The organism is Candidatus Nanosynbacter sp. TM7-075, from assembly GCF_022828255.1.
Lineage (GTDB): Bacteria > Patescibacteriota > Saccharimonadia > Saccharimonadales > Saccharimonadaceae > Nanosynbacter.
This window is the reverse complement of record NZ_JAJQJW010000001.1, coordinates 1-57,671: the sequence shown is the minus strand read 5'-3', so window position 1 is coordinate 57,671 and position 57,671 is coordinate 1. Positions and strand designations below refer to the sequence as shown.

The following is a 57,671-nucleotide window of genomic DNA, read 5'->3' as shown; positions in this document are numbered from 1 at the left end:
TCTACAGAAGCCTTCTTGCTATCACCTTTCAACTCTAAGGCTTTCAACTCATGAGATGACCTATCAACCCACACCTTCAATGAAGATTCGTCAATAGATGTCGATTCGTCTTTGCTATCATGACTATTCGATTTTCCACACTTACCGAGCGCCTTACCGACTGATGAATTCTTAAACTCTTCATCAAATTTTGACGAATTAGATTTATTATTACCTTGCAATTCAAAACCACGTCCACCATTACGATCACTAATCTTTGAATCTTTTATTGTGAAGGAACTATTCTTTTGATAAATCTGAGCCAATTCCTTACGCGCACTTTCGTCACTTTGAATTTTCTTCAGAGCGTTAATCCCACACTTGTATTCGCTACCGATTTCATCTGGAGAAATCTTCATCCACGTGTCGCTCATTTTATCTATCTCAGAGCTCATCTTCTCCAATGCCTGATCGCGGTAAGTTTCTATTTGAGATCTTGATAGATTTCCGCCAGACGAAGATTCCATAACTACTTCAAGCAAAGTGCCATACAAATCCTTAAAGTTATTTATCTTCACGTATATCGTTCCGTCACTATCAAGAACCGCATCACCTTTAAGAGGAATATTTTTCTCAACTCCCTTAATATCAAGCTTAGCGTCAATATTCGCCTTTGATTTCCCCGAATCAGTAGCAGTCTTTACGTTTAGCTCTATTTTTCCTTGGTCGCGCATATCAATAACTACCTTACCGTCGGCAGTCATCTTCTTTGCCATGATAGCGTTAGACACAGCGTCCGTAACCATCTTTTCTGGATTCTGCCACCACAAGAAATAAACTAGCACAGCAGAGATAATAGCAATAAGAGCTATGACTCCCAGCACTATGCCAATTATCAATCCCGTTTTCTTCTTTTTTGGTTGCATCGGCACGCCGTTATATTGCGGCTGCGGTGCAGGTTGATTACCTTGATCCATCATTCCCCCTTGTTTTATATACCTTGAATTTAATATATCACATTAATCTTTAAATTGTGAGAAAAATTGGTTTTTCCTAGCAATCCACTCCGGCGTTTGCCTGACTAAGTATTTATCGTCCTCAGTGCTATGAAGGTTGATTTTTATAGATTCCTCTAGCCATACACCGCCGCTTGAACCCTTAAATAACGCGACGCCTTCAGATTTCAATTTGTCGCGCACGAAAGACCCAGCCTCGATGGCATTCTTACATTCCTTCACCTGGCAGCCTTTTTGACGAGCGGCCGGCGCCAAATATTGATTAGCTTTCTCACCAACCGTCACAACCCAATCCAACAAATCCGGACTACAATGAGAACCAAGTTCGGCGTGGGCTTGCTCGAAAATTCCCTTTAAGCCATTCATATTGCCAAGTACAGCAATTCGCTGCGGAGTCTCAATTCGATACAAAGATTGTAAAGCCGCTAAAGCAGTCAACGGCGTCGAACTATAGCTATCATCAATCAACCAAGTATTGTCCGCACCCTTCAGCAAATTCATCCTACCAGGCAGTGGGCGCAAATTTTCTATGCCCTTTTTTATATTATCCTCAGTTTCGCCAAACGCATACCCAATAGCTGCCGCCACGATCGCTGGACGAATATTATGCTCGCCAATTAGCTTAACGTTGACTTCTAACCCATTAGGATTTTCTGGCGACACAATAAAGCCGTGATGTCCATCTTTCAGAGAAAAATTACGATCGTCAAAATTATACTCCGCCACGGGATCACTTCCGTACGTAGTGATATTGGGATTCGTCAAAAAGCTAGCAAAACGCCCGTCAATGTCATCACGATTTATCATCGCCATTCGCGAGAAATTCGCCAGCGAAATCATCTCATTCGCCACTTCCTCCAAGGAATATTCAACCTGCATTCGACCATTTGTCACAGAAGTTACAACTGTAATATCCGGCACAACATAAGCCTTAAACCAATCGTTATAGCCAAGTTCCTTTGGATTAAATTCCTGAACAATCACTTGGACTTCCGGTTTTTCAGCCTTAATCCTCTTCTTTACGGCGCGCATCACCTTCCACCATTTGAAAAGGCCTTTTTCAGGCATCTTCACGCCCATCATCTGAAGGAAAACATCAGCTTTCGTCTTTGGCTCTTCATTGCGAAGTTGAATATCAAATTGTTGCGCCAAAACCGTACCGATAGCTATTTTTGCACTAGCCTTTCCGGCGCTACCAGTTATCGCCACAAGCTTCACATCTGGATGAACAGCAAAAAATTCTCGCACTAATTTTGCTAGTTTTTCTTCCCCTTTTTTTGAAACAGTAACCATAACTATATCATACCATAAGCATTATAGAAGAGCTGCTACGCGCCCACCCGGGGCATATTTGAATATGTGTTTGTCTTTCAATTGGCAAGCATAGGAGAATGCCCCTATGCGTACCAGCTCATGTTTAATTATGCATTATCGCCCAAAAAAACACAAGCTTTATATCCCACTGCGACTATTGACCTACGTTGCTTATCATTTTCAATAGTTCTTCTTCGTTAATGATTTTCGTGCCGTATTGCTCAGCCTTTTTCAATTTGCTAGCACCAACCTTACCGCTAGCCACCAAATATGTCGTGTCTTTAGAAACTGCAGTTTGAAAAACTCCACCGAGATTACGAATTTTATCCGCAGCAGCGTCGCGTCCCATAGATTTCAGAGTACCTGTGATGACAAAACTTTTTCCGCTCAAACTACCAGATTTTTTATTAAACTGAGGAACGGCGCCTAGCTCGGTGAATTTATTGAGCAATTTTACATTATCCTCATCAGCAAACCACGCCACCACAGATTCAGCAACAATTTCACCCACGCCATCAACTTGTCGCAAATCGTCAATCGTCGCTTTCGCCAAATTTTCCATACTCTCAAAATGATTCGTCAAATCAATCGCCGTTTGCGCTCCAATATGACGAATTCCCAGACCGTACAAAAATCGCTCTAATTCTGGACGTTTTTTATCAGCAATTGCCGATATTAACTTTTGTGCAGAAATATCAGCAAACCGATCCAGTTTCAACAAATCGTCTTTAGTGAGCATAAAAATATCCGCCAAATCGCCAACCAAACCATTGTCAATCAAAACTTCCACGTTTTTTTCGCCAAGCGTATCAATATCAAGCGCACCCTTAGACGCGAAATGCGCCAAAGCTCGCTTCAAAATCAGCGGGCCATTAGAGCCCTTAACTCGGTAAACAGCTTCACCTTCCGGTCGCACAAATTCCAGCTCCGGATATTGCCGTTTTAATTCTGCTTCATAATCAATTGGCTCAGAATCTGCAGGTCGCAATTCCTTCAAGACACTCTCAACTTGCGGAATAATATCGCCAGCCTTAAAAATCACTACAGTGTCGCCTCGCCGAATATCCAAACGCTCAATTTCATCGGCGTTATGCAAACTGGCGTGCTGCACCGTAGTTCCCGCCACCACCACTGGATCAAACACAGCCACCGGAGTCGCCGCGCCAGTTCGCCCGATAGAAATTACTATATCTCGAACGATCGTCGTAGCCTCTTCGGCCGCATACTTATAAGCCACCGCCGCGCGCGGATTTTTACCCACCATACCGAGATTGTTGTATATCTCTCGATCGTTAATCTTAATAACCAGCCCGTCCGTATTAAACGGCAAATCATGACGCTTGTCGCTCCATTCATCAACAAATTTCATCACGTCGGACAAATTGTCAAAAACACTAGCCTGCTGATTGCGAGAAATCCCCAGCGCCGTCAAAGCCTCGTAAGCAAAACTATTCGTCGGAACTTCCGAACTATCATCGCGAATCACATCATATCCGCGAAAATGCAACGGGCGCGCCGCCACCAGCGCAGGATCTAATTGACGAATTGTCCCCGCAGCCAAATTGCGCGGATTAGCAAATGTAGGCAACCCTAGAGATTTCTGCTTTTTATTAAGCTCCTCAAAATCCCGTTTCAACATAACAATTTCACCGCGAATCTCTGTCCGACCACGCAAAAAATTTTCAAAACCCGCCGCTTCACGCAGACGAAGCGGTACATTTTTAATAGTCCGAACATTATTCGTTACATCTTCGCCAACAAAACTATCGCCACGTGTCACAGCTTGCGACAATACACCGTCGACATAAATCAACGCGCACGCCAATCCGTCCATTTTTATATCCGTAAAAAATTCATGTCGCTGACCCGGTATTAATTTATCAGTTCGCTCAATCCACGCCTCAACTTCACTTTTATCAAAAACGTCATTCAAACTGACCATTCGGCGCGCGTGCTCCACTTTTTGAAAACCGTCAAGCAGCTTATTCCCAACTCGTTGCGTAGGACTGTCAATAGTAATCAGTTCCGGATGATCCGATTCAATTTTCTTCAGCTCATCCATCAGACTGTCATAAACCGCATCGCTCACGCTCGGCTTATCTAAGGTGTAATATTCATAGCTATAACGATTTAGCAGGTCTTTAATTTCGTCAATTCTTGGTTTTTTTGGTGTCACTTTCAACCACCTTTCTGTAGAACAAATAGACATACACAGAAATCATAACTATCGTTACGTAAAGTAAAATCAAGCCAGTCGTCGGGACAATTGGCAACCAGTCAATGCCGCTAATCCATCCCTTCAGCGCGCCGTCAAGCAGAATTACTGGAATCAAAACTACCGCCCACAAAAGCACGGACAGAATAACCGCCCACGCGAATCTCAGTAAAATCCGTAATCTTCTCCCAGTCACAATATCGCCCGACAGACGCAGCGCGTGAAACGGATACATCCCCGGCAGTGTTATAATAATCATCGCAAAAACCGTAGAAGTCGCCCAATAGACGGACATCGCCACTATCAGAATCGCCGCACCGCCAGCCGCCATCAGAATCGGCGTTTGATTTAACACTCCCGAAGCATTAAGCGCGCTATAAATAATCACCGCCACTGCCGCCGGCACCATTTGAATCAAGAAAACCCCGATAACAATTATTAGCGCAATTATGGGCGACCCAGAGCTATACAAACCGTCGCGCATTTTCGGTTTTTTACCAATTAAAATAGCTCGCGTTAGCCAAACGGACGACAACCAAGTTAATAGTCCTAGAAAGATTCCCGCCGCTTGCTGCACATTTCCGCCAGCCGTTCCACTACCGGAAATATAACTAACCGCAACGCCAGAGAATAGGCTAATTGTTGTATAAATCCCGCCAAATCCATTCGACTCAGCCTGATTCATCACGTCTTTAAGTTGTTGGTATGTGTCTTGCGACATGACGCTGGCTAAGGCAAACGTCAATATCGACATAACGATAATTAACGCCAAAAAAGTTTTCTTATTGCGCCACACCAGACGACAAGCCTCACTAGTCAGCGACCAATATCCTGGAATTTTAAGATCTCGTTGGTAATCTCGTCGCTTAGTTAACCGAAAACTACGATGAGGTCGGCGCTGCAGAAAATTACGCCGCTGCTGATTTAATTTACCAAAGTCACGCTTAATACCGGGCCATACACCTTTTTTATGATCAGCATTTGACTTCTTAGGGTTCTTGACTACTCGTTTTTTGGAGGTTTTCGTTGCCATAATTACATCTTTGTTGCGTTATTTCTCAGCCTTGCAATCCTGTCTTCTAGCGGTGGATGAGTACTAAATAGTTTTGAGAAAAATCCAGGCTTCAAAGGATTATTCATGAACAAATTGGCGGTGGAAGAGCTTTGTTTTTGCATTGGTCTGCCGTATTGGCGCAATTTCTCCAGCGCGCTTGCTAACCCTTCAGTGTCTCGCGTCAATAGCACTCCCGAAGCATCTGCCAGATATTCACGCTGTCTACTAACCGCCAATTGAGTTATCGTTGCCAAAAGCGGCGCCAATATACCCACAATCAACCCGAAAGCGTAGATGATAGGATTGACATCCCTGTCACGATCGTCACTATAAAACATCATTCTAAGTGCCAAATCTGCAAATAGACCAATCGCACTAACCAGACCAAAAGCAATCATACTCACACGGATGTCGTAATTTCGCACGTGGCTCATTTCATGCGCCATAACCGCCTCCAGCTCTCGCTTGTCCATAATATCCAAAAGCCCAGTAGTTGCACCAACGATGGCATGATTTGGATCGCGACCAGTCGCAAAAGCATTTGGAGCTGGATCATCGATAATATAGACTTTCGGCATCGGCATACCAGAAGCGATAGACAAATTTTCCACTACTCGCCAAAGTTCAGGAGCGTCATTTTTACTAATTTCCTGAGCGCCAGTCATCATCATAGCCAACTTGCCAGCTATAAAATATTGCAGCCAAGCATATAATATTGCACATATAAAAATAATGAGTGCCAATGAATAGCTATCAGTTGCCGCTCCAATAAACAGACCAATAATTCCAATAATTATCACAAACACAGACATAATTAATATTGTGTTGCGTTTGTTTTGAGAAACTGCATTGTACATATGTTAATTATATCAAAAATCGCCCGCCAAAAATAGACGAGCGATTTTCATTTCAGGGTTCGATTAGAACTTTACTTCAACTGGATTTTCGACGCTTGCACGATCCTCAACGTCGAAGAATTCCTTAGCTTGGAAGCCAAACATTCCCGCGATGATATTTGTTGGGAAAGTCTGAATCTTCGTATTCAGGTCGCGAACGCCACCGTTGTAGAATCGGCGAGCTGCTTGGATTTTATCCTCAGTGTCAACCAATTCTTGTTGCAATTGCAAGAAGTTCTGGTTTGCTTTCAACTCTGGGTAAGCCTCAGATACGGCAAACAAGCTCTTCAAAGCGCCTTCCAAAGCGTTTTCAGCTTTAGCGGTTTCAGCCACGCTGCCGGCATTCATAATTGCTGAACGAGCTTCTGCAACCTTCTCAAACACTTCTTTTTCATGTGTAGCATAGCCTTTTACTGAGTTGACCAAATTTGGAATCAAATCAGTTCGGCGCTTTAGCTGAACAGTAATGTCACTCCACGCCTCTTCTACGCGGTTACGCAATACAACCAAACCATTGTACGCACCGATTACAACTCCTACGAGTACTAATAAAACTACCACTGTAACAATAAGTACAATTACCAATGGACTCATTTCTTACCTTGTCCCTTTCCTATTCAATATTACTTTCTTTACAACTTTGGTGCGCAAGGCGGGAATCGAACCCGCACGACTTTTGGTCAAGGGATTTTAAGTCCCTCGCGTCTACCAATTCCGCCACTCGCGCTTATTTACATACAATCCAGACACCTACGCGCCAGACTGCTTATATTATACTATATCCGCTAAGTAAATTGTATAATTTCGCAAAATAAAAAATAGCCCAATACTCAGGACTATTCATCAAAAATTGGAGGCACGTACGAGAGTCGAACTCGTCTAAAAGGTTTTGCAGACCTCTGCGTAACCGCTCCGCCAACGCGCCACCGCCTTTATTATATCAGATTTTACAAAACATATCACAAACAATTCATCCAATAATTGCAATATGTTTGGTGCGAGCGAGAAGACTTGAACTTCCACGAGCGCAATGCTCACTAGCCCCTCAAGCTAGCGCGTCTACCAATTCCGCCACGCCCGCATAGCCACTTACCATTATACCCGATTACGGGGTTTTGTAAACGGACTTTTTCTCTGTCGCCCAATATTGAACATCGACATAACGATCGACAGGATTGACGACTTCAGTGCTTGCGTCGAGAGCTTTAACGTTCCGAATATGAATATAGTCAAACTTTGGCTGATACAAGGCAATCGCTGGAGCGTCCGCTTGCCAAATGGCAGTGAACTTCGCGTAACGATCAGCGCGTTGCTTTGCCGAGATTTTAGATCGACCGCTCTCCAGAGCATCGTCCGCTATCGCGTTATTGTAATTGGAGAAATTTAAACCATTATTGGTTGCCTGCGAAGAATGCCAATAGGCGTAAACATCAGGGTCGCCACCCAAGGAGAGCTCATAAACCAGCACGTCAAAATTGCGCGGCTGCAAAACTGTCTGAAGAATATTTTGAGTGGCGTCGTTCGGATCGACAACTTTAATATCCGATTCTATATTCAGTTCATCATACCAAACTTGAGCCAAATACCTGGCAACCTTTTCGTAATTGCTATTCTTCAAAACAACTACGTTGAGCTTTAACTTATCATTTCCCTTCTGACGAACATTATTCACACTCTTCCAGCCCTCAGCGTCAAGTAGAGATTTCGCTTTCTTGACGTCATAACTAGACGAATTCGAATTCTTTCCCAGGAATTTGTTAAGCGTTGGACCAGATAATTCTTCTGTAGATAATGACAAAGATTGGCGTAACTTGGACGTATCAACGCTGAGCGACAAAGCTTGGCGAACAGCTTTTGATCGCAAGAACTGACTGTTGTTATTAAACAGCGCGTAAACTCCGTTATTCAAAGAATGCGCTTCTGCAGCGTACATAGATTTTACCTCGGCGGATTGATCGTTATAAATCAATTCTGGAGTTCCTGTAATTTCTCGCGTACGCAAACTTTTCGCAATATCATCCTGTGTCGGATACGCGTACAACTGGAATCGCTCTAACTTAGGCGTGCTGCCATAATAATTGCTATTCGACTGCAAATATAGCACTTTTTTACTACCATCGCTCGTTACATTCTGCAGCAATCTAAAGGCGAATGGACCGCTGGATATGGGCGACTTATTAAAATCATGTTCACGTAAATTCGACGGTTTAACATCTTTTAATATATGTTTAGGGATAATCGGGAATGTCAAAGCGTGGACAAACGGCGAATATGACGACGGCAAGATAAACTTTACCGAATCGTCAGACACTTTCTCGAATTTTATGGATTTCCAGCCTGATATTTCAGCTCCAACTTCTGGATTCGCCAATAGCTTCAACGTAAAGATTACATCGTCCGCCGTTAGGTCTTGTCCGTCCGACCACTTCAGACCTTTCTTCAGTTTGACTATATATTCAGTTTCTTTATCGTTCACACTGACGCTGTCCGCCATGTCAGCCTTTATATTGCCCGTTGAGTCATATCGATACAAACTTGAAAATAGCAATTTCGCGGCGGATTTTTCAGCATTGGTTTTTGCGAAAATTGGATTTAGGTTTTCCAAAGGACCCAGCACACCCTCAGAGTATGATCCGCCAGAAGTGTACGCCATTGTCGTGAAAGAATTGCGAGAAATATGCCACTGCACCGCACTGGCGCCAATCATCACCAATACTAGAATAATCCAGACAGAAACCCGACGTCGCACATTAGACAAACGGTCTAACCTGGATGTCACGAATTTATGTGCATGGCGCAAGCTTCCCTTTTCAATCTTACGCAGACGCTTATTGACATCTTTACTGGAAACTTTTAGCCGCGCAAAACGATTCCATGACGAATTATCCGAGCTCAAATCTATTCTCCTATTTTTGCAATCCCGGCAAAATCATACTTGCCAAAATCGATAGCACAAAAATCACCGCAAAAACAATAGTTACGTCGAACAAGTTTTTATCAAATCCGCGACGAGTAGTGAATAATTCCCCAGACGAGCCGAATCCTGCGCCCAAACTTGCGCCTCGTTGTTGCAACAAAATTGCGATAATCATCAGTACGGCAGATCCAAGCGTCACGTACGGTAAAATTGTATCAATTGACATATTACTCCTTTTCTTCCCGCTGCAAAACCAGCGCGCTACTTATAATATAGTTTACCAAACTCAGTATAATCCCGGCAATAATTGAATGCGCAAAAGTCATAGAAATCCCGGGCGCCAAAGCTAACGAAATGTAAACCATAAAGCCGTTCACAATTAAAGTAAACAATCCTAAGGTCAATAGAATTGCTGGCAGAGCTAGAATTGTAACAATTGGTTTCAATACGCTATTCACTACCGAAAATATCAACCCAGCCATCATAAATGTCCACGCAGAGGTTGCACCTGGAGTTTCATTTCCAAGTAGCCGCACCGCAACCCAAATACCTACCGAGTTAAGAATTAGCCGAATCAAAAACGTTGCAAATTGTCTTTTCATTAGTCTTATTATATATAATTTATGCTTTATTGTCGATTGGTCGCCAAAACTTAAGACAATCGTTTAATCAAATCTGCCTTTTTCGCACCAACTTCCGCCTGCAATTCCGCATAATCCGCCTCGATAATTTTTTTCACACTACCGAACTTCCTCAACAATTTCGCACGCGTCTTTGGACCAATCCCCGGAATTTCTTCCAGTTGGTTTTTCGTCTGATTTTGACGCTTCAGTGCCGTATGATAGCTCACAGCAAATCGGTGCGACTCGTCACGAATCCGCTGGAAAAGTTTGACAATATCCGTCGTCGCAATAGAACTTTTTGTAAAATTGCCCCGGCTGGAACCGTCATCGATAGCAGAGCCTCGTAGATTCTTTGAATGAGATCCGGCGTTGCGCTGAGCAGGATGCAAATTTACCACATACACATCATTGTCTTCGTAAATAGCGATGTCCTGATGAATAGATTTTTGCAACTCTCCAATGCGCGTTACGTCAATTTGTGAGCCAGTTTTATGAATAATAATTTCTTCCTCGCGTTTGGCAATGCTAATAATCGGCAATTTTATTCCGCGCTCATCTCTTGCCTTAATCGCTGCCGAAAGTTGACCTTTTCCACCGTCAATCAACAACAGATCTGGACAGCCCCAGCTTTTGACATTTCGCTCGCCAAGTCGCCTAAAAATCACCTCATACATATTTCCAGTATCGTCGTTTTTTTCGCTCACCTTAAATTTGCGGTATTCCGCACGATCGCTCGCACCATTCGTAAAGACCACCATACTCGCCACAACTTGACGTCCGCTCATATGCGAAATATCATAGCCCTCAATTCGCACTGGAATATTTTTTAAGCCAAGTAGTTTTGCTAAATCAGCCAGCGCCTTGTCTTTTGAAATATCCAAAAATTCTTTGTCGCCAAACATAACGCGTCGCTGAAGTTCTTGCATGGCGCGCAACTTATTCCTCAGACTTGCCGCCCGCTCAAAATCATGAAGCCCCGCAGCCGTTTTCATATCACGTTCCAGCTCCACGGCAATAGCCTTGCGGTTTCCCTTGATATAACTTATCAATTTATGCAAACTAGCTTTATACGCGTCCGAACCATCACTTATCTTCGGGCTTAAACCCAAATCCTCATCCAACTTTGATTGACCAGGGCGTCTTTGGCGAGTGAGATACGGAAAAATTCGCCTCAAATAGCGCAACGCTTTTTTCAGCGCAAAACCATTGTAAAACGGACCAAAATAATCTGCACCGTCATCGGCAGGATTCCGCGTAAAACTAACCGTCGGCCAATCGCTTTTCATATCAATCCGAACATACATCTGAGATTTGTCATCACGCAGCAGAACGTTGTATCGCGGCATATACCGCTTGATCATCTCGCTTTCCAAGAATAGCGCGTCAACCTCACTCTCAGTTTCAATCCAATCAGTATCAAAAATCTCCGCCACTAGCGCCATAGTTTTATTGTCTCGCCCGCGCGAATCTTGAAAATACTGGCGTACGCGATTTTTAAGAACCGCCGCCTTACCAACATAAATTACCTCGCCGCTCGCCGACTTATGAAAATAAACGCCGGGCGTTCGCGGCAAAGTTTTTAGCTTGGCTTGCAGTGCTTGATTCATTAAATATATTACAATCTAAATACGCCAATTATGCAAGCATTCTTCTAGCGATTGACTAATCTTCCAACCACTTTTTGAGAACTATCGCCTGATTATGTTCCGTATCTTTGGTGCCATATAGAAGTGTAACTGCAGATTGTTTACCCCAATTATTCTTCGCTTCGGCAGCCGCAGGATTATTATCCAGCTCCTTCATATAACGGCGAGAAAATTCCGGGAATTTTTCTGGATCGTGATTAAACCATTTGCGTAATTCATCAGTCGGGGCAATTTCTTTATTCCACTCGTTCAATGCAGCTCGTTCTTTGCTAATTCCGCGCGGCCACAATCGATCGACCAGCACACGATAACTATCGTCCGACGCGGTCGACTCATAAATCCGTTCAATTTTATACTTTGTCATAATTTCATATAACTACAAATTATTGATCAGATCAATAAAAAGCGAAAGCTAACCATTCTTCAATATTTAATTGATGCTACGTAAATATTCCTCCAAAAACTCACTCCACTCGGGCGCATTCTTTTCGTGAAAATAGGTGCGAAGAAAATCAACCATAATTTGATGACGATTTTCTGCTTCTGCTCGTCCTGGCTCGGTCAACATCAAACCTTTCAATTTCAGCAGTTTCTCAAAGAAGTGATTGATAAATCCGTCAGTGTCATGCGTATTGCCATCAGCGTTATATTCGTGCGCCGCCAAATTGACATTCGGCCAAACTTTAGGATCAAAAATCCGACCGCCGTGACGACAAGCATAAGTCAACGCCCGCTCAATGCCGACCGCACCAATAGCATCACACATATCAGCGTCAGACGCCAATTTCCCTGCCAGCCGCTGCGGCTGCTTGCCGTTCAGCCGTTTGCTATAACCAATCGCCGCAATATTTTCCAGCACAACCTGACTTAAATCATCAGCTATCTCTGCCTGCGCCATAATATCTACTGCGTTCGTCAATTTTTCCGCCTGCGTTTTACCGACTAATTTATAATCATCAACATCATGCAGCCAAGCCGTCAATAACACTTCTTGCAGGTTCACTGATTCGCTGCATTCGCTAGCGAAACGCTCCGCCAGCAACGCTACTCGCTCGACATGATCATCGGCATGCCCCGAAGTGTCGCCGCCCAATAACTGCCGAACTTTAGTCTTTGCTATTTCAAGCTGGGAAATTTGTCGATCGTTCATACTCATATTATACATAAAACAGCGTCGCCTACTGGCGCTTATTAATATACAAAGCGTAATATTTTCTGGGAGGATAGTCTATATTAAATTATTGTTATTACAACAACGATTCCCTAACTATAGATTGCAAAACCGGCACAACATCTATTTCAAACCATGGATTACGCTTACGCCAGCCAATGTTAAGTGGCGATGGATGAACCAACGGAAAATAATCTGGTAAATATGTGTCGAAATTAGATACAGTTGCCGTTAAGCTACGTTCAACGCGATGGTTCAAATAGTATTTCTGAGCATAAGACCCAACCAGTATAGTCAATCGTACATTCGGCATTTGAGCCAACAAACGCGGATGTCATTTTCTAGCAAAGTCCAGACGTGGCGGCAAGTCCACAAGAACAGAGTGAACACCAAGTATGTCAAGTAGCCACATTCGTATGCAGGAATGTATCCATGAACTTTTTAACGATAGCTTAAGGTTATCGTTAAAAAATGTTACCTCAACAAACTGGAAATTTATGAAGCTGAATTTATTTATTAAAGATTTTATCCATATTTGAATAAAATAAGGGTAAATCCAGATTTTCTTGCTTTCCAGACTCATAAATACTTTTACATCCATACATAATGTCTTCTACATCATTATGTAACGTCATAATTCTGCTCGTGAGCTCATTTCCTGCAAACATTCGTTTCATTATCATACCTGCGACAGTAGAAGGTATTTTGTAAGGAAGAAGTTCATTTTTATATAATTTCAAATTGACCCCTCTAGCTTTTACTACTTTAACAGTTTCTCTTACCGATTTCACTGCTATAGATAATGCGCGGGAATCTCTCATAAGATTAATCGCAAGCTGTTTTGGGTCATCAATTTTTCCTGCTCGTGCAGCAGTAGAAGTAACACCTGCATTTATTGCCATGTGAATCCATATCCATTCCACCATATCATAAGGAACTTCTGTTTTTAGGTCTGTAGATTTAAGAAGCTCTATCAAATCTCTATAGTTTGGAATGCTTGCTTTTTCCTTGCTTTCAAGCATTATATGGTCAAATAAAACACAGTTCAACTCTTGCTGTATCATACTTCCACCAGCAGTAGGAAATCCTATAATGTATTTAAAATTACCTACTATTTCTTCAATCTCTTTGCGACTGTTCCAAAAGTTACAGAATAATATCAAACTTCCCGTAATGTTGTTTTGCGAAAGTGTTGCTATAGCATCTTTTATTTTTCCGCGTGAAACACTCAAAAGAATAAAGTCATAACTTGTATCCGGTTTTGCGAGATTTACAGTGTATGTATCTGTTTTTTCTTCTCCCTTATTATCATAACGTCCGTCTAATATAGTTATATTCAGCTTTGCTGGAACATTTTGTTTTTTATTTTCCCTAACTAAATGCTCAACCTGATGTCCTGCTTTTTGAAATACATATCCATAAGTTGTACCTATCACACCTAAGCCTAAAATACATATTTTCATTTATATACACCTCCATAAATTCTAATTTGTCTTTGTTTAAAAATAAGTCCCATTATATAATCCCATAAACCATTTAGCAAACTTTGCGACAAGTTCATGATTAAGTGCAGTTACTAACGGGCGACCATCCTTTTTCTGTAAAATCAGCGTTAGCCGGATCGGACATTATCTGATCATATTATATTCTCCATATTACAATTATGTCATAAAGCGTTAGTTAGTAAAGTGTATTCTTCAGGAAGATGATCTCTATTAAGCCACCGGGCTTCTATTATTTCAAAGTTGCATTTTATGTCATAATTAGACGCGTGCGCCGCAAAAACTCGAACTGAAAATTTGGCATATGATTCATGAGAATTAGCTTTTCCGAGATATCGCAGATTATATATCTTTAATCCAATTTCCTCCGAGACTTCTCTAACGGCAGCCTGCTCATAACTCTCATTACGATTCACTCCGCCTCCTGGCAAAGCCCATTCTTGACGACTAAAGCGGCTTCTGACTAATAAAATCTTACCATCATCACGATAAACAACCACCCGCACGCGGTCCTTCTTCGGCACAATCCTAAAAACTAGCGACATTACGTAGGCAACCCCACGAAAAATTGCCCGCACGAATGAGCTGAATATCTCGCCGACTATTGATCCTTTGTGAGGCATAACTAGTAGAAACTTTCTCCTTTGGCGACAGTTTATTCTGTAGTTACGCCGTCAAAATCTTCTTCGTTAGCCTCCGCTTCTTCGCGAGTCGCCCGAACAATGCCATCTTTGTGATGTGCTGGACTATAAATAGTATAGAGCTTAAGCGGCTCTTTGCCAGTATTTATCACATTATGCTCAGCTCCCGCCGGCACAATAATCGCACTACCGTCAGAAACGGCATATTCATTGCCATCAATCAAAACCTTACCTTCGCCAGACTCAAATCTGAAAAATTGATCATTCTCCTCGTGAACCTCCGAACCAATTTCCCCGCCAACAGGCAGGCTCATCAACACCAATTGGCAATGCTTCGCAGTATATAAAACCTGACGAAAATTATCATTTTCTAACGTAAGTTTTTCGATATTTCCACTAAAACCCTTCATAAATCCCCCTTCTATTTTTTTTATTTCGCAGCTTTTTCCAAAGCGTCAATCAACGTCTGCTTTGGCTTCATGCCGATCATTTCAGCAACTTCCTCGCCGCCAACAAAAATCTTCATATTTGGGATTCCCTGCACGCGATATTCCATAGCCAATTGCGCATTTTCCTGACTTGCTTCAGTGTCAACCTTAACGATATCAAACTCTGTTTCTTCGGCAATTTGATGCAAAAGCGGAGCCATTGCACGACATGGCGGACACCACGGCGCCCAAAAATCAACTAGTACAGGACCGTCGCTTTTTAGCACCTTATCTTCGAATTCTTGCTTTGTTGTAATTTCATATAAAGCCATTATTTCCTCCTTTTCTGGCATTTTTTACAAACTCCCGTCACAACCAACGGGCCGTCAATATAACAATCGCTAATTTCATGCGCAATCTGCTTTCTCATTTCATCGGCAATTTTAATATCCATCAGACCATCACAATCGCTGCACACAAAATGATCGTGATCGTCCTTACGAATATCATATCGCAAGCAACCTTTTTTTGTCGGCGGCGCCAAACCAATCATCCCGTCGCCACACAGGCGCTGAGTTATCCGATGCACCGTCGTGTCGCTGACTTCAGGATGAATGTTCCGCAATTCCTGAGCAATTTCCGCATTCGTCGCGTGATGCTTGCTCTTTAAAATCGCCATCACATCATTCGTGTGTTTTGTTGATCGCCTAACAATTTGCGTCATGTTCCTATTGTAAAGTATTTACAATAAATAAACAAGGGCTTTACTTCATAAATTGACTTATATCTATATATTACATATAATAGTCAAAGTCTATGAACTCCTGACGGCGAGTTCCTCTAATATACACTTTGAATAATTAAGAACGCTCAGTTTTCTGTGCAGTTTATAAATATTAATTTATCATCGAAAGGAATTGATTTGAAAAACAAACCGAACAGCAAAGAAATATTTCGTCTATTTTGGAAAACGTCAGTACCATACAAACACCGCCGAAACTTGGCAATATTTTTTGCAATGCTGACTCTTGTGGTTACTATTTTTGTCGGCCCACTTATAATTGCTCAACTTCTTAGTATTATCCAACATAATCAGTTACACGACTCAAAAAACCTATGGACACTAATTGCTTTATATAGCGTCAGTGGATTGTGGTCAAGCGTCATCGGCTGGCGATTAGTTTTATATCTCGTCTGGACATTTGAAACCGCCATGCAACGAGATTTATACGCTCAGTGCTTCAGCAAATTGACCAACCAAACATTATTCTTCCACTCAAATAAATTCGGCGGGTCGCTCGTTAGCCAAACAAATAAATTAGTCGGCGCGGTGGAAAGTTTTTGGGACACGATAATTTGGTCAGTTTTGCCGCTAGTTGTTTCACTGGTCGGTTCAATAATTGTCCTGTCAACCCTTCTTTGGCAATACGCGTTATTCTTACTCATCTTCTCAATTGTTTTCAGTATCGTCGTTTATTACGGATCCAAGCCAATGGCGAAATTGACAAAAAAAGAAGCCAAGGCCAGCAATAAATTGAACGGACAATTAGCCGACGTAATTTCAAATGTTCTAGCAGTCAAGTCGTCCGGCGCCGAAGCTACGGAACAGAAATTTTTCGCAAAAACCGTCAGTTCTTGGCGAAATTCAAGTCTCGACGTAATGCGCGGATTTTTGAAAGTCAGCACTATATATTCGTCAATCAACATGGTTATTAAAATTGGAGCAATAGCCTTCGCAGTGTACGCAGCCCAGAATGATTTGGTGTCCGTGGCGTCCGTTTATCTTATTATCACCTACACCGGTAGCGTCGCGCATGAATTATGGAACATGAACGGAATTATGCGCAATTACAACCGAATTATCGGTAACGCAAATGATATGGTAGAAATCTTACAAACGCCAACGACATTGATTGATAAAAGCGATTCAAAACTGGAAGTCACAAGTGGCGAAATTTCTATGGATAAAATAACTTTCACGCACGACGAGGGTCAAGGCGACACTCTATTTCACGACTTTTCTCTGGATATTAAGCCAGGCGAAAAAATAGGTTTGGTTGGAGCGAGCGGTTCTGGAAAAACTACGCTCACTAAATTGCTATTGCGTTTTGCTGATATTGACTCAGGAAAAATTACCATCGACGGACAAGATATTTCCGAAGTCACCCAAGCAAGTTTGCGCGCCAAAATCGCTTACGTGCCGCAAGAGCCATTACTATTCCACCGCTCCGTGCGCGAAAACATTGCTTACGGCCGACCTGATGCAACTGACGCAGAAATTGAAGAAGCCGCCAAAAAAGCTGGCGCTTACGATTTTATCGTTGGACTTAAAGACGGTTTTGACACAATGGTTGGCGAGCGCGGAATTAAATTATCTGGCGGACAGCGACAACGAGTTGCAATTGCCAGGGCAATCCTAAAAGATGCGCCAATTCTAGTCCTCGACGAGGCGACTTCAGCGCTAGATTCTGAGTTGGAAGCGTTGATCCAAAAATCCTTGGAAACGTTGATGGAGAATCGAACCTCAATTGTCATTGCCCATCGCTTATCTACAATTGCTAAGTTGGATCGTATAATTGTTTTGAAAAATGGGAAAATTGTCGAGGACGGGTCGCACGACGAGCTCATCAATAAAAAACGCGGTGTTTACGCAAAATTATGGGCGCGACAATCTGGCGGATTTATTGAAGAATAGCTCAATCTGCATACGCTAATTATGTTATAATTAAGATATGGAATCTTTTATTCACTTGATAACTAGCTTTGGCGTATTGGCAATTTTATTAGTAATTTTCGCAGAATCCGGTCTACTAATCGGCTTCGTCTTACCTGGCGACAGCCTGCTTTTCACTGCTGGATATATGGTTCAGCAAAACATTCTACACATTGACATTCACATTTTTGCACTTTTGGTTTTTGCGGCGGCAGTGCTGGGCGACAGTGTTGGCTATAGTTTTGGCCACAAAGTTGGACGCAAGTTGTTTGAAAAAGAAAATTCCCGATTCTTCAAGAAAAAATATTTAGAGCAAACAGAAAAGTTTTACGACAAGCACGGCTCAGCGACAATCGTCCTGGCTCGATTTGTGCCAATTGTAAGAACCTTCGCCCCAATCGTTGCCGGCGCCAGTAAAATGCACTATAAAACATTCTTAACTTTCAATCTTATCGGTGGATTTCTTTGGTCGTCAGCATTCGTTTATCTAGGCTTCTACGCTGGCGAGTTCTTGACCAAAGCGGGTGTAAATATTGAAGTTGCAGCAATTCTCATCATCTTCCTGTCTGTCTCACCAATGGCAATTCATGCTTTGAAGCAACCAAACACTCGCGCTTTGCTAAGAAAACAATTGTCGGTTCTCCTCTCGAAAACCAAGCGTAAAAAATAGCCTTAAAGCATCTTTTTCAGATATTTGCCAGTGAACGAATTTGGCACTTTGGCAATATCTTCAGGCGTACCGCAAGCCACAACCGTACCGCCACCAATTCCGCCCTCTGGACCCATATCAATTATCCAGTCAGCTGACTTTATGACATCCAAATTGTGCTCAATAATAATCATACTATTGCCGCCCTCAACCAATTGCTGTAAAATCCCCAACAATCGTTTTACATCAGCAGAATGAAGCCCAGTGGTCGGTTCGTCCAGAATGTACATAGTTTTTCCAGTAGAACGTTTGGAGAGTTCCGTTGCCAATTTAATTCGCTGCGCCTCACCGCCTGAAAAAGTAGTTGCCGGCTGACCAAGTTTAATATAGCCAAGCCCAACCTCAACCAGCGTCTGAAGTTTACGTGCAATATTCGGCACACTGTCAAAAAATTCTGCCGCTTGATCAATAGTCATATCCAGAACATCAGCAATCGTCTTGTCTTTATACTTAATCTCCAACGCCTCGCGATTATAACGCTTGCCGTGACACTCGTCACATTGAACGTAAACGTCCGGCAAAAAGTGCATTTCAATTTTTATCACACCATCACCCTGACAATTTTCACAGCGACCGCCTTTAACGTTAAAACTAAATCGTCCAGATTTATAGCCTCGAACGTTAGCCTCGGGTGTACTGGCAAAAAGCTCGCGAATCGGCGTAAAAATTCCAGTGTAAGTCGCCGGATTAGAGCGCGGCGTTCGACCAATTGGCGACTGATCTATGACAATCGTCTTATCAAGCAGATTCACGCCTTCTATAGCGTCGTGCAACCCTGGTGCTGTCGTTGCGCGATTCAGCTCCGCCGCCAATTCCCGCGCCACAATATCATTCACAAGCGTCGACTTTCCGCTACCAGAAACACCAGACACTACAGTCATCAAGCCCAAAGGAAACTCCACATCAATGTTCTTAAGATTATTTTCGCGAGCGCCACGAACAATCAACTTTCTATCTTTCACAACTTTACGACGCTTTTTCGGAACGGCAATTTTTTCCGCCCCAGATAAATAGCGACCCGTTATACTATTCTCATTTTTCGCAACAATTTCAGGCGTCCCCATCGCCACTACTCGACCGCCATTCACACCAGCTCCCGGCCCCATATCAACCAGAAAATCACTCTGACGAATCGTGTCCTCATCATGCTCAACCACCAGCACAGAATTGCCTAAATCACGAAGGCGCTTCAGCATATCAATCAACTTGTCGTTGTCACGTTGATGAAGTCCAATTGACGGCTCGTCCAGCACATAAAGCACGCCCTGAAGTCCAGCGCCAATTTGCGTCGCCAAGCGAATTCGCTGCGCCTCGCCACCACTAAGCGTGTTAGCTGCTCGACTTAGTTCCAAATAGTTCAGCCCAACATTACTCATAAACGCCAAACGAGATTTAATTTCCTTCACAATCAAGCGAGCAATCGTCATTTCTTGCTCGGTCAATTGAAGCTTATTATCAAACAAATCCAATGCATCATCGACACTTAAATCGCACACGTCAACGATATTCAATTCATGAACCGTCACCGCCAAAACCACAGGTTTCAGGCGCGCGCCTTTACAGGCATAACAATCCCTCTCGCGCATAAATCGCTCAATATCTCGTCGCATAAAATCGCTATCAGTTTCCTTCCAGCGTCGCTCCAGATTAGGAATAACACCCTCGTAAGTCGTATCATAATGCCGACCGCCGCCCAAATCAACGCGATATTTTTGGTCGCCAGTTCCGTATAATATTTTATGTTTAGCATCATCAGAAAGCTTGCCTACGGGAACTTTCAAGCTAAATCCGTGAGCTTCAGCAACAGACGCCAATCGCTTCATATTCCAAGCGTCAGAATTCATTCGATTATACGGTCGAATTGCGCCTTCGGAAATTGTCAAATTGTTATTAAAGACCAATTCTGGATCAACCTCCAGCCTCGACCCCAAACCCGTACACACAGGACAAGCTCCTTGCGGCGCGTTAAAACTAAACAGTCGCGGCTCCAGCTCTGGGATATCGACATCAGGATGATCAACACAGGCGTATCTCTGCGAAAATGTCTTCACTTCATCACTGTCCGCGTCCAAAACCTCAATAACCCCCTGGCCTAAGTCCAGTGCCTGCTCAACGCTCTGACTCAATCGAGATCGCATTTCTGCTGTCAACACCAACCTATCAACCACCAACTCGATGTTATGCTTGTAACTTTTTTGCAGCTCCGGAAATTCATCCAGCGCGTACACCACGCCGTCCACGCGAACCCTGGCATAGCCAAGTCGCTGATATTGCTCCGGAATATGCGCAAACTCACCTTTTTTATTCTTAACAATTGGCGCCAATAGCAGAATTCGCTTATCAATAAATTGTCGCAGAATCTCGTCAATAATCACCTCAGTCGTGCGACGCGTCACTTCATTGCCACAAATCGGACAATGCGGCACGCCAATTCGCGCAAACAAAAGCCTCAGATAATCATAAATTTCTGTCACCGTAGCCACGGTCGAACGCGGATTGCGACTGGTCGACTTCTGGTCAATTGAAATCGCCGGGCTAAGCCCTTCAATCGAATCAACATCAGGCTTATCCATCGTACCCAAGAATTGACGCGCATAAGAATTCAAGCTCTCCATGTAGCGACGCTGACCTTCGGCGTAAATCGTATCAAATGCCAGGCTGGATTTCCCAGACCCACTAAGCCCCGTAATCACCACCAGCTGATCTCGCGGAATCTCAATATCTACATTTTTCAGATTGTGCTCACGAGCACCTTTAACACGAATTACCTCTGCCATAACCGCTATATTATACAGGTTTTTGACAATTTTTTCCAGTCCAAATATCGACGCAAATCAGAGTTAAAACACATTACGCTTATGATTGCAAGTCAATATCTTATTTGCTACAGTTAGATCTATGAGAAAGCTGGGCGTTTACTTAATTATGATCATCGGAGCGATACTACTCGCGCCTTTTGTAATTGACCAGCTATTTTTCTTCTTTTTCTTAGGAAAAATCCCATTCACGAACATCAGCCTGCCCGCAATTTTAATGGTTATTTTCTGGGCAATTATCGTACCGTTGGCAATCATCCTCAGAGAATCACTTTCTGTCCTGTTTTGGAAGTTCATTGACATTGCCAGCGAAATCGCGCAACGACGAATCAACAGAAAAATCCGCTACTTTACACCAAACCAAAAAAGCGAACTTATTTTATTGTCAATTTATCTACTTTCCAGTATGAAAAAGAGTGAGCCTTATGATGAGATTGAATCTCAAAAGCTCGCTCCGTCTATGACCTAATTTTTTACAGTCGTTTTCTCAATACCAGCACACCAGCTGCGACAGCCACAACAGCTAATCCGCCAACTACCCAAACAGAGTTTCCTGTTTCTGCAAGAATTCTTGAGGGTTTTTCTGGTTTTTTATTAAAAGTGGACGATGATGATGTTGTAGCGGTTGAAATACCCGAAGATGAAGAGCTTGTGGATGGAGCGGCAGCTCCGCTCGCGCCTGAGCCGGCACCGCCAGGGGTTACAGGTGGAGGCGTTGGTAGAGTTGCTAGGCGATAGATATTGTTATCTGGCGATACAGCCAATATCTTGTGACCATCAGCCGACATGGAGATAGATGCCGCAGAAGAAACCACCTCATCGCCCCATTTCTGCCAAGTTTCACCCCCATCCGTAGTCACAACAACCGGTACAGCTGGAGTACCATCAAATGTAGCAAATATTTTTTACCGTCGTTACTAATACCGCTCAACACAACATTACGTATGTCGTTTATAGGATACTCGGGCAACATAACCCAGTTAGCGCCACCATCTACAGATGTGTAATAACCATCAAACACGCTTTTGCCATTAGGACTAAAACTAGTACGATCAGCAAAACGTCTAACTATAGACCAAGTCATACCGTAGTCAGTAGATTGCCGCAGCGTGCGATCACTATTCCGGCGAGTCATCTTTCCGCCATTAAAGACATAATCGGGACACTCCCCTCCTTTCGGCACCCAAGTATTGCCGCCGTCGGTAGATACGCTCATAGGGTCCGTATGGGCAGTTACGCTCCCACACATAGCCAACGTGGAGCCGTCTGGACTCATCAATACACGCGCGGTATCTGCAACGAACTGATTACGCTTAGTCCAAGTTCGACCGCCATCAGTAGAGACGTAGATAGCATTTTCACCATGCTTCCCCTTTACGACCAGCCTAGAGCCATCGGAGCTAACTAGCAATCCATTCGCACCTTCTGGCGCAGCGAAAGTACTCCAACTTGCGCCATCGTCCGCAGAAACCAGAAGATTAACACCGATACCAGATAAATTTTTCCGCAAGACAAAAAGCTTTGAACTATCCAGACTGACACGCGACTCCGAAATATTCCCCTGTCCAGGTATGGTTATATCTCTCCATGTATACTTAGGCGATTCCTCTGCTCTGACTAAAGGCGATAAGGCTGCCAATGCTGATAATGCAAATACAAACACTAAGGACAGCATCCCTCTGCATACTACGCGTTTTCTGTTCTTAATTAACATCCGCTCCTCCATTTTTTTGTTTTTCTATGCGAAACCATCTTTCTGATTTTAGCATAACCATATTTCAAGCGTCAACAGAAGGCAAGACCGATTCCAGCCATAACTGCAATTCTTGCAAAATAAACTGCTGTTCATCAGTCGCGCTAGGTGCCAATCGTTGCAGAGATTTCATAAATTGCGGCAGTTGCGCCTGTAAATGCTCAGTGCGCCATTCTTCCCATTGTCGCAACTCATCTTCGCTCAGCAAATTAGGAAAACTTCGCGCTTTATAATGCAACAATAGTGGCGACAATCGCTCATCCTGAAATTCCGGATGAAAGTCAGCCAACTCTCGCTCACCGGCATTACGTACGGCTTCAACGCGAACTCGATCGCTATTATCCAAAAACCCATCGTATAATTGCGCTTCTGGATCGGTCATTTTCTTAAACTCTGGCTTGTTCTCAAATATACTACGCAACTTTTCAGCAAAATCTGGATGAGAAAGTAAAATATCTTGGTGCTTCTGTACGGTTTCCGCATCCAGAGAAATCTTCTTCCAGCCATCGCCCTGAGTTAACACGCCAAGTGGCGAAACTGCTGGGCAACGATTATATTGCAATTCCTTAACTGGCAATTTAACGAAATCCTCAGCTTGCCTTTCTTCCCACGTTGCAAATATCTTCGCCGACAATTCCTCAACGCTCAGATCAACAAACGGCGTCGGATCATAGCGCAAATCATAAACAATCACGCCACCGTTTCGGCTCGTAGTTAGCGGAAAAGCCACGGTCGTTTTGGCAAATTCTTTATCATATCGACCACTCGCGTAAACAAAAGGTTTTTTATCGTCGACATTCACCAGTTTCTGCACCAATTTCTTATCGCGCATCTTCAGTAAATAGTCGTACATTTGCGGCTGATTCTGCTTAATCAATTTAGTTACAGCAATCAACGCGGTCACGTCAGCCAGCGCATCATGCGCGTTCTCGTGCTCTATTCCGTTGGCTTTCGTGATGAGCTCCAAGCGGTTGCTCGGCTCACCTTTATCGTCAATCGGCCACTCAATTCCCTCAGGTCGAAGCGCCCTGGTTAAGCGCACCACATCCAACAAATCCCATCTGGATCGACCGTCTTTCCAAGTCCACTCGTATGGATCGTAAAAATTCCGCCAAAACAAATGACGAATAAACTCGTCGTCAAAACGGATATTATTGAAACCAACAGCAATCGTATCAGGCGTAAATATTTCCTCGCTTAACATACGCGCAAATTGAGCCTCAGTATAGCCTTCTTCGACAGTTTTTTGCGGCGTTATGCCCGTCACCATCAACGCATCAGGACTCGGCAGCGTATCGTCATTTAGTGTCACGAGAATGTTATACGGTTCGTCAATCGGTTGCAAATCCATATCGGTTCGCTGACCGGCAAATTGCATAATTCGATCTTGTCGAGGATTAAGACCACTAGTTTCAAGGTCATAGAAGAAAAATGTTTGCGCCATATTTATATTATATCATCAAGCTCACGCTAATTTACGCAATTAAAAATCTATTGCTCGACCAATGTAAACGGCATAGATTCGCCAATCTGAATCAGACTTTCACCAGTCGCCCCCTGACGCAACAATTCGTGAGTAATTCCCATTTTTCGCATAATATCTCGCAAGCGATTAACAGATTCAAACTGATCAAAGTTAGTCCGACGAGCAAATTTTTCAATCTTAGCGCCCGTAACAATAAACTCAATCTTCTCATCTTCATCGTCAGTCTCATTAGATTCAGCGTCAGAAACACGCCTTACAGACCAAGCATCAGAAACAACCTGATCGTCCAGCGAAATTGTCGGCAAATCTTCCTCTTTTTCATCAACAATTTCAGCTTCACGCTCTCGATACCCAGCAACTTCATCACGCAACATTCGTAGAAGCTCGGTCACTCCGTCGTGTGTCTGAGAAGAAATCGCCACGACCGGCGCGCCATTAGCTACTTTTTGAAGGGCAGTCGACTGCATAGCAATAATCTCATCATCTAAGCCTTCGCATTTGGTCAGCGCTATTATCTCTGGGCGCTCCGCTAATGATTCAGAATATTTTTCCAGCTCGCGACGAATTGCCTGATATTTCTCCGCCGGGTCATCACTATACACATCAATCATATGAAGCAGCACGGCCGTTCGCTCGACATGGCGCAAAAACTGATCACCCAAACCTTTACCTTCTGACGCACCTTCAATCAACCCCGGAATATCAGCGATCAAAATCGATCCATCGTCAACATCAGCCACTCCCAGATTAGGCGTCAAAGTCGTAAATTCGTAATTAGCAATCTCTGGACGCGCATTAGAAACCACACTTAGAAACGTCGACTTACCGGCGTTCGGAAAACCAACTAAACCAACATCGGCCAATAATTTCAATTCCAATTCTGCCTCGAATTCCTCACCAGCCTCACCAAGTTCAGCAATTTTAGGCGTTTGGCGCGTACTAGACGTAAAGTGTGCATTTCCAAATCCACCGTCTCCACCACGAGCCACCACCGCCTGCTGCTGATCTTCAGTCAAATCCGCAATTACCATACCGTCGCGCTTCACTAGGGTGCCCATTGGCACCTTAACAATCAGCGGAGCGCCGCTCTTCCCTCGCTTATTACGTTTTCCGCCATCACCACCTTTTTCGGCTTTAAGCTCCGGTTTATATCTAAAATTCAAAAGCGTGTTAAGATCTTTCGTCGCCAAAAAAACAATATCACCACCACGACCACCATCGCCGCCATCAGGACCACCCTTATCGACGTATTTCTCATGACGAAAACTTACTACACCATTACCGCCCCTGCCGGCGCGCACTAAAACTTTTGCAATATCTACAAACATATCTTTAGTATACCAAAAAGCACCCCCGAGAGATAGCGGAGGTGCTAATATTAACTAGTTCTAGTGGATATATAGATAACCGCCTGCACCGTTGAGTGTACGGTGAGTAATAATTCCATAACCTGCGTAGTTCATGTCGCTAACGTAAACCACACCGTTTTCAACTCGCTCAACAATACCAACGTGACCATAATATCCGGCAGTCGTCTGGAATATGGCACCAGGCGCTGGCGTATTATTAACTACGAATCCAGCGGCACGAGCACTTGTAGCCCAAGTATTAGCATTACCCCAGAAACTACCAATCGGACGACCAAGCTGCAAACGACGCTCGTATGCATACCACGTACAGTTACCTGCCGCATAGCGGTTACCGACAGAAGCAGTCAACCAACTTCGACTTGCGCTCGTAGTAGTAGACGATGCTGAAGAAGAATATCGGTTACCATAAGACGAACTTCGTGGAGCGACATAACCAGGTCGCTCATTTTCTGGAAGCTCACCTCCAGGCAACACAATCCTAGAGCCAGTAGACAACTTAGCGCCGTCATCGATGTCATTGTATAGGACAACACGCTCAGCGCTCGTCTTATACTTTTCTGCCAGAGATTGGGCAGTATCGCCGTCTTTAACAGTATAAACAACACCGTCAACAAGAGGCACGACTAGAGTCTTATTCGGCTCTACAGCGTCCGAAGTTGTATTATTAGCCCAACGAAGCGTCTGAGATGAAATCTTAAACTTCTTAGCAATAGACTCCATTGTATCACCCTCTTTGGTCACGTAAGACGAAATACCACGAGCCGCCGAAGTGTCCGGCTTAACGATATCAGGTTTTGTTATAACTTCTGCATCATTCTGAGAAAGACTCTTCTTAATTGTTAGTGAAGTTTCAGACTCGCGTAAATCACCAGCCGAAGGCAATTCCGCCGTTTCCGCCAAGTTAGTTACAGCATTAGCTGCTGCTAATTCATCTACTGAAGCTGTTTTAGACTTAGCAGACTTAGATGCCGATGAAACACCAGTAGTTTCAGATGATGCCAAAGTTTTTGATCTTTCAGCGGATACATTACTACCACTATTGCCGTAGATCAAAAATGATATAGTCAATAAAAATATTCCACCGTAGATTGCAAATGATTGCAGTTTACGTTTTTTACTCCGAAGAGATGTAAAATGGTTACGAATAATCGTTCTCCTTGCGCCAATGTTACCACTAGCACCTCTACCAAATTGTCTTTCTTCTCGCAATAGAACAGGATATGTTGTCGACCTAATTGATTATTATTATTCTACATTAGTTTTGCTATATCCGTAGCGACAATTTTGGCAGGTCATTTATCGTAATTCACCTCTGTTGATAAATTAGACAAATGATCTAACATCTATTTTACACAACATTGACAATAAAGTCAATAAATTTTATAAAATGCGTTTTTTGTCAAGAAATCTGGCACTTCTTTTGACAGTGGGCCTTGACATTAGCCTCGTGCTCTTCGTTGGTTTTGGCAAAATACGTAATATCATCGTCGCCACTCAGGAAATATAGATAATCAGAGTTTATCGGGTCGGCAGCGGCGTTCAACACACTCAAACTAGGCGAAGCGATTGGTCCAGGAGTTAAGCCTTTTTGAATACGTGTATTATATGGCGATTTAAGGTTCGGCGAGCGCTCTACCCCTGTTTTGTCAGCAATATATTGATACGTTACATCAGAGCCCAACGGCATATTGGCTTTCAGGCGATTGTAAAATACACTAGCAATCTTACGCTGATCCTCGCAAATTTTCGCACCAGACCCACAGCCAATCGATTCGCGCTGAATAATCGACGCTAGTGTTATCCCCTGATACAAAGTCAGTCCATGAGCTTTAAATTTCTCCTCCAGATTATATTTCTTAACAATTTTCTCCAAATGATCAATTGACCGCTGCAAAACCTGTTCTGCAGTTTCGTCTGGGGAAATATAGAATGTTTCACCGTAAATATACCCTTCAAGCCCAGCATTTTCCGGTCTACCCGCAAAAACTGGACTGTCATACTTAGCGGCAAATGCCTTTTTTATCTGATCATCTGAAAATCCCGCCTTAAGTAGTACAGATTCAACCTCTCTACCGTCAGAATTCTTCATTTTTTTATTCAAAGTCGATCCAGGATAAAATGTTATAGCAATCTCATCAGTTTTACCGCTGGTCAAATGATTAATTATCTCATCGACAGATTGCGAAGCTTTTACAGAATAAACGCCAGCCTTGAATTTACTTGCCGAATTATGAAGCCTTGTGTAAATAGAAAATGCTAAAGAGTTTTTGATAATTTTATTATCCTCTAAAGTTTTGGCGATATCACTAGACCCCATACCTTCTTTAATATTGATTCTGAAGGTCTGCTGACTATTTATGTCGACAGGAGAAAGCATCTGCTTGTACCACACTGTTGCCACAAGGGCGCTGACTCCAGCGATAGCCACAACTATTGACAACACCAACAACCAAATACGTCGTTTACGAATTTTCATAATTCTCCTCCAAAAAATCCTGCAAAATTATACTAGCAGCCTCCGCATCAATCTCGCCCTTATCCTTAATTTTATTCCCCAATCTCTGCTCAGCCTGCACACTCGTTAAAGATTCGTCCTGAAAAACGATCTCCGTATCAAGCTCAATGTCTTCAAATTGCTTAACAAACTCTTCCACAAATTCCGTCTGCTTTGTTGGCTCACCAGATTGATTTCGCGGATAGCCCACCACGATCGTATCAATATCGTGCCTCAATACTAGCTCTGTTATTTCCTGGACGATATTTTCTTTATTCTCCAACCAACCAAACGGCACGGCGATCTTCACTTGCGAATCCGCCATGGCCAAGCCAATTCGCCGCGATCCAACATCCAGCGCTAAAAAGTTTTTACTTGACATCTTTTATCTTAAATTCGACATTAATCTTATTGATATCTTTTGGAACAGATTTAACCCAGAATGGCGAGAATTTAACATCGACATCTTCAACGCCTTCGATAGATTCAATAGCAGACTGAACCTCTCCGTAGCTCTTGCCTTTGGCTTGATCCTTTACGCTCGCTTCTTTAATATCCGGACCAACCTTGCCATTCGTAGTTAAGCGCACAGTCTGTGTATTATGCGCCTTAGAAAATTGCGAGAACGCAACCTTGCTTACTCCATTGTCATAAATTCTCTGCGACTTCTTACCAGAAATCTCCTCTTTAAGCTTTGCTTCCACAAAGTTCTTTAGCTCATTCTTATCAATAGCTAACGCGCTGGCGGTAATTGTCGATTTTAGAGTTACAGCTCCAGTCGCTTCGCCGTCTACCGCTACACTTGAATTAGGATCTGATCGATTTTCAACGTAGCTTTCCGTTATAACCGTTGCCGAATCGCCGAATGATGACAACAATTGCTCTTTTAATCCATCAATCTTCTTTTCACTCAGCTTGCTTTTTGCCGATTCTATATCACTAGCCGTCACAACCGTTGCAGTTTTATCGGTGCCGCCACTAGTAGCAGACCGTAGCGACGCAGAAATGTCATCAACCGAGATACTCATACTGCCAGTGGCTGCATTATACTGAGCCCCGCCCTCACTGGCGGTAATTACGCCAGAAGCAGAACCCGGGCAAATATATCCTGGACAATTACGCTGATAAGAGCCGCCTGGAACAGTCACAGAAGAATTTAAAGTATAAGATAGTCCGCTATTTTTCAAAATTGTACCAGCTGCAATAGTAACACTATCTGGGGAAACATTCTTAAAAACCACTACTCCAGTAGCTTTTTCTCCGACATTCTTCTTACCCGTAGCAGAAAATTCAACACTAACTTCCTTTGCTAATTCTTTCTTTACAGACTTAATGACATTAGATTTTGCGCTTGTAGTGGCTGTTTCATTCAAGCTGACGGTATCACTGACTGTCATACTAGTAGTCTTTGCCGAAATAACGACCGTGGCATGTGGAGCAAACCAAATTGCCCAAACCAAAAATACAATCAAAAGTAAGGCGCCACCGCCTATCAATAAGAACTTCTTACGGAATGTATTAAAATCAGGGACTTTTGGTTTTTTAACCATCTTTTTCAGAGAGTCCAGCCCCTTAGACTCCTTCTTGTTTGCGTCAGCTATAGCATCATCTACGGCAGAGTCTTCATCGGATTTCTTTGATCTTTTCGCAGAATCCGCCATATCTCCAACCGCCAGCTTGCCGCCATCAATCACATCATTGTCGTCATCAACTTTCAGAACTGGAATCTCCGCAATTTCTGGCTTACTCTGAAGTGTTTTTGCTATAGGAATTTTCGCCGTTGCCGCCAATCCAGCCAAAACCGAATCATTCGTGATTAATACAATTCTCTTATCCGCCGAAGTTGCCGCCCGAGCTAGCAATCGAATATTGACCGCACTCTGTAAAACGCCAATTCTTCGAGGCGGCACCAACGCAATAATCCTCTCTTTCGACGCCTTAATCTTACTGATTATTGTCGTAATATCGTCTTCTACATCGATATAAATAACGTCTTTATTCATTTTAAATCTTTAATAACCTATTTACTTTTTCAACTAAACTATTACCGTCTTGACTACCGATAATTGTATCATATCCAACTCGCAACAAGCCCATTGCGGTTACAAATGTGTGATCGCTAATATCTCCGGTTTCGTCAACTATGCCTGTAATATCGCTTGGATTGATATATTGAACTACTGGTTTCTTAGTAAAAGGCAAATCCTCTGGCCAGCGTCGAGTTTTTAGAGCTTCAGTAATTTTTTGCAAACTCGATCCGCCGCCGCACAACAAAATCCTATTCGGCAAATAGTCGACATTATCAAAATCGCTCAGCGCCAATTCAACGCCCGATAGCCAAACTTCCAAAGTCTTGTCGATCGCCGCGTCAACTTTTTTCTTTACGCTAGGCTTCAAATTCTCATTGTCAATATTCAATTTCAGCTTTTCTGCATCTTTGAAGCTTAAATCCAGGTCGGCCGCAATAGTTCTAGTGAAACTTCGTCCACCAATACCAAACATCTTTGTACCTTCGACTCCACCGTCATTAACAACTGCAATATCCGTCGTGCCGCCACCAATGTCCGCTAGAATTGCCGTGAAATTGCTATCTGTATCCGACCCCAAAACGCTCCTGCTCACCGCAAATGGCTCGGCGGCCACAGCCACCAAATCCAGCGCAAGCTCGTCCGCGACCTTCTCCAGCGCGCCGATATGAACCATCGGAGCAAACGCCGTGTAAATCTGCACCGCCACGTCTCGCCCCTGAAAACTAATCGGATTCGAAACTTTATAGCCATCAATATGAATACTCACCAGCGCCGAGTTGACCAATTTCACCTCAACATCTTCATTGCCAGTTTCCAGCGCAATTTGAGCCTGAGCTTTTCCCTGGGCGCGCTCCTGAACTTTCTCAATGATAAACTCCATCTCGGCAATGTCTAGTGGCTTGTTTGGCTGCGGCCTGCGATAGCGAATAGTATTCGTAACACCCTTAACTAGTTCGCCCGCAATACCAATAACTACTCGCTTACCCTGAACACCGGCTTGATCTTCAGCTTCAGACAGAGCCTCTTCGCAGTTTGCTACAACACCAGCAATATCAGCAATTGCACCACTGTGCATATCACCCATTTCCTGCTGTTTTCGACCAACGCCGATAATCTTCAGCTCGTCGTCTTTAACTTCGGCGATCAATGCCTTAACCACTTCCGTACCAATATCTAAACTAACCAATAGCTCGCGACTATCTTTATCAGACTTCTTCAACATGTCTTTCAATGCCATATAAGAAATATTATATAACGCTTGTGATTTTAGAGCAACAGTTAATTATCTATCTTAAAACAGCCTTGATTCGACGAATTCCAGCCGAACTAGATTCTTCTTTGGTGATTTTGAATCGCTTGCCATCTTCAGCCAAAATTCCAGTGTGTTCGACGTGTGGGCCGCCGCAAACTTCAAAGCTGACAATATTATCATCCTTACCAATAGAATACACCTTAACTTCGTCGCCGTAACGCTCACCGAATGCACCAATTGCGCCCATGCTCAATGCCTCATCGGTCGGATATACAGCAAAGCCAACTGGCAAATCTTCATCAATCCAAGCATTAACTTGATCTTCAACCGCCTGTTTTTCTTCTGGCGTCAATTTATCGTGATTAAAATCAAAACGCAATCGATCGGCGGTAATATTGCTTCCGTGTTGCTGTAAATCTGGCGCATTCAAAACCTTGCGTAACGCCGCACCCAACAAATGTGTCGCCGTGTGATATTTCAGATGAATAGAGTCGTGACCTTCCAAACCGCCACTAAATTGCCCCTTACGAGCCGTCTTAGAGCGCTGCCGTTGCTCATCCATTTTCTTAGCAAATTCCTCGCGCCAATTGTCCGAAAGTTTAATTCCTTGTTTATACGCCTCTTCCGTACTGAGCTCCAACGGAAAACCGAAAGTGTCGTACAAAGTGAACAATTCTTCACCAGTCAAGCCATCATCAATGTAGCGCTGCATTTGCCGCAAACCTTTTCTCAAAGTCTGGCGAAAAGCTTTTTCTTCCTTAACGAGGATAGCAATTATATTGTCGCGATTATTCTTCACCTCTGGAAAATCGGCTTCGTACAAATCAGCAATCGTCGGCACAACTTCTTGCAGGAAATTCTGCTCGATCCCCAAATCAAAACTATAGCGAATCGCCCGACGGAGCAGACGACGCATTACATAGCCCTGCTCTTTATTACTTGGCACACACCCATCAACCGCCATAAATGTCGCAGCCCTCAAATGATCAGCAATCACTCGCATACTTTCGGTGTGTGAAGCGTAATCCTTGCCGCTCAGATCTTGTAGCTTTTCAATAATCGGCCAAAGCAAACTAATCTTAAAGACGTCAGGATCATTATTTGCTGCAGCTGCGATTCGCTCAAGTCCAGATCCATGATCAATATTCGGCTTATCGAGTGGCTCAAATTGCCCCTCAGCAACTTTTTTATATGCCATAAATACGTTATTGCCAATCTCCATAAATCGACCACAATCACAGTTCGGATGACAATTTTCACCAAATTCTGGATCATGCTCAATGAAATCAAACTCATAAAACATCTCACTATCCGGACCACACGGATCACCAACCGGAGTAGTTTCTGGACCGCCATTACGACTCCACCAGTTTTTGCTGCCGTCATAAAAGAAAATTCTTTCACCTGGATTTACGCCACGCGCCGCTCCCTGCTCTTCGCTGCCGATATCCGCCATTTTTGCATCAATGCCCTTTTCTGCAAACTTTTTCTGCCACAATTTAGCCGCTTCAACATCTTTATCGATATTATATTCCGGCGCACCAATAAAACACGTTACGTACAATCTCTGCGGATCAAGACCAATTTCCTCAGTCAAAAACGTCCACATCCAGCCAATTTGTTCTTCCTTAAAATAGTCGCCCAAACTCCAGTTTCCAAGCATCTCAAAAAACGTCGTATGGCGATTATCGCCAATGTCGTCGATGTCCTGCGCTCGCAAACACGTTTGAGAATCGGCAATTCTCTTACCTTCGGGGTGCGCCTCACCAAGCAAGTACGGAATCATCGGCTGCATTCCGGCACCCGTAAATAAAGTCGTCGGGTCATTAGTTAAAATCAACGGCGCACGCTCAACAACGGCGTGACCCTGTTTTTTATAAAATTCAAGATATTTACTACGTATTTTTTGGGCATTCATGAGTGTAATTATACCATAAAATAACCCCACCTTACAGATGGGGTTTATAGATCAAATCGCCAATCTTAACAAATTATTCAGCTACTTCTTCAGCTGGTTCTTCTTTTGGTTGATTCTTGCGAAGTTTTTCTGGATTACGGATGGCTTTGTGCTTGTCAGTTGAAACTTCCTTAACCCACTTTGGCAACTTAACGCCAGCTTCTTTCAATAGCTTAACTACGCGCGGTGTTGGCTGTGCGCCATTGTCTAAATATTTCTGAGCCAATTCAACTTGGATATTTGATTCTTTAGTGTGTGGATTGTAGCTACCTACATAAGCGACTACACGACCGCTTGATGGATGACGATGTGCTTCTTGTACCGCCAAACGATATACTGGATAACCTTTGCGACCCAAACGTTGCAAACGAATTGCTAGCATAAAATTAATTCTTCCTTTAACTCTACGTTTTATTATTCCTTACTTTAGAACAGTTTACACTATTTTTCCCATAACGTCAATCTGTTTTCACGATTCCGCCACCCAAACATTCGTCGCCGTCATATATTACCGCAGATTGACCCGCGGCTACGGCACGCTCCGAAGCAGAAAGTTGCACAATATCTCCGTCAATTTTCGCATCAAATAAGGCACCTCGATGACGCAGCCGAACTTGCACATTCCTATCTTTATGCGGCGCTTGGTTAATCCAATGGATATCCGCCAGTCTAAGTTCTTTTCGCCACAAACTTTCATTATCAATTGAGCGCGACACGTAAACCTCATTTTTCTCCATATCCTTACCCACAACATAATAAGGCAATCCACCGCCGACGTTCAGCCCATGACGCTGACCGAGTGTATAGAAAATTGCGCCGTCATGTTTACCGACGACAGATCCTGTCTGCTGATCAATGATATTTCCTGGCGCAGTTTTAACATATTCCGACAAAAACTCACGAATTCCAACTTGCCCAACAAAACAAATTCCCATTGATTCCTTTTTGCTAGCCGTCCACAAACCACGCTCTTTCGCCATTTCGCGAACTTCCGCCTTAGTAAAATCGCCCAGCGGAAATATGGTTTTTGACAAAGCTTCCGAAGTCACTCGATATAAGAAATACGTTTGGTCTTTATTGTCGTCACGAGCGCGTAATAATTTGGCTGACGAAGACGATTCATGAGCAACACGCGCATAATGCCCTGTCGCAATATAATCTGCTCCAGCCGCCAACGAAGCCTCCAAAAATATCTTAAACTTCACCTCTTGATTACACATAATATCTGGGTTTGGCGTGCGACCCGCTTGATATTCACGAATCATGTAATCGACAACGTTTTGCTTATATTCTTTCTGGAAATCAAAAACTCGAAAATCAATATCCAAGCCGACCGCCACACGCTTGGCGTCAGCAACATCTTCTGCCCACGGACAATGCATTCCAGGAAGATCTTCCGACCAGTTTTTCATATAAACACCCGTTACGTCATAGCCCTGCTCAACCAAAAGTGCTGCAGCCGCAGAGGAATCCACGCCGCCCGACATTCCAACAAAAACTTTCTTACTCATCTGGACAACCCCAGGGCGAATAGCCCAATTCTCATTAATTCACCCATTGCCAGCCACCAGCCCCACGGAGTCAACCACCACCACGAGCTCCAGTTTTTATCAGAAGCAACAGAATGACTTCGAATCTTCACATCGTTAAATTGCGCTGAAAATTCGAGTTGCGCCCGACGCATATGATAACCACTTGTCACCAAAATCACATCTTCAATTTTTCGTGAATCGACAATCTTCTTCACTTCAGTGGCGTTTTGTCTGGTCGTTTCGGAAGACTCGTCCATAACAATGGCTTTCTCAGGAACTCCACTATTAATCGCCCGCTGATACATAGCCTTAGCATTAGATGGGCCAGTCTTATCGGCCGCCGCGCCCGACACAACAATCAGCGGCGCCCAACCTTCTTTATACAGTTTAATAGCCTCGTCGGTTCGCGCATTCGTATCGCCACCACTGACAACAACTATCGCATCAGCCTTACGACAATCACCCTCGCCCACGCTTTGACATTTACCCAAATCATTCGGCGACAAATATGCGCTAAGCCCAAAAATCACCAAAGCAGCAAAAATAATCAAGCCAACTAGTTTATGAATCATCGACGAGCCCTCTTCATTTCCGCTTGCACAGCCTCAATGATAAATTCGCCAGCTCGCTTTACATTCTCGTCATCGTTCAACTTGCCTAAGGTAAGCCTTAGACTTCCGTCAATCTCTGATTCGCTCAGACCAACACTCGCTAGTACATGAGAACGCGTTCCAGAATTAGCCGCGCAAGCACTACCTGTAGCCACTAAAACCCCGCGAGATTCTAATAAAAACACCAATCTTTCAGCATCAATTCCAGAAAATGATATATTCAAAAAACTCACCAAACTTTTTTTCATATCTGATGATATCAACATATCAGGAAAAGCCCGCCTCAAATCTTTTACCAACTCTTCCCGCAACTTTCGCAGTCGCTTCACTTCGGCGGAACGTCGTTTTTGTGCCAATTCCAAAGCCGTCGCAAACCCAACCACGCCAGCAACGTTTTCAGTTCCGCTGCGCAACCCCAATTCTTGACCACCGCCAAAAATATTAGCTTTCAATGTGATGCCAGGTCGCACCCACAATAAACCAACTTGCTTTGGGCCGTAAACTTTCGCCGCAGATAATGTCAATAAATCAACACCCAGCCTTTTAATCTTCACGTCAATTAAAGCCGCCGCCTGCGAAGCATCTGTATGAAAAATCAACGGTAAAGGTTCATCATTTTCTTGGCGCCTTAGTCGCTCAGCTTTTACAATTTCCGCAATTTCTTCAATTGGCTGGATGTAGCCTAGCTCATGATTCACCAGCGCAACACTAACAAATCCAACATCTGGCGTTAACATTTTTTTAACCGTGTTCGGGTCTATTCGTCCATTTTTCATTGGCGGAATTAACTTCACTTCCGAACACGCTTTTGCAGAGTTGATCACCGAATCATGCTCAATTGCCGAAATTAAACTTACGCCATTTGCTGCATTGAACGCCAAATTGACAGACTCAGTTGCTCCAGCTGTCATTATTAATTCGTCAGCCATCACGCCCAAGCAGCGCGCCAGCCGAGCCTTCGCGTCTTGATATTCACGCTTTGTAAATATTGCCGGAGCGTAAGGACTAGACGGATTGAAAAACTTTTCAGAAAAATATGGCAACATCGCCTCAATCACCAATGGATCCATTGGCGTGGCAGCAGCATGATCAAGATAGATATAGTCTTTATTCACTTTTTTATTATATCAAAGAGGCTGACCGGTTTGCGGATCTTTCTTATACAATTGTCGAGAAACTCGCTCGTAATATTCCTTAGTTGCCAAGACAAAATTCTGAAGCTCGTCGCCCTCCAAGTAACTATAGCGATAATTCGGCTGAATCTTCAAAATTCCCTTTGGTTGAACTTCATAACGCGTAGTCAATTCTTGCCGGCCACCCTTACCGTCAGCAACTTCTTCATACCAAATCCAAGTATCTTTATCTAAATTAAAAAATTCTCGTCGCGCAACATACGCCGGCTTCTCGCCAAAAATTGTTGCGCCAATTTCACTTTCCAATTGGATTAGCTCGCGCTCGGTAAATTTCTTTAATGGACGATCTTTTTTACGGAATTTCAATAAAGACACCGCGTCGCTATCATCAGCAAAAACCAAACTTCGTACTTTTTTCAAAAACTCAGTCACTTATTGCACCTCGTTAGCTTTAGTTTTTCGAAGATCTGCTAACATATTGCCAATTTCTTTCACAGACTCAACAGGATCGGTAGGCTTCTCATTTTCACCAAGCACCTGTTTACAAAAATCAACCGCCTCATTATTAGGGATATTCGCTTTAAGATTATTTACGTCAAACGCAGTCTTCCCCAATTCAGGGTTCACCTTAGAGTTATAGCGCTGCTCGGCATCAGAAAAAATAGCGGCAAGTTTTTCGCGAGCTTCTTTTTCGCGAGCTTCAATTTCAGGTGTTTTTATAACACATTCCGGCGTACTATTCATTTTCTCCACTTTCAAATGCCAAAAAGTTCTTTTGTGTTGTGAAGAGTAGCTTGGATTAAAACATCAAAATCAATATTTCGCTGCTTCGCCCAATATTCAGCCACCAATCTCACATATTCTGGCTTGTTTATATTACCACGAAACGGCGCTGGTGTCAAGAACGGCGCGTCAGTTTCTAGCAATAATCTCTCCAGCGGAACCGAAGCGAACAATTCTTTCTGCAATTGATCCTTTGTGAATGTACTAATTCCATTAAGTCCAACATACAAATTTCGCGAAAAACCTTTTTCTAAATTATCACGCGTATCTGTAAAACTATGCAACACGCCGCGAAGCCCGTGAAAATTGTCAAAAATTGGCCAAAAATCATCCCAAACCGACGGCTGATCCTTCGCGCCATCGCGAACATGAAAACTTACCGGCAAATCATAATCTATTGCCATTTGAAGTTGTGTTTCCAAGCCTTCAATTTGCGTTTCCCGCGGACTGTTATTGTAATAATAATCAAGCCCAATTTCACCAATTGCCACAATCGGAGAATTTTCCGTCTTATTCTCCAGCAAAGTTTTGACATCTCCCCAGCCATCTTTCGTATCGTGCGGATGAACGCCAATTGCCGCCCAAGTAAACTTATGATTCGCGGCAAATTCCACAGCTTGGCGGCTACTTCGCTGGTCAGTACCGACACAAATCATGCCAATATTCGCCTCGACCGTTTCTTTGTAAAACCTCTCACGATTGTCCGTAAAAAATTCTGTATCGTGCAAATGACAATGCGAATCTATCAGACGTAAGCCCTCAGTCGCACTTTTCTTATCAGCCTCAATCATAAACTATTTAACCTGAGATTCTGTTTTCGGAGCGCGTGGATCTGGCGTGTGAATATATTTGCGCGGGAACAAAGGCGTCAATTCTGACGGCACGACACCACTAGCAAACATATCATGAATTTTCTCGGCAGTTTGCGGCATAAATGGACGAAGCATGTCGGACACTTGCAACAACGTACCGCAAGCGTGCGCCAAGATCTCACTCAAATGCGACTCTGCTTCTGGATCTTTATCACGATTTTTAGCGACTTGCCAAGGTTGAACTCGCTCAATATATTGATTCAAAGAGCGAACAATTAGCCAAATTTCGTCCATTGCTTGATCGAACATATAACTTTCCATCGCCTGACGATACGGTCCCATATCGTGCTCTGATTGTGGAGCGTCGCCAATAACGCCAGCTTGATAACTCTGCACCATTTTAGCGACTCGCTGAACCAAATTGCCCAAATCATTGCCAAGCTCACCATTATACGCAGCTTCAAACTTTTCCCAAGTAAAGTCGCCGTCATCCTGTGTTGGTACGTGACGCAAGAAATAATATCGAAACGCCTCAGCGCCGTAATCTGGAATAATATCGGCTGGACCAACACCATTTCCGAGACTCTTTGCCATTTTCATTCCGCCAGAATTGATAAATCCATGGACAAGCAATACTTTCGGAAGCGGCAAATCCAGCGCCATGAGCATTGCTGGCCAAATACCAGCATGGAAACGGAGAATGTCCTTGCCAATGACTTGCACGTCAGCCGGCCAAAAAGATTGCCACTCTTCTGGACGATCAGGATAACCGATAACCGTAATGTAATTGCTCAAAGCGTCTAGCCAGACATACATGACTTGATTGTCATCGCCAGGAACCGGCACGCCCCAGCTAAGATTTTTACGCGGACGAGAAACCGACACATCTTTCAAGCCATCTTTCATCAATTCCAAAAACTCTTTTTTACGGAATTCAGGCACGATTCTCATTTTATTCGACTCAATTGCCTGACGAATATTGTCTGAAAAAGCACTGGTCTTAAAATAGTAATTTTCCTCACTCAAACGCTGATACGGCGTCTGGTGATCTGGACAAACCCCATTATTATCGGCAGCTTCTTTATCCGTAACGAAAGCTTCGCACCCCTGACAATACCAGCCTTCATACGAACCTTTGTAAATGTAACCAGCCTCAACGAGTTTCTGCCAAATATATTGCACCGCAGCAACGTGATGCGCGTCAGTCGTTCGAATAAAATCCGTCACTGAAATATTCAGCTCGGAAATCATATTCTTAAAATTAACGTGCGTCTGATCGACGTATTCTTGAGGCGTTTGATTTTGACTGGCAGCTTTGGCGGCAATTTTATTGCCATGCTCATCCACGCCGGCTTGAAAACGAACTTCGCGCCCGTTCTGTCTGGAATAACGCGCCCACACATCCGCCAACATATAGTCCATGGCATGCCCAATGTGCGGCAAGCCGTTTACGTAAGGGATAGCGGTAGTGATGTAAGCGTGTTTCTTAGTCATAGGTAAATTATAGCAAATTTAACAGATCATGACCAATGATAAAGGGCGCTAATTGATGTGATATAATTATAATCACAATTTATTAGGAGGGGAGTTATGAACAAACTCATAAAAAACTTAACCGTAGCCGCAGCTATTAGCATTGCTATAATCGGCGTCTACACACCAGTAACAGCAAGCGCCAACGGAGGAAGCTGGCAGAGGGATTCAGTTGGATGGTGGTACAAAAATTCCAATGGAAGTTACCCAAAGAATGATTGGCAACGAATAGATGGCAAATGGTATTACTTTGACGGACGCGGATATATCACGCATAGCAAATGGGAACGTATAAAGGATTATTGGTACTACTTTAATACCAGCGGACACATGACAGAAAACGCCTGGGAAATGATTGGCGACAAATGGTACTACTTTGACACTAAGGGTCACATGCTATCCAATCAATGGGTCGGCGACTACTACGTCGGCAGAGATGGTTACATGTTAAAGAACACTATTACACCAGACAATTATGTAGTTGGAGGCGACGGAAAATGGGACAAGAGGTTTTCAAGAGAATTAGCAGAGAAAGCTAAAAACCGAAACCTATATAGGTCCGATATTTCCAAATATAGCGAAGCTTATAGCATAACCTTTGGAAAAAGAGATGAATACAATACAGCACTTCAGCTAATCGAGACAATTTACCCAGAATACAACGCTGTAGATAACGCGAAAAGAGCAATTAAAAAAATCGTAGACAACCAAAACAGCTCTAACAATCCTGGAGAGTTCCGATACTCAAAATATTTAATGATACAACTCCTTACTGACCGTAAAGTCAGTGAAAACAGCCACAGTACTTACATGTTCTCAGAAGAAGAGGTTAATAAGGCTTTTGCGGCACTGAGAAGCGAAATCGACTTTTCTAAATTCTTTAAAGATCAAGCTATAAAGAGCCTACAGAATATAGAACACGTGTATACCATCTCATCAAAAGTCAACTACGAAAAATACCTCGCAGCTAAAAGATTCACTAAAGAAGAGATTGACAATGCCTTTAATACAGTAAAAATTGACTTTGCATATAACGCTCAACGACAAGCAGAAAGACTACTGAAAGATTATATGTCTGAATCTTCAAAATTGCGCATCATAAAATGGCTGCAGAATGAGGACCACTTCACTAAAGAAGAGGCAGAAGCAGGAGTTAATCGGCTAAATTACGACTTCAAGATAAATATACGCAATTGGATGAATAGACACTACATAGATAACGACAGCTGGGAGTGGGCTAAACTGTATTCAAAGAATAGCATAATACGTCATCTGACAGATAGTGATGAATTCGTAGAATCAGAAGTTCGGGAAGTGCTAGCAGAATACAATATTAATTATACCGAGCGGGCACGACTACAAGCTATAGACATTCTGAAAAATGGAAAATATAGTAGAAGTAACTTGATAAAAACTCTTATCAACTATTATAAGTTCACCGAAGAAGAAGCCACCAACGCCGTTAAGGATTTAAAGCACGAGAATTTGACAGATTAATTCAGTCTTTTGGCGTAAAGAACGACTCAGTTTAAAACCACTGAGTCGTTCTTATTTAATTCCGCCACTCTTTCAGTAGCCTCTTCCAATCTTCAATCGCCAAATCTTCAGCGCGAGCATCTGGTGAAATTCCTGCATTTTTCAGCAGTTCTTCCGCCACACTCTTATTAATTCCCAACCCACCGCTCAGGCTAGAGCGCAGCTTCTTGCGCTTTGCAGAAAATCCAGCCTTAACAATGCGGAAAAAATCCCTCTGATCTTCCGAAGCGATCAAGGGACTATTGCAAGTCCTCAAAACTACAACCTGCGAGTCAACCTTTGGTGGTGGCGTAAAAAACTGCCTAGGAACTTCAATATCCAACTCCGCTTCGGCAAAAATCTGAACGCTCACAGACAGAACACTCATATTTCCAGGATCTGCCGCAATTCGCTCGGCAACTTCTTTTTGCACCAACAGCACCGCGATGCTCGGCTTATTTTCCGCGGTCATCAATTTTTCAACAATTTTGCTGGTAATGTAATACGGGACGTTAGCTACGACTTTGTAATTTTTTGGCAATTGATTCAGATCAAACTGTAAAATATCTTCATTGAACACTTCCAGGTTTTTGCCAGGAAACTGCCCTGGTAACTTGCGTGCCAAATCTGCGTCAAATTCCACGGCGATCACCGAATTAGCCCGAGCCAATAAACGACTAGTCAAAGTGCCTAGTCCTGGTCCAATTTCCAGTACAACATCATCGCCCGTCAATTCAGCCGCTTCAGCAATATCTGCCAAAATCTCCGGATCCTTCAGCCAGTGCTGTCCGAGCGATTTTTTTGGTCCATGAGAAGAAGCCATTTAGCGCCCATCTCCATTCGTCCAGTCAGTCGCCAAGTCGAATCCGTGCGGATGTTTGGCTGCAAATCCACCGGTATCGTAAACCTTGCCCAGACCCATGCTGGTCTCAACCACCGAACATCGTGGATAATTGCCATAATTGGCCGCCACCAAAATATAACCATCCTTATCAACCTTCGCGCCGTCCGCCCGCACTGTATAAGTACCGCCGCTACCACAAGCTTTTATCACAATATTCATCGGCAAGTCATAATACGTTTCACGATGCGCCACGCCCTTAGAATCGGTAAATATCTGCGCGCCCTTGCTTTTCGTCAATGGATTTTTTGGCTTCGTGCCAATTATTTCAATCTGCTTCTTTGGCTGCTTTGTGATTTCGCTAGCAACTTCCTTACGACTAATCTCGCTCTCATTCTCTACCTCAACCTGATAAGTCACCTTCCGCACACCTTTTTCCCCAAGCTGCTTAACACTCTTAAATCCAATCGGCTGAGAATCGTCCTTAATCTGCTCAATATCAAAATTAACATCAGCTTCTTCGGTTATCGTTCGCTGTTTTGATCGCTCAATCTTCATTACCAAACTCACACCGTTCACCAAAAGATCGTCAGAATTCGTAAAATGCGTCTTATCTTCGCGATATAAAGTAAGCCCAGCAGCCTTCGCAATCAAAGCTGGCGTCTGCTCGGCAGTAGTTACCTTTAGACGCTTATTTCCATCAACGATTGTTATTGGACGAGCGCGGAAAATATTGACCTGGTATTTTGCACCTGTCAATTCCATATCAATATTTGGCTCAACCGCGTCAATCTTTTCGTCAATCGTAATCTTAGCCGCACGCAAGGCCTGCCGAACGGTCAATGCATTTGTGATAATCGTCTTTTCTTCACCACGATCATAAATACGAACTAAACGCTCACCAGAAGTCTTTCCGTCAGCAAACGAAATCATTGGAGTCGCAATCGCAACTAACACGGCTAATCCAATAATTTTTCCAAAAAATAAACCTTTTGCGCGCATAATCATATAATAACTCGTTAACCTAGTCAAATAAATTATACCAAATTAAGCACTTTTTATCTATAGACTGTAACCGACTTACGTCGCCAGCGTTAGTTTACCACCATTTTTTGCGGTTCCATGCATTGTAAGCACCAGCCCAACTACCATATGTACTTACGGCATAATTATTGAAAACTCTAATCTGGCAAACTGGATCACTTTGCCAATTTGGGCAAGCCTGAGAAAGCTTATCTATATTCGTCTGACCGAGCCCAGCATATTGCCCGTTCCTAGCCGTCGTTCGCCAAGTTGACTCTTTCGTAAAAATGAAGTTCACATAGCCATAATCATCAGGGCTAATACCAGCCGCAGACATCCAATCCGAATGAGATCCAGAAGGTAGGCTAACTTTCGTCCCCACAATCTCAATCTGCTTCTTTGGCTCTTTTGTCACAACACTAGCAATTTCCTTGCGGCTCACCTCCACGCCGTTCTTCATTTCAACTTCATAAGTGACATTTTTCTTACCGTTCTCGCCCGCTTGTTTTACTTCGCGATATCCCGAATCTCGATTCGCGTCTTGAACTTTTTCAACCTCAAATTTCACGTCTTCTTCTGCGGTTATAGTTTGCTTGCCATTACGCCAAAGCTCAATTTTCATTCCAGGAATAATTTTCGCCGAACGATCCACAGATAGCGTATCATCTTTCTTTGGGTCTATATTCTTCTCTTTCAATAGCTCGCCAACCGTCTTAGCGTGTGTACGAATGACAGATTCTTTGCCGTAAAGTACAAAATTAACCATCGAGGCTCTGTCAATTTTCATCACCATGTTTGCGCCATCAACCGCCATATTGTCGGAATTGGATAAAGTAGTTTTGTCCTCTTCAAAAACTTCAATTCCAGCAACCTTCGCGATCAAAGCTGGCGTCTGCTCGGCGGTAGTTACCTTTAGACGCTTATTTCCATCGACAATTGTTATTGGACGAGCGCGGAAAATGTTAATATTGTACTTCTCCGCCACCATCTCCGAATCAAGACTCGGCTCGACTACGTCTTGGCGTTCGTCAATAGAAAACTTAGCCAATTTCAAAGCCTCGCGAATCGTCCTCGCTTTTGTAACAATCGTCTTTTCTGCGCCTCTGTCGTAAATCGTTACCAACTTTTCGCCAGCCTTGGTCGCTGGCTTAGTAGCGTCAGCTAACGCTTGATTAACAAAAAATAGACCGCCAACCAGCATCAATATCGCGCCAGAAACGAACGTAATTTTCTTAGAGTAATGTTTTGCTTGTAATCTTATACCCATAAGTTCACACCCACAACGCAGGTATTCTTATTATATCAAATTTTCTCCAAGCGCGCGAACTCGACGTTCAATTTCTTAATATTTCCATTGTCAAACTGGACCGTAACACTCAGCCCTTCGCTGTCAATAATTTCCCCCGAACCAAAACTCGGGCTGCAAACTCGATCACCAACCTCCAAACCAATATCTTCCGAATAAAAATCAGGTTCCACCATCGGCTGAGCTGGTCTATCAACGCCACCAGCCATCAAGCCCATCTCGTCCAAAAACCTCGATGGCATATTGTAACCGATCTGACCAAATTGCGTCCGAGAGCTAGCACAGCTAACGAACAATTCTTCCCTCGCCCGAGTTACACCAACGTAGCACAACCTGCGCTCTTCTTCGACGTCATCAGCGTTGCCGCTATCAAACACCCTCGCGTGCGGCAAAATCCCCTCTTCCAGTCCCGCCAGAAAAACCACCGGAAACTCCAAACCTTTAGCCGCATGAAGCGTCATGAGCGTCACTTGTTGATCGGCAGCTGCATCCGTCGAAGACATCAAAGCCATCTCTTCCAAAAACGTCGCCACGTCAACGTAAGCCTTCGCCTCCGACAAAAGCACGCCGATATTTTCCATTCGCTCTTCAGCTTGCGGCGTTCCGTCGTTTATAAAATCTTCATAGCCAGTAATTTTCATAATTTTTTCAATCAGTTCGGCCGGAGATCCGTCAATTTCCTGCTGCAAATCGTGCAGTTTTTGACCAAGCTCTAGCAGCGGACGTTTTGCACGCGCTGTCAAAGTATCCACCTCCTCAACCGCCAACAAACCACTGATTATATCTCGCCTTGACGCGTCATTCCAGTCCAAAAACTTAGAGATACTCACCGCGCCAACGCCACGTTTTGGCGTATTCACAATTCGCAAAAAACTAACTCGATCACTCGGCTGGTACAACAATCGAAGATATGCCAATAAATCCTTAACTACCGCTCGATCCAAAAATCGCAAACCGCCGACGATTTTATACGGAATATAGCTCTGACGCAAGGCTCGCTCAATTGCGTAGCTTTGCGCATTCGTTCGATATAGCACCGCCACGTCGCCATATTGACGACCGTTCGCAATTTGCGACTGAATCTCATTCGCAATCGCCAAAGCCTCCTCAGACTCATTGTATAATTGCCATAATTTTGGCTCAACACCGTCGCCATTCGCCGTCCATAAATTTTTATCAGTTCTATGAATATTATGACTGATCAACGCATTTGCCATATTCAAAATCGCACTAGTCGAACGATAATTCTGCTCCAACTTAACCACCGTCGTACCTGGAAAATCACGCTCAAAATTGAGAATGTTAGTATAATCAGCCCCGCGAAAACTATAAATCGACTGAGCATCATCACCAACCACGCATAAATTGCGACGCGAATTGACCAGCAACTTAATTAACGCATATTGCACCGCATTCGTATCCTGATACTCGTCAATCAGAATATGTTCGAATTGCTGCTGCCATTTATGGCGAATATCTGGCTTATTTCTCAATAATTCCACAGTTTTTATCAATAAATCATCAAAATCCAACGCCGAAGCATCTTTCAAGGCTTTTTCGTAAGCAAAAAATAATTCAGCTATTTTCTGCTCTCTTGGACCGCGAGTCGAAGCCGAAAAATCCTCAGCACCTCTCATCTCATTTTTAGCGTTTGAAATAGCCGAAAGTACAGCTCGAGGTTTAATATCTTTATCCGTCAAGCCGCGAGCCTTCATAATTTGCTTCATCAAGCTTATTTGATCGTCGGTATCGTAAATTAAGAATCGCTTGCTCAGACCAATATTTTCACCATCCATCCGCAACATTCGCACGCAAATACTGTGAAAAGTTCCCATCCACGGCATAAATTGCCGATTTTCAGAATCTTCACCCAATATTTGCGCCAATCGCTGACGCATTTCCTTCGCTGCTTTATTAGTAAATGTAACCGCCAATATTCGACTAGGAAATATTTTCAACTTGCCAATCAAATAAGCAATTCTATGAGTTAGAGTTTTAGTCTTTCCAGATCCAGCTCCAGCTAAAATCAACAGTGGCCCATCAGCGTGCGTCACCGCTCGAGCCTGCTCGCTATTTAATCCGTCAGTAAAATTAGACATATATCTATTTTATCAGCAAAAAGTACGAAACAGCGCCGCCAGCCATACCAATTGCCAAAAATAGAACAATAAGCAACGCTATCAATAATCCGGACTTTTTCTTTTCTTTGTCGGCTGAAGGTTTGACCTCTGTAGATACGGCGGCAAACATCGGTGCCGGCTCAGAATCCATAGTTTCTTTTTCGGATAATTCGGAAGACTCAATCAAAGAGCTGTCAATGTCAGTGGACATTTTATCGTCTGAATCTTCAGGAACGCCAGCCTCCTCAATTGCTATAATTTCTGGACTCAAATCCATTGGCGAGTCGGGCGCATCACCCAAAGAATTTTCGCTCATGCTGTAATTAGATAAATTGGTATTATATTGATGTTCCAATTTTATATCCTCAGAATCAGCAGGCACAGACGCATCTTCATCACTATTCATCTCGGAGCTAGTCATAGTTTGGTTAACAGAACCAAGCGGTCGCTTCTCCACTTCAACATTAGCAATAAACGGAGTTTCCAACGGCGTAGTCATCGGTGCAGCAGGAGCTTCGCTATTACTTACGGCTAATGATTGCGCTATCTTATCAGTCAATGACAATTCCTCAGCAGGCATATCTTCAATCTCCGCAAAAGTAGATTCATCGTGTACGTCTTTAAGATCAGGGGTATCGCTAAGATTATCTGATTGAGAAACTATATCAGACATTTCTTTCCCTATCGCAGAATGCCTATTATTTGTGCTAATCACGTCTACCAAATCAGGCGAAGGCTGAATCGTCGTACCAGTTCGGGATGGAACGGGAGCAGCAGGTTTTTGGATAGCACCGACAGATGAAGGTCTAACAACATCCATGAAACGACCAGTCGAGCGTCTCGCGATTACTGGCGCAGCTTTGACTTCGCTAGCAGCCATGCCGGGAGCCCTGTTGGCTATTGAGTCGTTAGCAACTTTCTCGTTCGTAGGACTATTGACCTCTTTAGGAGTCATATCGTCGTTAGAAGGCTCTTTTTTTGCTTCAGGCCGAGAGATCGATGATAAAGGAGCAGAAGCAACAGACGAAGGCGTAAATGGAGTTACTGGAGGTGCAAAGCTAGCGCCAATAGAGTTCTCTGATACAGGTTTTTCCTCTACGGGCGCAGACGCAGAAACCTCGCTATTATTTTCATTAACCACTACTGGAGCTTCCTTTTCTCGCTGCTTATCCATAAGAGAGCTTACCGCTCTATCCAACTCATCAAAATCAATATCTGTCATATGCCCCCTATTTTTTAACCTTTATGTGCTTTCGAGATTATCTCCTTAAATTGATATGCATCCAAACTGGCTGCACCAACTAATAAACCATCAAGTTCATCAATTGCCAAATAATCCGCGGCGTTTATTGAAGTAATACTTCCACCATAAACAACTCGAACTGATTCCGCCGCTTTTTTACCATACAAATGAGAAATATGTCGTCGAATCATCTGTGTAGCTTTTTTTACATCAGACGCTTTAGCGCTGTCGCCAGTACCGATCGCCCAAACTGGCTCATACGCGACAACTACTTCATCCAGCTCGTCTGCCGTCACGTTAGCCAGGCCGCTAGTCAATTGATCAGCTAGAACATCCTTCGTTTCACCAAGAGTCTTCTCTTGAATCGTCTCGCCAACACACAAAATCGGATGAATACGATTTCGAATTGCCGCCTGAACTTTCAGCCGAATGTCTTTTTCGCTTTCAATAAAAATATAGCGACGCTCCGAATGTCCAATTATCACATAATCAGCAATTCCACGAAGATGCGCCGCTGGAATTTCTCCCGTGTACGACCCCGAATCTCGCCAATAGCAATTCTGGGCTGCCAACTTAGCGATTCGACGATTAATTTGCAAACTCAAACTCTGCAGCGTCAAAATAGTAGGCGCCAGCACCACTTCAACATCTCTATGCGATGGCAGCGTGTTCATCAGCTTATGCAAATATAAGCTAGCCTCTTGCATATTGAAGTTCATTTTCCAGTTACCAATGATTAACTTTTTTCTCATGAGATAATCCTTATGCTTAGTTTATCACCTTAAACCGTATGCGTCTAGTAAACTTTCAATTCCAGGCAATTTTTTACCAGCCATCAAAGCCATACTAGCTCCGCCACCAGTGGAAACATGGGTAAAATTGGCGCCGTCATGCCCGTCCCATTTCAATATAAAATCAGCCGTATCTCCGCCACCGACTATTGAAACTACTCCTTTATTCTGGGCAATAGCTAGCGCCACTCGCGCTGAACCGATTGCAAAATTATCAATTTCAGCATAGCCCAGCGGACCGTTCCAAATAACCGTCTTCGCGCCGGCCAGTATTTTCGTGAATTTCTCAATTGTCTGACTTCCGATATCCAGCGCCATATCTGAGTTTCTTATTTTATCAATATTAACTTCTTGACGAGGAAAATCTTTAGAAATCTCTGGCGCAACCGCCACGTCAATCGGCAATACCAAAAAATCGTCAACATTCTCTGCGCCGACCTTAGCCGCCGCCAAATCATAAATTTCCGCGACAACCTTTTCCATTCCTGGCTCAAACACACTCTTGCCGACATTAAACCCACGACAATGTAAAAACGTGTTTGACATAGCGCCGCCAATTAAAATCCGATCTGCCTTTTTAATCAGACGCTTAATCAGTAATATTTTATCGCTAACTTTCGCGCCGCCAATAACCGCAACCAACGGACGTTTTGGATTATTCATCGCCTCAGTGATAGTTACATATTCTTTTTCTAATAGTAATCCCGCTAGCCCTGGAACACACAACGTAATCGCATGAGTGCTGGCGTGTGCCCTATGCGCGACCGCAAATCCGTCCTGTACAAAATAATCTGCTCGGACAGCGCGCTGAATTGACTTGGCAAATGTTAAATCGTCGGCCTCCTCCTCGTCATAAAAGCGTAAATTCTCCAACATAAGAATACTGCCTCGTGGCGCGCGGCGAACGGCTTGATGAACGGCTTCACCCACGCAATCATCCAGCAATTCTACCGGACGGCTCAGCAACTTGGATAGGTGATCTGCGACAACTTTCAAGCTAAACTTAAGATCCTTATCTTTTGGTCGCCCCAGATGAGACATGATAACAATCTTACAATTCTGCTCCAACAAATATCGGAGTGTGGGCAGCGAAGCGCGAATTCTTAGATCATCAGAAATCTGACCACGCTTTGTTAGTGGCACATTATAATCTGCTCGCAGAAGAATAGTTTTTCCACGTAGATCAACATCGCGAATTGTTTGCTTCGGAAATTTTCTGCCCACCCAAATTCTCCTTATGACAACGTCTTGACTTGGATATTGTCAGTTTTACCTGGCTCTGGATTATGGCCACTAACAAGCACAACCGTAACTGGATCTGCGCCGAAATAACCTTCTTGTTTCAGCTCGTCAGCTAGCTTAGTTGCTGCATTTGAGTCGTTTGGTCGAACATATGGACGAGAAGCGTACCTTAGCGCCAACTTTTGCGCGGTCTTCACGTCTTCGGTTACACAAACAATTGGTAGGTTCGGACGATATGCGGCAACATTAATTGCAGTAGCGCCAGTGTGCGTTTCCGCAATAATAGCTCGAGCCTTAATCCTCCTCGCCAATTGAGCTGCTGTGTAGCTTAAAATCGCGTCAGTTTTTTCACGCATTTCAGCCTTTTCTACCAACATTACTTCACTGTGTTCTTGAGTGTAGATAATGGTCTTGCGCATCGCGCGAACGGTTTCAACAGGATATTTACCATTGGCAGTTTCATCAGACAGCATAACTACGTCAGCGCCTTGGATTACAGCATTGGCAACGTCGCTTACTTCAGCGCGACTTGGCTCTGGATTATCAACCATACTACCCATCATTTGTGTTGCAACGATTACTAACTTGCAATATTTACGACACAAGGCAATAATTCGGCGCTGTACAACTGGGACAATTTCCGCACCAGCTTCCACTGCCAAGTCACCGCGAGCAACCATAATACCGTCACTAGCCTTAACGATTTCCTCCAAATTCTCTGGATCAACAGCAGACTTAGTCTCAATCTTGGCAATAATATTGGCCGTCGAACCCAGGTCTGTCAATCGACGACGCAAATCAATAATGTCATCAGCTTTTTGGATAAAGCTCAATGCAACGTAATCAAAATCTTGGTTTGCGCCCCATTCCAAATCGTTAATATCTTTCTGAGTAAGAATGTCGCCACCAAAATCTGTGTCTGGCAAATTCAAACCCTTGCGGCTCATCAAAAAACCGTCGTTCTGAACTTCTACGCGAATTGCAGTTGAGCTAACAATTTCTCGCACAACCGTCCTGATCTTGCCGTCAAACATGTAAAGTGGCTCGCCGACTTTCATCTTCTCCGCCAAATTGTACTGCACTGGCAAATTGAAGCTGCCGTCATGCTCATTAATTTCTGAGTCCAAGACCAGCATATCGCCGACCTTAACATTCAGCATATTATCTTTCAAAACGCCCAGGCGAATCTTCGGACCTTGCAAATCTTGTAGAATTGCGACAGGCTTGCCCAGCTGTTTACTAGCTGTGCGCACCCAATCGATCTGCTCAATTCTCTCCTCATTAGCGCCGTGGCTAAAGTTCATACGGATGCCATTAACACCGGCCTCCAACAATTGGTAAACCTTTTCTTGGCTGAACGTTGCTGGCCCAATTGTTGCTAATATTTTTGTTCGTTTAAATATATTATCACTCATTTTTAAAATTATACCACGAAATAACAGTGATGAAAAATGCTTGATATAATATAATATGACAATAATCATTAGCAGGAAATAAGCTTGCAAAACCCTCAAGACAAAATTTTAATTGGTGAAGCCTATTATTTTGATGTGGTAGGTAGGCAAATTGTTGCTAAAGGATTTGGTCAGTTTGACCCTGCCAATTACCATCTTAAGGCAGAACTTTCGACAACAGCCCCAGGCACATACAATAAGTTATTTATCGTCATAAAAACTCGCTCACAATACGTAACGCCTTTTGCATTTTACCGCAAACAGCTTAGCGAAAACTCTGTTTACACCCCCGCTTATGATGTTCGCGCCTACCTAAAATGGCCAGTCAACGCTGGCATAGAATCAATTCTTCGAAAATCAACTACAATAAATATTCTCATTAACGCAGAACATGCACCTGATACCGTAATCACCAATGTAGACATGAAAAATATTACCAGTACAATTACTAAAAGGGCGGCCACTTCTAGAATATGTTACGCTACCTATAAAAATATTAATCTCACCATATCATCAACCCATTCGATCCTCCGCACAAATAAATTGACGATCAGCACAGACAAATCTCGCCTTCAGACCTACCTCAATTACGCCTTTTCTCACACAAAAGGGTCTTTCCAGATAACTGATATCGGTAAGATACTTCTCGCGTTTCAATTATATTGGATTAGCTACTTCGACAATACGCATTGCTTTATCCAATCAGTGGATTTGCGCGGAATTGCAATATTACATCTCGCAAATCCCTACTTAGAGTCTATATCTCCAACCAAATATCGTCCCTCAATAAGTCTACAAGACTCCATGAAACCATTAACTCTTATAAAAATGACCCATTTTTTCATCAACCCAAACCGCCAAAAAACTCTTGGGTCTTATAGTAAAATTGGGCTAGCTTTCACGCGAATTATCGATTACCGTTTTCATACAAATTCAAATGTATTTCATATGAATATTGCAAATCTGATTTTTGCCCTTCAAAGTTTTGCAGAAGGAATCGCAGAAAACGAACTTAAAAAGCAGCATAGAAAATCAAAAAATGAAACAGTTAAAAGTATTGAAAAAGCTATTCAGTTAATTCAGCTCAGCGGTGATATTAACGATAATGTTAAAAAATTCTACAATAAGCCAACCAACATAGTCTACCATCTTTTAACTCGCCCAACTTTCAACCAGTCTCTCAATATCGCCTTAGAAAAATTAGGAATAAGCATAGAAAATCATAAGACAATGCTAAAAGTAATACAGAAAGCTCGACAACAAGTTGTGCATAGCGAAGGTTATGACGTTGAATTTCTCTTAAGTATTCTTACTAGCACTGTGTCCCAGATAGAGATTGGTGAAAAAGATCCAAAAACTAAATTCGTTCGTATTGATGGCCAACTCGAAAAACTTTATATACTACTACGCGAAATGGCAATAAGATATTTTGATAATTACAGCAACTAGCGAACTTCCAAACTACCATCAACATGCGAGATCAGTGGATCAAGCAAAAACTCAATGGCTCGTCGATTTCCAGTTGTTATTTCCACAACAGAATTCATGCCTGGAATTATTTTCAGCTCAATATTTTTCGAGGTTTTTAGACTATCAAGCTTAACCTTAATCCGATATATTAGCCCCAATTTATCGTTAACTATCGCATCTGGGCTAATTGATTGAACCGTCCCACTCAAATAACCATATCGCTGGAACGAATATGCATCCACTTTCACAACAACTCGTTGGCCAACATTTACAAAACCAATATCCCTACTTTGTAGCGACGCCTCCACAACAAGCGACTCTTCAAGCGGCGTAATCTCGGCAATTATTTGAGTCGCCGACACCACGCCACCAATGGTATTTGTCTTTAACGACAATACTGTGCCGTCAACTGGCGCCACAATTGTTGTCTGTTCTAATGCCACCCTTGCTCTTGTCAGAGAATTTTCAAGTTCAATAATTTTATTATCCTGAGAGATTGCAGTAGCCGCATTACTCACCCGAAGTTCATTTAAGCTCACTGCGGCTTGATTTTTCGCATTGTCTATTGTAGACTCCACCTGGGTCATCTGCTGCTTTTGTGAAGATAACGACGATTCAAGAGAAGCAATATTCTGTCTTACAGAATTAAGATCACTACGAAGCTGTATTTGCTGTAATGGTGTTCCATGCTCCATTAGTTTATTGATCTGCTGCTCTTTAGCTTTATCCTTAGTCAACATATCATTAAGATCCTTGCCTACACTATCCAATTGGGAAAGTTGCTTCTGAAGATTTGTTAAATTTGTTGAGGAGAGAAGCTTCCTGGATTCCAATATATCATTTTGCGCATGCATTTTTTCAATCAAACTTTGCTTCGTCTCCTCTGTTAAACCTGACTTATTGATATCATCCATGACAATTGAAGACGAGACTCCTTTTGCGATAGATCTCTCAATTTTAGCAATAGCTAAAGTCTTCTCCACCGATTCAACATTCTGCTGGGCGACTTTTTTATCTAACTCAACCACAATATCACCTTTTTTAATGCGCTGACCTTCACGCACTCTTATATCAACAACTATTCCCGACGCTGACGATTGTAAAATTTTTGTACCGCTTTCCGATGCTAATTTCCCTTGACCTGAAACAACCACGTCCAACTTTCCAAAATACAACCAAGCTCCAGCAGTCATCAATAATAAAACTGTCATCCAAATAACAATATGTCCGAGCGGAGAGGTTGGTGTTTCAATAATCTCTTGAGCGGCTGGCAAAAATTCATATTGCAAGCGCCGATCTCGATATTGCCAATACGCTGACAACTTAGACATCTTCACCTCCCATTTGCTGATTATGCAAATAAGCATACAAGCCATTCTTTTTTAGCAACACCCGAGGTGTTCCGTACTCCACTAATTGCCCTTTGTCAATTGCCATAATTTTATCAACCGATTTCAATGTTGATAGCCGATGTGCGATTATAATAACAGTCCGTCCGGCAACAATTTGTTTCAAGTTTTTCTGAATGACATTTTCTGATTCATAATCAAGCGCGGAAGTTGCCTCATCAAAAATCAATATCTTTGGATCATGGAGTAGTGCTCTTGCGATTGCTATGCGCTGTTTTTGCCCGCCAGACAAGCCCTCACCACGCTCACCAACTTGCGTATCATAACCTTCTGGTAGCTCTAATATAAAATCATGTGCTCCCGCAATTTTTGCAACACGAACAATTTCTTCCATGCTCGCCGAAGGCTTGTGTATACAAATGTTTTCACGAACGCTAGCATTAAACAGAAAATTCTCCTGTAGAACAACACCAATTTGCCTCCTCAGCCAAGATGGATCAGTTGTCGCAATATCAACCCCGTCAATGAGAATTTTTCCTGATTCTGGAATATACAATCTTTGCAATAGTTTTGATATTGTACTCTTTCCAGATCCGCTTCGCCCAACTACGCCCACAACCGTCCCCGGATGAATACCAAACGACACATTACGAATCACTTCTGGCCCATCTAGCGTATATCGAAAATAGACCTTATCAAAACGAATGTCGCCTTTTATGCTTGGTAATCGAGATTTAGCCGGATCAAGAGTTGGTTCAGTTTTGTTATTAAAAATATCCCCCAATCGCTTAATTGACACTCCTGCTTGCTGAAAATCCTGCCAAGATTGCACCAGCCGCAGCACTGGCCCGCTCACTCGACCCGACAGCATCCGAAACGCAATAAGAGCACCGATAGTCAAGCTGCCAGACATTACCATATGCGCACCAAACCATAAAATAGCAATATCAGAAATCTTCTGAATAAACTGACCGATTATACCGGCATTATTTGATAAAATTGATGTCTTATAACCAGCTCGAACATAGCTAGCAAGTCGCCCCTCCCACTTCTTTTGCAGTTCCGGCTCTAGCGCAAAAGACTTAATGGTTTGGGCTCCATTGATTGACTCCACCAGATATGATTGCGCTTCGGCGCCAGTATTAAATCGCTCGTCCAACCGATATCTAAATAGAGGCGTCACAATAGCAGATAGTATTACGAACACTGGCAAGCTAGCTAGAACAACCCAGGTCAACGTCGTACTATACCATATCATTATGACGATATATACAAATATAAAGCACAGATCAATAACCGTTGTCATTGGCGCACCTGTCAGAAAAGAGCGGACTTTTTCTAGCTCCATGACCCGAGCAGTCGTGTCGCCAACGCGCCGAGTCTCAAAGTATCGTAGCGGCAATGCAAATAGATGACGAAACAGCCGTGAACTTAAAATCACATCAATTCGACTCGTGGTGTGAGTAAAAATATAACTTCGCGCAATGCCAAGCATCATCTCAAATAACGCAACAACAATCAGCCCAAATACAATCACGTCTAGTGTCGATACGCTATGGTGTGCTAACGCCTTATCAATCACAACTTGCGTGAGAATCGGTGCAAGTAACCCTATAATCTGTAAAATAAACGCCGCCAGCAGTACTTCTAATAACGGCCTCCTGTATTTTATGATCGTCGGAATAAACCATTTGATATCAAACTTACGCTCGACATCCTTCCAAAATCGTTGCGCAAATAACAATACTCGACCAGTCCATTCTTTCTCAAACGCCGCTCTTTCGACAATTTGAGGTGACGAACCGTCAGGCATAAGTATAAGTAGTTTACCATTGTCAATGCGCGCCAAAACAGCAAACTTATCTTTCTTCATACCAACAATCACTGGCATTGGTAATTTTTCCAGCTGCTTATATTTCACCGTAGATATTTTAGCTTTTAACTTCAGAGTTCGGGCGACACGAAGCATATCAACCTCATTCACAATACCCTCCTCCAATGCCAGGGCGTGCTTCAGCTGCTCAGGGTCAGCTGCAATACCATGAAATTGCGCAATCGTGATAAAGCAGTACAAGCCTGGGTCTATTGAGTTTGATTTTTGTGACTTCTCCGACATATATGCAATCCAAGCCCACCAGATTTTATCAAAAGTGTAGCAGAAATTTTACAAAGACCAAAGCTTAAGCGGTTGGAGCTGTCCAGTATTGCGTAACTATAGATTCTACTTGAGACGACTGACTAGACAATGCCTGCTGCCAAGTCATTCCCGTATCCTTCTGGAAAGTAGACATTGCTTGAATCAAACTCTCGATCTGTGTATGTGTGATAAATTTACCATCTTCAGATGTAAACGTTTCAATCTTATAATTATCTCCTCGATACCATGAGTCAATTACCACTGAATCTAGAGATCCCGGCATATATACCACTAAATCGTCACTGCGCCGCTCAAAAATAACATCCTGTAACTTATGCTTCAATCGAACTTCATCAGCAAGACCGTTCATATCATAAATCCTGTCTACTCCATCTCCCTTGTTGAAGATGTAGAGGTCGTCGCCCTTACCACCATAGAGTGCGTCATCGCCAGTGCCACCAATGAGAGTGTCGTTACCAGATTCGCCACGGAGCCAGTCGTCGCCAGAGTCGCCATAAAGAAGGTCGTCAGCAATGCCACCGCGTAAGGTGTCATTGCCATCAAGGCCGTGGTATTCAACAGCGCCATCGTCGTAAGCAACAAGTGTGTCACCTCCATCACTGCCAGTACGGTTATGTAACATCTGGTAGATGGTATCCTGTGCCCATATGGTGCCATCAGCAAAGGCAATTCTTTCTACTGCTTGTCCTGGCGCATCTTTTTGACCTGCGCTATCGCCGTAACCTAATTGCCTTGCAATAGTTACCTTGTCGTTGGTTCCCTTAATGGAAAGT

General features: G+C 43.2%; 52 protein-coding genes, 3 tRNA genes and 1 pseudogene (1 of these 56 running past the window's edge). 5 read left to right on the top strand and 51 right to left on the bottom strand.

Annotation, left to right across the window (positions count from 1 at the left end; genetic code table 11):
- From LRM42_RS00285 to LRM42_RS00185, 21 genes and pseudogenes are all read right to left on the bottom strand, one after another.
- Positions 1-956: the 5' portion of a hypothetical protein gene (locus LRM42_RS00285; protein WP_243816321.1), read on the bottom strand. The gene continues 133 nt to the left of window position 1, outside the view; only the first 956 of its 1,089 coding nucleotides appear in the window; the start codon lies at positions 954-956; its stop codon lies off the left edge, out of view.
- Positions 957-998: 42 nt separating this feature from the next.
- Entirely contained in the window at positions 999-2,288 is a 1,290-nt protein-coding gene (locus tag LRM42_RS00280) for a glutamate ligase domain-containing protein (RefSeq protein WP_243816320.1), read from the bottom strand.
- A 175-nt stretch (positions 2,289-2,463) separates the two neighbouring features.
- On the bottom strand, positions 2,464-4,485 hold the full coding sequence (gene ligA, locus LRM42_RS00275; protein WP_243816319.1) for an NAD-dependent DNA ligase LigA: 2,022 nt from the start codon (positions 4,483-4,485) through the stop codon (positions 2,464-2,466).
- Positions 4,460-5,557, bottom strand: a complete 1,098-nt coding sequence (locus tag LRM42_RS00270) for a hypothetical protein (protein ID WP_243816318.1) — start codon at positions 5,555-5,557, stop codon at positions 4,460-4,462. The genes ligA and LRM42_RS00270 overlap by 26 nt, the downstream gene beginning before the upstream one ends.
- A gap of 2 nt (positions 5,558-5,559) precedes the next feature.
- Entirely contained in the window at positions 5,560-6,435 is an 876-nt protein-coding gene (locus LRM42_RS00265; protein WP_243816317.1) for a M48 family metallopeptidase, read from the bottom strand.
- A 63-nt stretch (positions 6,436-6,498) separates the two neighbouring features.
- Positions 6,499-7,068, bottom strand: a complete 570-nt coding sequence (locus LRM42_RS00260; protein ID WP_129634583.1) for a LemA family protein — start codon at positions 7,066-7,068, stop codon at positions 6,499-6,501.
- A gap of 47 nt (positions 7,069-7,115) precedes the next feature.
- Positions 7,116-7,201 (bottom strand) — tRNA-Leu (locus tag LRM42_RS00255).
- A gap of 124 nt (positions 7,202-7,325) precedes the next feature.
- A tRNA-Cys gene (locus LRM42_RS00250) sits at positions 7,326-7,399 on the bottom strand.
- Positions 7,400-7,467: 68 nt separating this feature from the next.
- A tRNA-Leu gene (locus LRM42_RS00245) sits at positions 7,468-7,555 on the bottom strand.
- Positions 7,556-7,579: 24 nt separating this feature from the next.
- Entirely contained in the window at positions 7,580-9,370 is a 1,791-nt protein-coding gene (locus tag LRM42_RS00240; RefSeq protein ID WP_243816316.1) for a peptide ABC transporter substrate-binding protein, read from the bottom strand.
- 10 nt (positions 9,371-9,380) lie between these two features.
- Positions 9,381-9,617 carry a preprotein translocase subunit SecG gene (gene secG / locus LRM42_RS00235; protein WP_129631344.1) on the bottom strand — a complete coding sequence of 79 codons (237 nt, stop codon included), beginning with the start codon at positions 9,615-9,617 and terminating at the stop codon, positions 9,381-9,383.
- A 1-nt stretch (position 9,618) separates the two neighbouring features.
- Entirely contained in the window at positions 9,619-9,993 is a 375-nt protein-coding gene (locus LRM42_RS00230) for a phage holin family protein (protein WP_129634579.1), read from the bottom strand.
- 50 nt (positions 9,994-10,043) lie between these two features.
- A complete protein-coding gene (locus LRM42_RS00225) occupies positions 10,044-11,621 on the bottom strand; it encodes a helix-hairpin-helix domain-containing protein (protein WP_243816315.1) in 1,578 nt (525 codons plus the stop codon).
- A 55-nt stretch (positions 11,622-11,676) separates the two neighbouring features.
- The gene (locus tag LRM42_RS00220) at positions 11,677-12,024 is read right to left on the bottom strand and encodes a DUF488 domain-containing protein (protein ID WP_243816314.1); all 348 of its coding nucleotides are present in this window, start codon (positions 12,022-12,024) and stop codon (positions 11,677-11,679) included.
- 66 nt (positions 12,025-12,090) lie between these two features.
- Positions 12,091-12,810 carry an HD domain-containing protein gene (locus LRM42_RS00215; protein WP_243816313.1) on the bottom strand — a complete coding sequence of 240 codons (720 nt, stop codon included), beginning with the start codon at positions 12,808-12,810 and terminating at the stop codon, positions 12,091-12,093.
- 97 nt (positions 12,811-12,907) lie between these two features.
- Positions 12,908-13,201, bottom strand: a pseudogene (locus LRM42_RS00210) (uracil-DNA glycosylase family protein); the annotation flags it as partial.
- 139 nt (positions 13,202-13,340) lie between these two features.
- Positions 13,341-14,294 carry a ketopantoate reductase family protein gene (locus LRM42_RS00205; RefSeq protein WP_243816311.1) on the bottom strand — a complete coding sequence of 318 codons (954 nt, stop codon included), beginning with the start codon at positions 14,292-14,294 and terminating at the stop codon, positions 13,341-13,343.
- 203 nt (positions 14,295-14,497) lie between these two features.
- Positions 14,498-14,956 (bottom strand): NUDIX hydrolase, encoded by a 459-nt coding sequence (locus LRM42_RS00200; RefSeq protein WP_243816310.1) that lies wholly within the window; start codon positions 14,954-14,956, stop codon positions 14,498-14,500.
- A 32-nt stretch (positions 14,957-14,988) separates the two neighbouring features.
- A complete protein-coding gene (locus LRM42_RS00195; RefSeq protein ID WP_243816309.1) occupies positions 14,989-15,384 on the bottom strand; it encodes a cupin domain-containing protein in 396 nt (131 codons plus the stop codon).
- A 20-nt stretch (positions 15,385-15,404) separates the two neighbouring features.
- On the bottom strand, positions 15,405-15,734 hold the full coding sequence (locus LRM42_RS00190) for a thioredoxin family protein (RefSeq protein WP_129637096.1): 330 nt from the start codon (positions 15,732-15,734) through the stop codon (positions 15,405-15,407).
- Positions 15,734-16,126 (bottom strand): Fur family transcriptional regulator, encoded by a 393-nt coding sequence (locus LRM42_RS00185; protein WP_243816308.1) that lies wholly within the window; start codon positions 16,124-16,126, stop codon positions 15,734-15,736. The genes LRM42_RS00190 and LRM42_RS00185 overlap by 1 nt, the downstream gene beginning before the upstream one ends.
- Before the next feature lie 156 nt (positions 16,127-16,282).
- Between LRM42_RS00185 and LRM42_RS03945 the strand changes: the two genes are divergently transcribed.
- Both LRM42_RS03945 and LRM42_RS00170 read left to right on the top strand, forming a co-directional pair.
- Positions 16,283-18,097: an ABC transporter ATP-binding protein gene (locus LRM42_RS03945; RefSeq protein WP_320412638.1), complete on the top strand. Its 1,815-nt coding sequence runs from the start codon at positions 16,283-16,285 to the stop codon at positions 18,095-18,097.
- Positions 18,098-18,134: 37 nt separating this feature from the next.
- Positions 18,135-18,785, top strand: a complete 651-nt coding sequence (locus tag LRM42_RS00170; protein WP_243816307.1) for a DedA family protein — start codon at positions 18,135-18,137, stop codon at positions 18,783-18,785.
- Between the two features lie 2 nt (positions 18,786-18,787).
- On the opposite strand, the gene uvrA is transcribed toward LRM42_RS00170, so the two are convergent.
- A complete protein-coding gene (gene uvrA, locus LRM42_RS00165; RefSeq protein WP_243816306.1) occupies positions 18,788-21,601 on the bottom strand; it encodes an excinuclease ABC subunit UvrA in 2,814 nt (937 codons plus the stop codon).
- Between the two features lie 121 nt (positions 21,602-21,722).
- Between uvrA and LRM42_RS00160 the strand changes: the two genes are divergently transcribed.
- Complete coding sequence (locus tag LRM42_RS00160) at positions 21,723-22,109, top strand: hypothetical protein (protein WP_243816305.1); 387 nt, start codon at positions 21,723-21,725, stop codon at positions 22,107-22,109.
- 4 nt (positions 22,110-22,113) lie between these two features.
- Here the strand turns inward: LRM42_RS00160 and LRM42_RS00155 are convergent, their stop codons facing one another.
- The 18 genes from LRM42_RS00155 to metG form a co-directional block, all read right to left on the bottom strand.
- Positions 22,114-22,500 carry a hypothetical protein gene (locus tag LRM42_RS00155; protein WP_243816304.1) on the bottom strand — a complete coding sequence of 129 codons (387 nt, stop codon included), beginning with the start codon at positions 22,498-22,500 and terminating at the stop codon, positions 22,114-22,116.
- Positions 22,497-23,150 carry a WD40/YVTN/BNR-like repeat-containing protein gene (locus tag LRM42_RS00150; RefSeq protein WP_243816303.1) on the bottom strand — a complete coding sequence of 218 codons (654 nt, stop codon included), beginning with the start codon at positions 23,148-23,150 and terminating at the stop codon, positions 22,497-22,499. Before LRM42_RS00150 ends, LRM42_RS00155 begins: the two co-directional genes overlap by 4 nt.
- A 268-nt stretch (positions 23,151-23,418) precedes the next feature.
- Positions 23,419-24,837, bottom strand: a complete 1,419-nt coding sequence (sbcB, locus tag LRM42_RS00145; RefSeq protein WP_243816302.1) for an exodeoxyribonuclease I — start codon at positions 24,835-24,837, stop codon at positions 23,419-23,421.
- Positions 24,838-24,884: 47 nt separating this feature from the next.
- Positions 24,885-26,207 carry a GTPase ObgE gene (obgE, locus tag LRM42_RS00140; protein WP_243816301.1) on the bottom strand — a complete coding sequence of 441 codons (1,323 nt, stop codon included), beginning with the start codon at positions 26,205-26,207 and terminating at the stop codon, positions 24,885-24,887.
- Between the two features lie 60 nt (positions 26,208-26,267).
- A complete protein-coding gene (locus LRM42_RS00135) occupies positions 26,268-27,458 on the bottom strand; it encodes a CHAP domain-containing protein (protein ID WP_243816300.1) in 1,191 nt (396 codons plus the stop codon).
- 190 nt (positions 27,459-27,648) lie between these two features.
- On the bottom strand, positions 27,649-28,725 hold the full coding sequence (gene mltG / locus LRM42_RS00130) for an endolytic transglycosylase MltG (RefSeq protein ID WP_243816299.1): 1,077 nt from the start codon (positions 28,723-28,725) through the stop codon (positions 27,649-27,651).
- Complete coding sequence (gene ruvX, locus LRM42_RS00125) at positions 28,712-29,125, bottom strand: Holliday junction resolvase RuvX (protein WP_243816298.1); 414 nt, start codon at positions 29,123-29,125, stop codon at positions 28,712-28,714. Before ruvX ends, mltG begins: the two co-directional genes overlap by 14 nt.
- Complete coding sequence (locus LRM42_RS00120; RefSeq protein ID WP_243816297.1) at positions 29,115-30,746, bottom strand: baseplate J/gp47 family protein; 1,632 nt, start codon at positions 30,744-30,746, stop codon at positions 29,115-29,117. The genes ruvX and LRM42_RS00120 overlap by 11 nt, the downstream gene beginning before the upstream one ends.
- Position 30,747: 1 nt before the next feature.
- Entirely contained in the window at positions 30,748-32,010 is a 1,263-nt protein-coding gene (locus tag LRM42_RS00115; protein ID WP_129636425.1) for a cell division FtsA domain-containing protein, read from the bottom strand.
- Between the two features lie 49 nt (positions 32,011-32,059).
- Positions 32,060-33,943, bottom strand: coding sequence for an alanine--tRNA ligase (locus LRM42_RS00110; protein ID WP_243816296.1), 1,884 nt, complete (start codon positions 33,941-33,943; stop codon positions 32,060-32,062).
- 73 nt (positions 33,944-34,016) lie between these two features.
- Complete coding sequence (gene rpsP, locus LRM42_RS00105) at positions 34,017-34,364, bottom strand: 30S ribosomal protein S16 (protein ID WP_129743694.1); 348 nt, start codon at positions 34,362-34,364, stop codon at positions 34,017-34,019.
- Between the two features lie 76 nt (positions 34,365-34,440).
- Complete coding sequence (gene mnmA, locus LRM42_RS00100; protein WP_243816295.1) at positions 34,441-35,493, bottom strand: tRNA 2-thiouridine(34) synthase MnmA; 1,053 nt, start codon at positions 35,491-35,493, stop codon at positions 34,441-34,443.
- On the bottom strand, positions 35,490-36,086 hold the full coding sequence (locus LRM42_RS00095; protein ID WP_243816294.1) for a YdcF family protein: 597 nt from the start codon (positions 36,084-36,086) through the stop codon (positions 35,490-35,492). Before LRM42_RS00095 ends, mnmA begins: the two co-directional genes overlap by 4 nt.
- Positions 36,083-37,240, bottom strand: coding sequence for a cysteine desulfurase family protein (locus LRM42_RS00090; RefSeq protein ID WP_243816293.1), 1,158 nt, complete (start codon positions 37,238-37,240; stop codon positions 36,083-36,085). Before LRM42_RS00090 ends, LRM42_RS00095 begins: the two co-directional genes overlap by 4 nt.
- A 12-nt stretch (positions 37,241-37,252) precedes the next feature.
- Positions 37,253-37,690, bottom strand: coding sequence for a hypothetical protein (locus LRM42_RS00085; RefSeq protein WP_243816292.1), 438 nt, complete (start codon positions 37,688-37,690; stop codon positions 37,253-37,255).
- Positions 37,691-38,002, bottom strand: coding sequence for a hypothetical protein (locus tag LRM42_RS00080; protein WP_243816291.1), 312 nt, complete (start codon positions 38,000-38,002; stop codon positions 37,691-37,693).
- An 11-nt stretch (positions 38,003-38,013) separates the two neighbouring features.
- Complete coding sequence (locus LRM42_RS00075; RefSeq protein WP_243816290.1) at positions 38,014-38,832, bottom strand: TatD family hydrolase; 819 nt, start codon at positions 38,830-38,832, stop codon at positions 38,014-38,016.
- Between the two features lie 3 nt (positions 38,833-38,835).
- Entirely contained in the window at positions 38,836-40,347 is a 1,512-nt protein-coding gene (gene metG, locus LRM42_RS00070) for a methionine--tRNA ligase (RefSeq protein WP_243816289.1), read from the bottom strand.
- A 96-nt stretch (positions 40,348-40,443) separates the two neighbouring features.
- Here metG and LRM42_RS00065 point away from each other — a divergent pair, with 96 nt between their 5' ends.
- Complete coding sequence (locus LRM42_RS00065; RefSeq protein WP_243816288.1) at positions 40,444-41,883, top strand: hypothetical protein; 1,440 nt, start codon at positions 40,444-40,446, stop codon at positions 41,881-41,883.
- A 55-nt stretch (positions 41,884-41,938) separates the two neighbouring features.
- On the opposite strand, the gene rsmA is transcribed toward LRM42_RS00065, so the two are convergent.
- From rsmA to pyk, 8 genes are all read right to left on the bottom strand, one after another.
- On the bottom strand, positions 41,939-42,724 hold the full coding sequence (gene rsmA / locus LRM42_RS00060) for a 16S rRNA (adenine(1518)-N(6)/adenine(1519)-N(6))-dimethyltransferase RsmA (RefSeq protein WP_243816287.1): 786 nt from the start codon (positions 42,722-42,724) through the stop codon (positions 41,939-41,941).
- A complete protein-coding gene (locus tag LRM42_RS00055) occupies positions 42,725-43,744 on the bottom strand; it encodes a resuscitation-promoting factor (RefSeq protein ID WP_243816286.1) in 1,020 nt (339 codons plus the stop codon). It lies immediately after the preceding gene.
- Positions 43,745-43,841: 97 nt separating this feature from the next.
- On the bottom strand, positions 43,842-45,032 hold the full coding sequence (locus LRM42_RS00050; protein ID WP_243816285.1) for a resuscitation-promoting factor: 1,191 nt from the start codon (positions 45,030-45,032) through the stop codon (positions 43,842-43,844).
- A gap of 35 nt (positions 45,033-45,067) precedes the next feature.
- On the bottom strand, positions 45,068-47,170 hold the full coding sequence (locus tag LRM42_RS00045; RefSeq protein ID WP_243816284.1) for an ATP-dependent helicase: 2,103 nt from the start codon (positions 47,168-47,170) through the stop codon (positions 45,068-45,070).
- 4 nt (positions 47,171-47,174) lie between these two features.
- Positions 47,175-48,413, bottom strand: coding sequence for a hypothetical protein (locus tag LRM42_RS00040; RefSeq protein WP_243816283.1), 1,239 nt, complete (start codon positions 48,411-48,413; stop codon positions 47,175-47,177).
- A gap of 14 nt (positions 48,414-48,427) precedes the next feature.
- Positions 48,428-49,186 carry a triose-phosphate isomerase gene (gene tpiA / locus LRM42_RS00035; RefSeq protein ID WP_243816282.1) on the bottom strand — a complete coding sequence of 253 codons (759 nt, stop codon included), beginning with the start codon at positions 49,184-49,186 and terminating at the stop codon, positions 48,428-48,430.
- Positions 49,187-49,210: 24 nt separating this feature from the next.
- Complete coding sequence (locus LRM42_RS00030; protein WP_243816281.1) at positions 49,211-50,449, bottom strand: phosphoglycerate kinase; 1,239 nt, start codon at positions 50,447-50,449, stop codon at positions 49,211-49,213.
- Positions 50,450-50,460: 11 nt separating this feature from the next.
- Positions 50,461-51,882: a pyruvate kinase gene (gene pyk, locus LRM42_RS00025; protein WP_243816280.1), complete on the bottom strand. Its 1,422-nt coding sequence runs from the start codon at positions 51,880-51,882 to the stop codon at positions 50,461-50,463.
- Positions 51,883-51,966: 84 nt separating this feature from the next.
- Here pyk and LRM42_RS00020 point away from each other — a divergent pair, with 84 nt between their 5' ends.
- Positions 51,967-53,370 (top strand): hypothetical protein, encoded by a 1,404-nt coding sequence (locus tag LRM42_RS00020; protein WP_243816279.1) that lies wholly within the window; start codon positions 51,967-51,969, stop codon positions 53,368-53,370.
- On the opposite strand, the gene LRM42_RS00015 is transcribed toward LRM42_RS00020, so the two are convergent.
- The 3 genes from LRM42_RS00015 to LRM42_RS00005 all read right to left on the bottom strand — a co-directional run.
- Positions 53,367-54,722: an HlyD family type I secretion periplasmic adaptor subunit gene (locus LRM42_RS00015; protein WP_243816278.1), complete on the bottom strand. Its 1,356-nt coding sequence runs from the start codon at positions 54,720-54,722 to the stop codon at positions 53,367-53,369. The genes LRM42_RS00020 and LRM42_RS00015 overlap by 4 nt on opposite strands.
- Positions 54,715-56,856, bottom strand: a complete 2,142-nt coding sequence (locus LRM42_RS00010) for a type I secretion system permease/ATPase (RefSeq protein ID WP_243816277.1) — start codon at positions 56,854-56,856, stop codon at positions 54,715-54,717. Before LRM42_RS00010 ends, LRM42_RS00015 begins: the two co-directional genes overlap by 8 nt.
- A gap of 64 nt (positions 56,857-56,920) precedes the next feature.
- Positions 56,921-57,671: calcium-binding protein (locus LRM42_RS00005; protein WP_275973054.1), on the bottom strand; the 751-nt coding region annotated here is incomplete at its 5' end.

What these genes read in the sequence shown, in the direction of transcription:
- LRM42_RS00220 (WP_243816314.1), bottom strand. Translation starts at nt 12,024, where the DNA reads ATGACAAAGTATAAAATTGAACGGATTTATGAGTCGACCGCGTCGGAC.
- LRM42_RS00280 (WP_243816320.1), bottom strand. Translation starts at nt 2,288, where the DNA reads ATGGTTACTGTTTCAAAAAAAGGGGAAGAAAAACTAGCAAAATTAGTG.
- obgE (WP_243816301.1), bottom strand. Translation starts at nt 26,207, where the DNA reads ATGTTTGTAGATATTGCAAAAGTTTTAGTGCGCGCCGGCAGGGGCGGT.
- LRM42_RS00110 (WP_243816296.1), bottom strand. Translation starts at nt 33,943, where the DNA reads ATGAATGCCCAAAAAATACGTAGTAAATATCTTGAATTTTATAAAAAA.
- LRM42_RS00010 (WP_243816277.1), bottom strand. Translation starts at nt 56,856, where the DNA reads ATGTCGGAGAAGTCACAAAAATCAAACTCAATAGACCCAGGCTTGTAC.
- pyk (WP_243816280.1), bottom strand. Translation starts at nt 51,882, where the DNA reads ATGAGTGATAATATATTTAAACGAACAAAAATATTAGCAACAATTGGG.
- LRM42_RS00260 (WP_129634583.1), bottom strand. Translation starts at nt 7,068, where the DNA reads ATGAGTCCATTGGTAATTGTACTTATTGTTACAGTGGTAGTTTTATTA.
- LRM42_RS00185 (WP_243816308.1), bottom strand. Translation starts at nt 16,126, where the DNA reads ATGACGCAAATTGTTAGGCGATCAACAAAACACACGAATGATGTGATG.
- LRM42_RS00045 (WP_243816284.1), bottom strand. Translation starts at nt 47,170, where the DNA reads ATGTCTAATTTTACTGACGGATTAAATAGCGAGCAGGCTCGAGCGGTG.
- LRM42_RS00055 (WP_243816286.1), bottom strand. Translation starts at nt 43,744, where the DNA reads ATGCGCGCAAAAGGTTTATTTTTTGGAAAAATTATTGGATTAGCCGTG.
- LRM42_RS00015 (WP_243816278.1), bottom strand. Translation starts at nt 54,722, where the DNA reads ATGTCTAAGTTGTCAGCGTATTGGCAATATCGAGATCGGCGCTTGCAA.
- LRM42_RS00050 (WP_243816285.1), bottom strand. Translation starts at nt 45,032, where the DNA reads ATGGGTATAAGATTACAAGCAAAACATTACTCTAAGAAAATTACGTTC.
- LRM42_RS00170 (WP_243816307.1), top strand. Translation starts at nt 18,135, where the DNA reads ATGGAATCTTTTATTCACTTGATAACTAGCTTTGGCGTATTGGCAATT.
- metG (WP_243816289.1), bottom strand. Translation starts at nt 40,347, where the DNA reads ATGACTAAGAAACACGCTTACATCACTACCGCTATCCCTTACGTAAAC.
- LRM42_RS00115 (WP_129636425.1), bottom strand. Translation starts at nt 32,010, where the DNA reads ATGGCATTGAAAGACATGTTGAAGAAGTCTGATAAAGATAGTCGCGAG.
- mltG (WP_243816299.1), bottom strand. Translation starts at nt 28,725, where the DNA reads ATGAAAATTCGTAAACGACGTATTTGGTTGTTGGTGTTGTCAATAGTT.
- LRM42_RS00190 (WP_129637096.1), bottom strand. Translation starts at nt 15,734, where the DNA reads ATGGCTTTATATGAAATTACAACAAAGCAAGAATTCGAAGATAAGGTG.
- LRM42_RS00065 (WP_243816288.1), top strand. Translation starts at nt 40,444, where the DNA reads ATGAACAAACTCATAAAAAACTTAACCGTAGCCGCAGCTATTAGCATT.
- LRM42_RS00230 (WP_129634579.1), bottom strand. Translation starts at nt 9,993, where the DNA reads ATGAAAAGACAATTTGCAACGTTTTTGATTCGGCTAATTCTTAACTCG.
- tpiA (WP_243816282.1), bottom strand. Translation starts at nt 49,186, where the DNA reads ATGAGAAAAAAGTTAATCATTGGTAACTGGAAAATGAACTTCAATATG.
- LRM42_RS00215 (WP_243816313.1), bottom strand. Translation starts at nt 12,810, where the DNA reads ATGAACGATCGACAAATTTCCCAGCTTGAAATAGCAAAGACTAAAGTT.
- LRM42_RS00225 (WP_243816315.1), bottom strand. Translation starts at nt 11,621, where the DNA reads ATGAATCAAGCACTGCAAGCCAAGCTAAAAACTTTGCCGCGAACGCCC.
- ruvX (WP_243816298.1), bottom strand. Translation starts at nt 29,125, where the DNA reads ATGTCAAGTAAAAACTTTTTAGCGCTGGATGTTGGATCGCGGCGAATT.
- uvrA (WP_243816306.1), bottom strand. Translation starts at nt 21,601, where the DNA reads ATGGCAGAGGTAATTCGTGTTAAAGGTGCTCGTGAGCACAATCTGAAA.
- LRM42_RS00270 (WP_243816318.1), bottom strand. Translation starts at nt 5,557, where the DNA reads ATGGCAACGAAAACCTCCAAAAAACGAGTAGTCAAGAACCCTAAGAAG.
- LRM42_RS00205 (WP_243816311.1), bottom strand. Translation starts at nt 14,294, where the DNA reads ATGAAAATATGTATTTTAGGCTTAGGTGTGATAGGTACAACTTATGGA.
- LRM42_RS00265 (WP_243816317.1), bottom strand. Translation starts at nt 6,435, where the DNA reads ATGTACAATGCAGTTTCTCAAAACAAACGCAACACAATATTAATTATG.
- secG (WP_129631344.1), bottom strand. Translation starts at nt 9,617, where the DNA reads ATGTCAATTGATACAATTTTACCGTACGTGACGCTTGGATCTGCCGTA.
- LRM42_RS00075 (WP_243816290.1), bottom strand. Translation starts at nt 38,832, where the DNA reads ATGATTGAGGCTGATAAGAAAAGTGCGACTGAGGGCTTACGTCTGATA.
- sbcB (WP_243816302.1), bottom strand. Translation starts at nt 24,837, where the DNA reads ATGGCGCAAACATTTTTCTTCTATGACCTTGAAACTAGTGGTCTTAAT.
- mnmA (WP_243816295.1), bottom strand. Translation starts at nt 35,493, where the DNA reads ATGAGTAAGAAAGTTTTTGTTGGAATGTCGGGCGGCGTGGATTCCTCT.
- LRM42_RS00195 (WP_243816309.1), bottom strand. Translation starts at nt 15,384, where the DNA reads ATGAAGGGTTTTAGTGGAAATATCGAAAAACTTACGTTAGAAAATGAT.
- LRM42_RS00120 (WP_243816297.1), bottom strand. Translation starts at nt 30,746, where the DNA reads ATGAATAAAGACGTTATTTATATCGATGTAGAAGACGATATTACGACA.
- LRM42_RS00095 (WP_243816294.1), bottom strand. Translation starts at nt 36,086, where the DNA reads ATGATTCATAAACTAGTTGGCTTGATTATTTTTGCTGCTTTGGTGATT.
- rsmA (WP_243816287.1), bottom strand. Translation starts at nt 42,724, where the DNA reads ATGGCTTCTTCTCATGGACCAAAAAAATCGCTCGGACAGCACTGGCTG.
- LRM42_RS00200 (WP_243816310.1), bottom strand. Translation starts at nt 14,956, where the DNA reads ATGCCTCACAAAGGATCAATAGTCGGCGAGATATTCAGCTCATTCGTG.
- LRM42_RS00160 (WP_243816305.1), top strand. Translation starts at nt 21,723, where the DNA reads ATGAGAAAGCTGGGCGTTTACTTAATTATGATCATCGGAGCGATACTA.
- LRM42_RS00040 (WP_243816283.1), bottom strand. Translation starts at nt 48,413, where the DNA reads ATGACAGATATTGATTTTGATGAGTTGGATAGAGCGGTAAGCTCTCTT.
- LRM42_RS00080 (WP_243816291.1), bottom strand. Translation starts at nt 38,002, where the DNA reads ATGAATAGTACGCCGGAATGTGTTATAAAAACACCTGAAATTGAAGCT.
- rpsP (WP_129743694.1), bottom strand. Translation starts at nt 34,364, where the DNA reads ATGCTAGCAATTCGTTTGCAACGTTTGGGTCGCAAAGGTTATCCAGTA.